The organism is Leucobacter fengyongliangi (assembly GCF_052386045.1).
Map to the genome: position 1 here is coordinate 57672 of NZ_CM126356.1, position 56255 is coordinate 113926.

Sequence of the window (56255 nt, forward strand, 5' to 3'; positions counted from 1 at the left end):
CGAGTTGCAACGCCACGGCATCAGCGTGGGCCTCCTCGAACGCCGGGCCGATCCCTGGCCGGGCACCCGCGCGATCGGGGTACACGCACCCGTGCTCGCCGCACTCGAAGCCTCCGGCGCGACCGAGCGGATCCTCTCTGAGGCCACCCGCGTCACGCGCGGCATCGCGCGCTCGGGCGAGCGCACACTCGGCGAGGTGAGGTTCAATCGGCTTCGCACCCGCTTCCCCTTCGTGGCGACGGTGCCACAAGCCGTGACGGAGGCTGCGGTCGCCACGGGCGGCCCCGATCCACTGCGCGGCAGAGGTGTCGTCTCGCTCGCGGAGGAGGGGGATCGCGTCGTCGTCACCCACACCCCTGCCGCAGCGGTCTCGCTCGCCGGCTCCACCCCAGGCGCCCCACCCCCTGACACCGCCGCCACTGGCGAGCTGACGGCGCGCGCGGTCGTGGTCGCCGCGGGGGCCTCCGGGCGCGGTCTCGTGAGCGGGCTGATGCGTGTCGCCGCGACCGAGTATCCCGACCGGTACCTCATGGCCGACATCGCCGGTGCGACGGCGCAGCCCGCAGACACCGCGGTGATCCACCTCGATCAGTCAGGCGTGCTCGAGTCATTTCCGTTGCCGCACGGCGGCCGCCGGCTCGTCGCGTGGGATGCCGGAATCGCTGCCGCGGGCACTGCCACGGGCACTGCCGCAGCCCGCCAGAAGCTCTCCTCCCCCGGCCATGCCGCGCTTGCTGCGGCGGGCCCGGACGGTGGCGCTGACGACCTGACCGGGCGCCTGCGCCGCGCGGTGGCGAGCCGCACCGGCGACGAGGGTCTCGCGAGTTTGGTCAGTCACGCGTCGTCGTTTGGGATTCGACGCGTGCTCCTGCGGCGCATGCGGGCGGGCCGCATCATCGCGATCGGCGACACCGCGCACGAGGTGAGCCCGATCGGCGGGCAGGGCATGAATCTCGGGTTGCTCGATGCGGCAACTCTCGCCCCGGTGCTCGCGCGATGCCTGAGCGGCGACGCGACCACCCGTGACCTCGACCGCTGGGAGCGCACCCGCCTCGCGTCCGCACGCACCGCCGCGCGCCTGGCGCACCTGAACACCTCCCTCGGAAGACCCCGTTCCGCCGTCTCGCACTCGGCATCCACTCGACTGCTGGGCGGGGTGCTGGGGAGCCCCCTCGAGCGAGTCGCCGCACGCGCGTACGCAATGGGGTTCGACCGAGACGCAGCGACTACCCCGCGAGGCCCCCGGTAACGAGCAGTTGCGCAACGAGGAGCAGCGCGGCGAGCATCACCAGGCGAAACGCCAGTCGCGTCGCTCGCCCGCGCAGAGACACCCAGAGCGCCGCCACCGCGACCACGGTCACCGCAGCGAAGCCGAACCACGGCAGGAGGGCAAGCACGGGCGCCTGGGCACCCCCCGGCAACACCCCCGAATCCGCGCCCGACATCGAGTCTGGGCTCGCACCGGTCGCCGCGATCGGTGTCGACAGCGTGACCGACACCGCAACGATGCCCGCGCCCACCACAAGCGCCGCGGGCCCGACGACCGCCGACGCGATGCGCCCCATGCGGTGCGGCAACCCGCGCACCCCGGTCGCCCGATCGTCGTCGAGGTCTGGCAACACGTTCGAGAAGTGGATCGCGATGCCGAACACCGCCCCGGCGGCCGTGGCCCAGAGCGGGGGGAGCGTGGGGTCTGGCAGGCTGAGCGGCGCGAGCGAGGGCACCGCGCCGAATCCCACCACGAAGCACAGCGCCGACAACGGGGTGGATTTGAGTCCGAGGTTGTAGGCCCACGCCGCTGCCAGAAAGACGAGGTGCGCAAGCGCCACCTGCCAGGCAAGCACGGCCGAGAGAGCAAGAGCGAGCACGAACGCGCTGGCCGCGATCCACCCCGCCAGGAGCACCGGGGCACCCGGGCCCGCGAGTGGCTTGTCGTCCCTCCCCACCGCCCGATCGCGCGGAGCGTCGATCACATCGTTTGACAGTCCGATCGACACCTGGCCGAGAAACACCGAGATCGTCAGCGCGGTGAGCCGCAGCGCATCGAGTCCCACCGACACACCCATGCCGCACACGATCGCGCTCACCACGAGCGTGGGGCCCGGATGGGTCGATCGCCACAGCGTGGCCACAGTGCGCATGCCTTTGATGCTAGGGGAATAGCGCGGAACGAGCCCAGTACCGACGAAGCGAATGCCGCCCCAACACCGCGCGCACGCAGTTCGGCCCCGTTCAGGAGTGGGGGGTAGGGGTCTCCTGACCGGGGCCGAACTTGTGAATCACCGCACGTCGTGCGTGCACCCCAGATGCGGGATGTACTTATAGAGAGTCACGTTGAACGCTTAGCATTACGCGGTCGCGGAAAGTTTTTGTTGCGCGGGCAGCATCATTGGCTCGGTACCAGCTCCGAGAGTCGAAGCCGCAACGGAATCCCGCCAGCGGTGGATCCCGACACGTACTCAAACGTCACCACGACATCATCGAGTTGTTGCTGCTTCTCGGGCACGAACGTGAGCGGCGAGAGTGAGTGCTGCCGCGAGCCGATAACCTCTCGGGCAACCTCGACCCCGTCGATCACGGCCCTCACCTGCCAGCCCATGTAACCGGTGACGGTGATGGAGTACTTCGCGAACGGTGCGGTGCCTGCCCAGGTGGATCGCTCCGGCACCCACCCCGGCGCGGCAGGCGGGAAGGCCGGCACGGGTTCCGGATCCATTGGGAGAGCAGCAGGAGCCGTGGAACCTGCCAGCGGCACAGGCATCGCGACCGGCGGATCAGGCGTCACGGCTGGCACAGGTGGCGACAACGGCACGGAGCCGGAAGGCGTCGCCGGTGTGGCGCCCGATCCCAGGGGCGCGCTGGCGTTCTCAACCTCGGACCTTTCCTGCCCAGACGGGGAAGGCTGATCCGCTGAAATTTCGTTGCTCGGTTTGACGGGCTGTGGATCACGCGGGACTGGCGCAAACTTCACCTGCTCAGTCGCCCCAGTCGGAGAAACAACCGTGGTGGGCGCGCCTTGAACGAGTGTGCCCATAAGCAGTGCCGCGGTTGCTGCAGCAGTCGCGGCGAGTGCCGTCCACTTGAGCCAGGGGCGGTACCCCGCAGAGACCAGGGCTGGGGTCACGTGGGCATGCGGCTGAGCTTGCAGCGGCGCCAGTCCCTGCGCCTGCCCCTGCGCCCCGCCAGGATCACCCCCTCCGCTTCCGAGCGCGGTCGCCCCGAAGAGACCGACGAGGAGGATCGAGCCGAGGGCAAGGCCTGCGTGTCGGGCTTCGTTCGCCATCCGGGCGCAGTCATCACAGATCGACAGGTGCTCCTCAATGCGCCGCTCGACGGGTCGGGTCGCGCGATCTCGCACGTAGGCACCCATGCGGCCGAGCACCCAGGCGCACTCCTCGCGCGCGCTGATCCGCTCGACGTGGCCCTCGATCCAAGCCTGCCGTAGGCCTTCACGCGCCCGAAAGGCAAGCTGCGAGGCACCGCCAGCGGTAAGCCCGAGCAGGTCCGCGACTTCGGCGGCACCCATTCCCTCGACCTCGAAATACCACAGCGCTTCCTGCCAGCGGGGCGGAAGGCCGCGGAACGCATCGAAGATCACGGCGTGCTCCGCATGCCGTTCGAAGGGGTCTTCGCCGAGAAAGCCGTCGAGCTCATCGATGGGCACGCTCGCCGCAACTGGTGCGTGGCGTCGCAACGATCTCACGCCGATGTTTCTCGCGATCGTGTACAGGTACGCCCGCACCCCGATCGTCGGTCCCCCGCCCCGCTGAACGGCTCGATGCATCGCCAAGAACGCCTCCTGCGCCAGATCCTCCGCATCCGCGTTCCCCACGAGCCGGGCCGAGATGCGCACGGTGGCGCTGTGGTGACGTCGCCACAGCTCGACAAGCGCCGCCTCCTCGCCACGCCGCAGCGCGTCGACGAGCTCAGCATCGCTGCGCTCAACCGGCCCATCCACATCCAACATCTCGCCCCTCCGCTTCCCAATTGGATTGTCGCTGCGAGCACGCCCGCTCAACCGCGACGCCCTTATCCCAATGCGCCTCCTGTGCGCGGTCAACAACTTCACGCACATTTGGGCCGTGAATCGGTACCGCCTTGGCGCGAAGCCACAATTGACCAGTGTTTCCTCCGCGCCGCGCAGAACCCGCAATAAGATTGCAAGATGCACGGAAATCGGGGGGTGTCCGCAGGTCGGGCGTCCGGCGATTCCCCTTCGATCACCGCTCGCGACTGGGTGACTGAACAACCCGTCAACACCAGCGCCAGCCTGCATCACCTCCCCGAAGACGAAGAGCTTCGCCTTCGCGAGTGCTCGGTTGAGCCGATCCACCTCATCGACCGGATCCAGTCGCACGGCTCGCTGTTGGGTGTGGATCAGGGCATCGTCACCCACGCGAGCGCTGACCTGGCGCACTGGCTCGGTACTCCCCTCGAGCAGGCTCACGCCGAATTGGCCGCTGTGGTGCACGGCCATCAAGAGGGAACTTGCTCCCAACGCATCACCCTCACAGATGCGCACTATGAGGTGATCGTGCACCGGAAAACCGAGCCGCTCCTCATCGAGTTTGAGCCGTTCCTTGAGTCTGCCGACTTTTCGATCTCCGCGGTAATGGATGCGATCCACCGCATTGGTGAGGTCGCAGACCCCGCGCAGCTGTTGCAGTCAGCCGCACAGGAAATCAGGATGCTCACCGGATTTGACCGGGTGCTGTGTTACCGCTTCTTTCGTGACGGTCACGGTCAGGTCTTGGCCGATGAGCACGAACCCGGCATGGAACCCTATTTGGGGTTGCATTTCCCCGCCTCCGACGTTCCTGCGCAAGCACGCGCGCTCTATGTCAACAAGCTGTCTCGAACCATCGTCGACACTGAAGACCCGGGTGTGGCAATCCACTATCTCCCCGGGGCCGACCACCCGATGGATCTCGGCGCTTCGGAGCTGCGGCGGGCCTCAGAACACCATCTGCATTTCATGCGCAACATGGGTCAGGTTGCGACCCTCTCTCTGAGCCTCGTGAGCGACGGCAGGCTTATCGGAATGTTCACCTGTGCACATCGCGGCCCGAAACGGGTTCCCCTGCAAATCCGCCGCTTGCTGGAGGTGCTCGCACGACTCGTCGCAGAGAAGCTCGCTTCCAGCCGGGAGATCAGCCGCTTGCAACGTCAGCTGGAGTCAAAGCGAAAACGATCGGAGTTCGTCGCGCCGTTCTATGGTTCGCAAAACCTGCGCAGCGTATTCGAGCAGGCGAGGGCGACGATTCGCGACCTCATCCCCTGCGAGGCCGCGTGCATTCTCTTTGCGAACGAGATGTACGTTGTTGGTCCGGTGCCCCCGGTGGAGCGTATTACTCAGTTCCTCGCGCAGCATGACGGCAAGCCCCTCGTGACAGATGCTCTCTCGTTCGACTATCCGGAGCTCGCAGAACTGGTCCCGGGCGCGGCTGGGCTGATCGTCATTCCGCTCATCGAACCCGGCGACTGCATCGTGCTGTTTCGCGGTGACTTTGCCCGCGAGGTGCACTGGCTCGGAGATCAGACCAGCACCAATCGAGCATCCGCACTCTCCCCCAGGAACTCTTTTTCACTGTGGCGTGAGAGCGTCACCGGTCGATCACTGCCGTGGGGTGTCACCGCAGAAGAGGCCTTCGCGCTCGGCGCTGATATCAAGGCGGCTCTCACCGCGCGCGAGAACGCAAAGCTCGCCGAGTTGGCCCTCGTTGATGCCCTCACCGGGCTTCCGAATCGCCGGTATCTCGACGAGCACACCGATAAGTTTTTTGATTCTCACCGTGACGGCGTTGCCGCCATTTTCCTTGACATTGATGATTTCAAGGGGATCAATGACCGGCACGGGCACGACGTGGGCGACGTGGTGCTCGTCGAACTCGGGCGGCGACTCGAGCGGGCCTCGCGAGACAACGACATCGCGGTTCGACTGGCGGGTGACGAGTTTGTCGTACTGTGTCACGATGTGGATCAGCAGGCCGCCCAGTCCATTTCGCTACGCCTGGTCAAGGCCCTGGCGGAGCCCATCGATGTGCACGGATCACCCCTATACGTTGGCGTCTCTGCGGGTGTCGCGATGGCGGCCCCGCATGAGAGTTTCGAGGATGTGCTCCGGGCTGCAGACAGCGCCATGTATCGGGCAAAGCGAGAGACCAAAGAGCTAGAAACGGGAGAGACCGCTACGCTCGCCACATGAGCACTGATTTGTCCTCCAAGATGAGCCTTCGGCCCACGCATCAGGTACGCACCCCGAGTGACCGAGTTGCCCTTGTGACGGGGGCGGGTGCCGCAGACGGCATCGGATTCGCGACCGCGCTCCGCCTCATCGCTGCCGGATACCGGGTGGTCGTCGGCGCGACCAGCGAGCGGATCCGCGACCGCGCAGCCGAGCTCACGGCCCGGGCGCTTGATCTCGGCGGCAATCCGCAAACGGTGCACGCCGTGCCGGTGATTGCTGACCTCACCGAGGATGCGGGAGCCGAACGAATTGTGGCTGCCGCCGTCGAGGCATTCGGCAACATCGATGTGCTGGTGAACAACGCTGGCATGACTTCGGTCTCAGACCCGCAGTCGCCCGCCAGCCTGGCCGGGCTCGATCGCGCCGGCTGGGAGCAGGCCCTCACTCGAAACCTCACCACCGCCTACCTGGTGACTCGGCAGGCACTCCCCTACCTGACCGCCGCCGAGCACGGGCGCATTGTCACGGTCTCTTCGGTGTCCGGCCCGATCCTCGCATACCGCGGCGATGTCGGATACCACGCGGCAAAGGCTGGGCTCGTGGGTCTCACCCGGTCGCTCGCCGTTGATCTGGCCGCGTCGGGCACCACAGCGAACGCGGTTGCGCCGGGGTGGATCCGCACCGGATCCGCAACCGAGCACGAAAACCGCATGGGCGATGCCACGCCGATGGGTCGATCAGGCACCCCCGACGAGGTCGCCGCGGTCATCGAGTTCCTCGCTTCACCAGGTGCCTCATACGTGACCGGACAGGTACTGGTGGTCGATGGCGGCAACGCGATCCAAGACGAGAAGGGCCTCGACTAGGGCGTGTTGATCAAGTCTTCTGAGGTGCTCGTCGGGGAAACTTGACCCATGGCAATACGTCAAGAGATCCCTGATGAAGTGTGGGCGGTGCTCGAGCCATTGATGCCGGTTCCTGATGGGCGTTCTCGCCCATGGTCGAATCACCGGCTCGCAGTCGAGGGCATGACATGGAAATATCGGACCGGTGCCCCCTGGCGGGACGTTCCAGAACGGTTCGGGAGGTGGAACACGATCTACAAACGCTTCACGAGGTGGGCGGAGGATGGCACCTGGGAGCGGATGCTCGCTGAGGTGCAGAAGCAAGCTGATCGGCTCGGGGCGATCGACTGGGTCGTGTCGATCGATTCGACGATCGCGCGCGTGCATCAGCACGGTGCGACATTGCCGCGCCTAAAAAAGGGATCTGTCGAATTACAAGAATCCGCTCGCGGAGCCTGACGACCACGCGATCGGGCGATCGCGTGGAGGCCTCACAACAAAGGTGCACCTGGTCGCGGACGGGAAAGGCCGACCACTGGGGATGGTCGTGACCGCGGGGAACGTGAACGACACCACGATGTTCGCTGCAACGCTGGACGATATCCGGGTGCCACGAGAACGAGGACGTGCGCGTTCCCGCCCGGACCGTGTGCTCGCCGACAAGGGGTACCCCTCGCGGGCGAACCGGGCATGGCTGCGTGCGCGCGGAATCGCAGCAACAATTCCTGAGCGTGCCGATCAGATCAAGCACCGCAGCAAGCGGCCGGGCCGACCGATCGAGTTCGGCGAGGAACAGCAGCGACGCTATCGGGGGCGGAACGTGGTCGAGCGGTGCTTCAACAAGTTGAAGCAGTGGCGCGGTATCGCGATGCGGTATGACAAACTCGCACGGAACTATCGTGCGGGTGTGGCGTTGGCATCGATCCTGATCTGGATCAACACAGAGTTAATCAACACGCCCTAGCTCACCCGTGAGGCCTGGGCATCGCGGGAGCACCCTTGTACTTGGGATTTGCAAGCACCAGGGCCCCCCACTCGCAGTCGGCATCACCACAGAATCGCACGCGTTCGACTGAATAGACTCGGCTTCATGTTTCAGACCCCACGCGCCCTGTTCCGCACCCTCGCGTTCGCAGAGGCCGTCTCGTGGACCCTCCTCATTGCTGGGCTGATCACTCGCGCCGTTACCGGCTGGGAACCCGCTGTCGCAATCGGCGGCAGCATCCACGGCTTCGTCTTCCTGTCTTACGGCGCAACGGCGATCCTTGTCGCCAAGAATCAGCGCTGGGGCATCGGCGTGACCCTCGTCGCGCTCTTCAGCGCGATCATTCCATACGCGACCATCCCCACCGAGATCTGGGTGAACAGGTCCGGCCGTCTCGCCGGGGAGTGGCGCACGACACCGACCGCCGACGCGCGCGACGCGCGCTGGCACGACCGGGCGTTTCGCTTCCTCATCACCCACCCGGTTCTCACCGGAGTGGCGATGCTCGCGGCAGTCGTGCTGCTCTACGTGGTGCTGCTGATCCTGGGCCCACCCGTCAAGCGCTAGTTCTCACTGAGCGCGGGAGACCAGACTCGTTCCACGATTCGGTCCTTTCCGCTATGTTTCGCTTCGTACATCGCCGCATCTGCAGCAGCAACGAGTTGACCTGGGCTCGGTGTCGGGCACATTCCGGCTGGCTCCCAGATCACCGCTCCGATACTGGCAGACAGCTGCGCGCCCGCGGCCTCCCCCTCCAACGGCCTGCGAATGGAATCTCGAATCCGCGTCGCAAACGCGCCGACGTCGCGCGCATCGATATGCGTCACTGCGACCACAAACTCATCACCCCCCAGCCTGGCAACGGTCTCGCCGGCCCGACATGTCTCGCGGAAGCGATCCGCCACCGAGATCAACACCTCGTCGCCAACCCGATGACCGAACTGATCATTGATGGGTTTGAACCCGTCGAGGTCTATGAACAATACGGCGCACGTCGACCTTGCTCGACGCGAGCCTGCAAGCATCGATTCCAGTCGTTCCTCAAACAGCATCCGGTTCGGAAGCCCGGTTAACGCGTCATGCAGGGCGCGGTGCCGCACCCGGTCCTGCAGCTGCAGGTGCTCGATGACACGTTCGGCCTGCACGGCGAGGGCATGTAGAGTCTCGAGCACGTCCGCTTCGAGACTGCGACTGCGTCGAAACCACGAGTGGATCGCCCCGAGCACCACCGACTGGCCGTCCCTGGCCCGCAGGATCGGCGTGATGATCAACGCCTCAACTCCGGCGGCAAGCAGCGCGTCCGCGGCTTCGGGGATCTGCGAGCGGATCTCATCCACCGTGCGACAGACCACCATTGCAGTCGGGTACTCAATCGTGCCGAAGTGGGGGTTGTTCCCGGGGCGACTGCCCCAGGAGCGCTCGGTCTCGCCCTCCGTTGGCCCATCCGCCTCTGCGACCCGCACCAGGGTCCACGCTGCCTGGACTGCCCGCCCGGCCACGTCGGTGAGGGTTCGACCCAGGTCGTCGAGGCCCTCCGCCACGGCCAGCTGGCTCGTTGCCTCCTGCAGCAGGCTCAATTGCGTGCGGACGACATCGGCCGCGCGCCTGGCTTCCACCAGTTCACGCTCAAATGCTAGACGTGCTGCAGCGTCGATGAGTGCCACGTAGACCCGTCGTCCGTGCGCAGAATCCTCCACCAGGTTCGCGTTCAAGATCACCGAGGTTGGCTGCCCCTCCCGACCTCTCACCTCGATCACCACCTCGCGTACCGATCCACGTTCGAGCAACGCCGGCATCAACCGCGTTTCATAGAGCAGCCTCCCGGCGGGGGTCAGCCACTCAACGAGGTTGCGCCCGACCACTGTCTGCGGCTGACGTGCACCCGACAACCCCAACCACTGCGTAAGAATCGGGTTGTGAGAGAGAATCTCACCGTTGAGGTTCACGGCGCACAGGGCAACCGGTGCGTGTTCGAAGAGACTGCGGCGCTCTTGCATCACAGCGCGGCTCGAATATGCGTTTCAATGAGCTCAGGTTCGGCGAGGTGCACGAAATGCCCCGATGCGTCTAACGTGACGAGGGTGCAATCGGGAATGTGATCACGCAGGTACGCACCAATGTGCGGCGGGGCAATGATGTCGCCCTGGGACTGCAACACCACGCATGGAACCGGGATCTCGCTCAGCCTGTGCCTGGTGTCGCTCAGAAAGGTGACGCGCGCGAAGTGGGTGGCGATGCGAGGCGGGGTTGCCGCAAATTGCTCGCGCACCCTCTCGGTGATCTCAGGTCGATCGGGTCGCGCGGTGACGATCGGCGCGAGCGATGTTGACCAGGCCAACTGGTTCGCGTCGATCGCGTCGAGCAGGCCGGTCACATCCGCCCGACTGAAGCCGCCGCGGTAGTCTCCATCGTCGATGTATCGTGGCGAGGGGCACACCATCAGCAGCCTGCGAAACAGGTCCGGGCGGCGGATCGAGGCGAGCGCCCCAATCATGCCGCTCACCGAGTGCCCGACAAACAACACCCGCGAGACGCCGACCGCATCAAGCACCTCGATGAGGTCCTCCGCGTAACCATGCAGTGAGTCATAGCGTTGTTCGTCGTAGGCGGCAAGATCAGAACGGCCTGAGCCCACATAGTCGAACAGCACCACCCGGTGCTCCCCCGCTAATCGTTCCACGATGCCGCGCCAGACCGTCTGATCTGTTCCGTAGCCGTGACCAAACACCACGACGGAACCGTGCTCGGCCCCGAGAACAGAGACCGCGTTCCGCGCCAAAACCTGGCCTGCCGTCAATTCGCCGCGACCCGCTGCGTCCCCCACGCTCATGCCCACAGTCTGCCACGCTTCCCAGACGCCACGGTCGCCGCGTCTACCCTGATCGGTAACCTGACCGGCCTGGGTTTCGGCGCGCGCAAAGGCTGTACAGGTAGCATGGGCCCACACGCTGAAACCTGTCGGCGGGTGCTCACGTGCCTGCATTCGGTTCGGCACCGGCGAGGACAGACGAATTCGATGCACCAGGAGGGGGCGAACACCATGGGCATTCTTGACAGCGTCGAACGTGGGCTGGAGCGGGCCGTGAACGGTGCCTTCGCCCGTACCTTTCGTTCCGGAGTGCAGCCGGTAGAGATCGCGTCCGGACTCAAGCGCGAGCTTGAGATTGGCTCCGTCATCGTGGATCGCGACCGCGTCCTCGCCCCCAACCGCTTCGTCGTGCGCCTGTCTGCCGCCGACGCGTCGAGGCTGAAGAGCCTGGGGGGCACCCTGGAGCGTGAACTCATCGGGGTGGTCAACAAGCACGCGAAGCGTCAGGGCTACCAGCTCCTCGGCGAGGCCGACGTTGAACTCCGGGTTGACACCTCGCTCACAACTGGCGTGCTGCAGATCGACGCCACTCAGGTCGAGGGGCGGGTCGCCTGGACGCCCATGATCGAGGTCGACGGTATTCAGCACGAGTTGCACCGCGGTACCACCGTGGTGGGTCGTGGGAGCGACGCGGGGATCCGCATCACCGACACCGCAGCATCGCGTCAGCACCTGCAACTCATCTGGGATGGCCAGTCGGGCATCGCGCGCGATCTCGGCTCGACCAACGGCTCGAAAATCAACGGGCAACGGTTCCGCGAAGCAGCATTGAACCCCGACACCGTCATTACCATCGGGCAGACCACGCTGCGTTTCCTGCTTGTTCCCGCGCGCTCCGGCGCTCGGCAGGCCAGCCCACCGCAAGCTTCGGAACGCAGCGGCTCCGGCGGCGCGCGACCTGGCCAAACCGGGATCGAACAAGATTTCTGGAGGGGATTGTGAGCGAACTCACCCTCTTGATCCTCCGCATCGGCTTCCTGCTGCTGCTGTGGCTGTTCATCTTCGCGATCGTCTATGCCCTACGCAGCGACCTCTTCGGGGCACCCGTGCGGAAGCTGCCGAACGACGCTTCAACTCGGCGATCCACTGAAAGCCAGGCCGCCCCGGATCCCGTTCCCGTCCCGGTGGGAAGCACCCAGCCGGCCTCGCCCCCCGTCATCACTCCGAGCGGCGGCGCACTCCCCCCAGCCGGTGCTACTTCACGTGCCGCGACCCTCGTCATCACCTCGGGTGTCGCCGCTGGCACCGCGATCCCGCTCGATGACGAGATGATCACCATCGGTCGCAGCACCGATTCAACCCTTGTCATTGTTGACGAATACACCTCGACCTATCACGCCCGGCTCGCGCGACACGGTGATCAGTGGCTGCTCACCGACCTCGATTCCACCAACGGCACGAAACTGAATGGCACCCGCGTCACGGGCACCGTGACCGTGCCCGTGTTCACCCCGATCACCATCGGCACCACCACGTTTGAGTTGAGGCCCTAAGAGTGACCGTCGGGTACGCGAGCGCCATTGGTTCCCACGTGGGAATGGTGCGATCGAACAACCAGGATTCGGCGTTTGCCGGCGATCGTTTGTTTCTCGTTGCCGACGGCATGGGTGGGCACGCGGGTGGCGATGTCGCGTCGGCGCTCACGACCCGCGCGATCGCCAAGCTTGACGCAAACACCGAAACGGGTCAGCTCGACCTCAATGGTGAGCCCGTTGCCCCCACCGAAGCGCAGGCGAGAGCGTTCAGTGATCAGCTGGCGGATCAGCTGTTGCGCGCGAATCGCATGCTGCGTTCGACCGTAGGCGAACGCCCCGAGCTCTCGGGCATGGGCACCACGTTCACCGGGTTCATGACCGTGGGTGATCGCCTGTCGCTGGCACACATCGGCGACACTCGCCTGTACCTGCTGCGAGATGGCAAGTTCACGCAGGTGACACAAGATCACACGTTCGTGCAGCACCTGGTCGACAGCGGGCAAATCACCGAAGACGAGGCGAAGACGCACCCGCGCCGCTCTGTACTCATGCGTGTGCTCGGCGACGTCGACAGTTCACCCAAGATCGACACTGCCGTGCTGCAGACAAGGCCCGACGACGTGTGGCTGCTGTGCTCCGATGGGCTGTGTGGCTATGTCGAAGACATCGACATGGAAAAGATTCTGCTGCGACGCCCGTCGCTCCAAGGCGCAGTGGATCAGCTCATCGACAAGGCGCTTGCGCACGGGGCCCCCGACAACGTCACCGTGGTGCTCGTCGAGACCATGGCCGCCCCACTTACCGCCGCCGAAATGCCTGGCCCCCGGTTCGCCGGATCCGCAGCCACCGAGACAGCCGACGAGGAAGTCAGTACGAGTCGCACCCGACTGCTCTCGCGCCGGCGCATGATCCGACGCTCAACCCCGGCCGCCGAGAGCCACTTTGAGCCTCGCATCGATGAGTACCTGGCCGAGCTGATCGCCGAGACAAAGCGACGTAATCGAAGGCGGCGCGCGATCTGGGCCATCGGGCTGCTCGCGCTCATCGCGGTGATCGCCGGATCGCTGACGCTCGGCTACCAGTGGACTCAGAGTCTCTACTACGTCGGCACCGACGGCGACACCGTGATCATCTACCGCGGAGTGCAGCAAGGTATCGGCACGCTTTCCCTGAGTTCCGAGGCGGAAGACACCGGGATCCCGCTCGATTCGCTGGGCGGGCTTGAGCAGCGCCAGGTCGAGCGAACGTTGAGTGCGGGCTCCCTCGCGGAAGCGCGCGAGATCGTGCTGCGTCTGGGGGTGGAACCGTGAGCAAGTCACAGGGATACGAGAACACTCGCACGAGCGAGACGGTGTTGCAGCGCATCACCGCGCTTCGACAGCCTCGCCTATTGCGCGGTCTCGAGCTCTCACTTACCCTGTTCGCGCTAGTGATTGGCGTCGGTGCGGTGATCATTGTGGATCTCACCGTGCTCGGCGAGGTCTCAACCACGCTGCTCCCCGGGGGTGTGGCATTTGTGCTCTCCGTGCTGGCGCTGCACGTGGTGGTTCGGCGGGTCGCTCCCGATGCTGACCCGCTCATCGTGCCGGTGGCAACGCTGCTCAACACCATCGGGATCGCGCAGATCTATCGAATTGACCTGTCCAAAGACCTGGTGGGCTGGGATGCCGTCTCGATCAGGCAGCTCGTCTGGTCGACCATCGCGATCCTCGTCGCCATCGCCGTGGTTGCGCTCATCCGTAACCACCTGGTGCTGTTCCGATACACCTATCTCACGGGTCTCGCGGCGGTCGTCTTGCTGCTCCTACCGATGCTGCCGCTGATCGGTCGCGAGATCAACGGCGCCCGCGTCTGGATCTTCATTGGCGCATTCTCTTTTCAGCCGGGTGAGATCGCGAAGATCTTGTTGGCGATCTTTTTTGCAGGCTACCTCGTGCGCAATCGCGATGCGCTCTCGATGGTGGGAAAGAAGTTCGCTGGCATTCGCTTCCCCCGGGGGCGAGATCTCGGGCCGCTCGTTGCGTTTTGGCTCATCGCCATGTCGGTGCTCGTCTTCCAACGCGACCTCGGCACCTCGCTTCTTTATTTTGGGCTGTTCCTCTCGATGCTGTACGTCGCCACGGGCCGCGTCGGGTGGATCGTGCTCGGTGTTGGCCTCTTCCTCGCCGGCGGCATCCTCGCGAGCCAGGTCCTCGACTATGTCGGCAACCGCTTTGCGAACTGGCTCGATCCGTTCTCCGACCCGTTGGGGGCGAGCTTCCAGCTGGTGCAGGGGCTCTTCGGCATGGCAAACGGTGGCATGACCGGCACTGGCCTCGGGCAGGGCTATCCGGGCGATACCCCGCTCGCGCAGAGCGATTACATCATCCCGAGCCTCGGCGAAGAACTCGGCCTGGTGGGGCTGTTCGTGATTCTTGGGGCCTACCTCGTCTTGGTCGGTCGCGCCCTGCGCATTGGCTTTGCCGGGCAGGATGATTTCGGCAAGCTCCTCGCCGCGGGCCTGGGCTTTACGCTCGCGCTACAGATCTTCATCGTGGTGGGCGGTGTCACCCGCGTCATTCCACTTACCGGTCTCACCGCGCCATTTCTCGCGGCGGGCGGCTCGTCGCTGGTTTCTAACTGGATCATCATCGCCCTGTTGCTGCGACTCTCGAACTCGGTACGCAACCGACCGAAGCTGGTGATTCGCGCATGAACAAGCAATTGAAGAATCTCACCCGCACCGTGTTTGGTATGTTCATCGTGCTGTTCTTCGCCGTAACCATGATTCAGTTCGTCTCTGCCGACGAGCTGCGCGCGAACGAACTCAACGGCCGCACGCTGAAGAATACGTACAAGGTTGAACGAGGCTCGATCCTGGTTGGCGGCGATCCCATCGCGTTTTCCACCGCCACGCAAGACGACTATCGCTTCATCAGGCAATATACGAACGGGCCCCTGTTCGCTCCGGTCACCGGTTATTACTCACATACCCAGGGCATGACCGGGCTTGAGCAGGCGATGAACCAAGAACTCTCGGGCCTCGGTAGCGCCCAGTTCTTCACGCGTATCGTGCGCACCGTGACCGGGGTAAAACCGCAGGGCAGCTCGATTGAGACCACTCTCGACCCCCTGGTGCAACAGGTCGCTGCGGATGCCATGGCCGGGTACGAGGGAGCCGTAGTGGCGATCGAACCCGCCACCGGTCGTGTGCTGGCGATGGTGTCGACACCCAGCTTCGATCCGAACCTCCTCTCGACCAACAACGACGCCGAGATCATCACCAACTATCGTCAGCTCGAGGCCGATGAGACCCAGCCACTGCTCAATCGTGCAATAGGCGGCGATCTGTACCACCCGGGATCCACCTACAAGCTGCTCACCGCGGCTGCCGCAATCGAAAACGGTACCGCGACCCCGGAGAGCACGTTCGACAACCCGGCGACCCTGCCTCTGCCACAGTCGAGCGCGATCATGCAGAACGCCTCGCGAACCACGTGCGGGCCTGGCGACACCGTGAGTCTCACACAGGCAATGATCTTCTCGTGCAATATCCCGTTCGCCGAGCTCGCGATGAGCATGGATCGTGACGCGGTACCGAAGATGGCACGCGAGTTTGGCTTCGACCAGGAGCTGTCCATCCCTCTCATTGTGACGCCGAGCACCTCGCCTGCGCCCCTCGACAGCGCGCAGGTCGCGCTCGCGTCAATCGGCCAGCTCGATGTGCGATCCACCCCACTACAGATGGCCATGGTGTCTGCGGGCATCGCCAACGAGGGCGTGGTGATGAAGCCGTATCTGGTCGACCGGGTCATTACGCCCGACCTCAGGGTTGAAAAGCAGTTCGAGCCCGAGCAGCTCAGCACTCCGATTTCTGAGGAAACGGCGGCGGCGCTCACCTCAATGATGGAACGCGTGGTGGGCGACCCCGATGGCACCGGTCACGTTGCGGCGATCCCGGGCGTGCGAGTTGCGGGCAAGACCGGCACCGCCGAGAACGGCCTCGATGCGAGCGGCGTGGATCGACCCTTCACCCTCTGGTACACCGGATTCGCCCCGGTTGACAACCCGAAGGTGGCAATTGCCGTGGTAATCGAGAATGGCGGCGGGGCCGCCCAGAGTTTCTTGGGGAGTTCATACGATCTGCCCACTACAGTCGGAAAACAAGTGATGGAAGCGGTGTTAAGCCAATGAGACCAGTGGCAGGAGTAACGTTCGGCGGGCGCTACGAGCTGAGCTCGAGGATCGCCATCGGGGGAATGGGCGAGGTCTGGAAAGCGACCGACAGCATTATCGGTCGCACCGTCGCCATCAAGATCCTCAAAGACGAATACATGGGAGATCCAGGGTTCCTCGAGCGCTTTCGCGCGGAAGCGCGCCATGCCGCGCTCGTCAACCACGAGGGCATCGCAAACGTCTTTGACTACGGTGAGGAGCAGGGCTCCGCATACATTGTGATGGAACTGGTGCCGGGCGAGCCTCTTTCGACGATCATCGAGCGCGAGGGCCGATTGCCGGCCGATCGCGTCCTCGGCATCGTCGCGCAGACCGCGACCGCACTGCAGGCCGCCCACGATGCCGGGCTCGTGCACCGAGACATCAAGCCGGGAAACCTGCTCATCACCCCCGAGGGTCGCGTCAAGATCACCGACTTCGGCATCGCGCGGATCGCCGATCAAGTGCCACTTACCGCCACGGGGCAGGTCATGGGCACCGTGCAGTACCTCGCGCCCGAGCAGGCGAGCGGGCACACGGCAACCCCGTCGACCGATTTGTATTCACTCGGAATCGTCGCCTACGAGTGCCTCGCGGGCAAGCGCCCCTTCACCGGCGAGTCACAAGTGGCGATTGCCATGGCACAGATCAACGATGCGCCTCCTGCCCTTCCCGCCGACGTTCCGGCTCCGGTACAGCGGCTGGTACTGGCCTGTCTCGCGAAGGATCCTGACGAGCGTCCACAGACCGCAGCGAAGCTCGCGCAGGCAGCGACCGCACTTCATCGCGGCAATCTGGCACTTGCCGCCAGTTACGTGCCCGCCGTGGCGGGTGCGGCAGCGGCGGCAACCGTCGTCATGTCGCAGCAGGGCCTCTCCGACGCGGCGACCACCGCCCTCCCGCAGACCACCGTTCTACCCGGTGGAGCGGGAGTCGCCCAGCCGCTTGATGGGAATGTGGACGACACGGATCCGCAGAAGAAGCGAAGCCCCTGGACCTGGCCGCTGATCACTTTGCTCATCCTCCTCGTGCTCATTGGCGCGGGAACCGCGTTCGCGCTTTTCTCAGCGAACAATTCTGGCAATGACGAGCCCACCACCACGCAAACCACAACACCGACCACCACGAAGAAGCCCACGACGACCGCCGCAGAGACTGCCGCGGTCGAGGCTTCCGCCATCGTCGGCACGAACGTCGAGGAAGCGATCGGTTACCTGCGGGGTCTGGGATTCATCAACGTCAGTTCTCAGCCCGGAAGCCCGGGTCCCGACGACCAGGTCAACATCGTGACCGACGTCAATCCCACGGGGGCCCGCGTCAAGCTCGACCAGCCCATCATGCTGACCTTCACGGTGCCCTTCGGCGATGTCGCGAAGCCCGCGGCCCCGCGCACCAGCAGTCAGACCGTGGAATCCGGCGGCACGGCGACCGTCAGCTGGGATGTGCCCGCATGCCCGACCGGACTCACCATCCAGGCATACAACGTGACGGTCAACGGAGACGGAACGGCTCCGGGATCGGTGCCGAGCCCCAGCGTGACGGTGACCGCAAACAAGATTCCGCCGCCACAGCCCGACGGTCAGATGAGCGTCACCTACACGGTGACATGTGGAAACGGTTCTTCCGTCACCCGCACCTCGCCAGCGTCGGATCCGGTCACGATGGTGGTCACTGCTGCCACCCCTGCCCCCGACCCAGCACCAGCCGAATAGGCACCAAGGCCTCTGGCCCCACGCGTGCTCAGCCACAACCCACCCGCCCTAAACTAGAAGCCAGTGCGACGATCGCGAGAGAGGTGACCGATGACTGAGACCCCTCAGGCCAGCCAGCAGCGCATACTCGCGGGCCGGTACGCCATCGGCGAGTTCATCGGCCAGGGTGGAATGGCAACGGTGTACCGCGGCACTGACACCAAACTCGGTCGACAGGTTGCGATCAAGATCATGCGCGCGAACCTCGCGGGCGATGAGGCGTTTCGGCTGCGCTTTCGGCAAGAGGCACAGTCGGCCTCGCGCCTGGCTCACCCGAGCGTCGTCCGCGTGCTCGACGCGGGTGACGATCTGATTCAGACATCCGATGGCCCACAGCGACTCCCCTTCATCGTCATGGAGTTCATTGACGGCCAGAACCTGCGTGAACTGACATCAGTGGATCGGCTGTCGCCGACTGAGGCATGCAGAGTTGTCGAGTCGGTACTCACCGCGTTGGAGTATTCTCACCGGGCCGGCATCGTGCACCGCGACATCAAGCCTGCGAACATCATGATCACCCGAACCGGTCAGGTGAAGGTGATGGATTTCGGGATCGCGCGCGCGGTCTCCGAAACGTCTTCGACGGTCCAGCAGACCACCGCCATTCTCGGCACCGCGGCCTATTTCTCTCCCGAACAAGCGAAGGGCGAGACGGTCGATACGCGAACCGATCTCTACTCCACAGGGATTCTCCTTTACGAGCTGCTTACCGGTGACGTGCCCTTCCGCGGTGAAACCGCGGTAGCGGTCGCCTACCAACACGTTAGTGAACGGCCCCAGACTCCGAGCGAACGCGATCCGCAGGTCTCGCCCGAGCTTGATCGGGTGATTCTCCACTCCCTCGCGAAGGACCGCGCGCGGCGCTTTCAAACCGCCTCCGAGTTCAGAGACGCACTTCGCCTCGCCCGAGACGGGATCATGCCACGGCTGGGATCGGGAGACGAGCAAGCTCCGGTGCTCTTCACCGGTGGTGAGGAGACTTCGGAATCCGACCTGGCGCTGCGACGCCTCTCCGAGGGCGGCAGCACCGCCCGGTCACAGAGCCGGCCCCCGGTGATGTGGGTCTGGGTGGCCATCCTGACTGTTGTCGCTGTCGTCGCCGCGGTGGTGTTCTGGTTAGCTGCGCTTGCCCCGAAGACCTTTACCCCGAGTAACACTCGTGAGGTTCCCGAACTCATCAGCGTCGATCGAGACGCTGCGTTTGACGCGCTGATGGAACTGGGCCTGGTTCCGGTGCCGACGGAACTCCCCGACGAGGAGATCCCCGCGGATCACGTGATCCGAACCGATCCCGCCGCTGGGGAGCGTGTGACGACGAACACGACCATCCGGGTCTACATTTCCACCGGCCCGGAGTCGCCCGAAGTGCCCGAGATCGGCGGAATGAGTCTCGCCGACTACACCGCTGCCCTCGAGGGGCTCGGTCTGACCGTGGGTATGGTGACCACCCAAGACAACTCGGACCAGCCGGGCGACCGTGTCCTCGCGGTGAGCCCCGAACCCGGAAGCGCGCTTCCACGCGGTCGAGCCGTTGACGTGACGGTTTCCAGCGGAATGGTCATCGTGCCCGATGTCACTGGACAGTCGATTCAGGCCGCGACCGCAATGCTTGAAGGGCTGAACCTGGTCACCAGCGTGAAGCCAAACCCAGGCTGCCTGCAGCAGGCCGGAGTGCCGGTGGTGCAGCAGTCAATCGTTGGGCAGCAACCGCAGGGCTCTGCAATTGAGATTCAATACTGCTCGGGCTAGTCGTTCGAGCTGGTGCTGAGGAGCGGTGACAGCGTCGCGGCAATCTGAGCGGCGTTGACCGCGCCGCACACCCCGAGCCAGTTTGCGAGTTGCTGATACCCGCCCTCGGTGAGTACCGACTCAGGATGGTACTGCACGCCGTAGATGGGCAACTCGCGATGACGGAGTGCCATCACGATCCCCCCCTGTGTTTCCGCTGTGACCACAAGATCTTGGGGCACGGTGCCCCGCACCACTGCGAGTGAGTGGTAGCGCGTCGCCGCAAAATCGGTCGCAACCCCGTCGAAGAAGGAATCCCCCGTGTGATGCACATGAGAAACCTTTCCGTGCATCAGTTCGTCGGCATGGGTGACCGTAGCGCCTAGAGCCTCGGCGATGGCCTGGTGCCCGAGGCACACACCCAACACAGGCACGCCGGTGCGGAGGGCAATGTCCACCATGGGAATGGAGATACCCGCGTCTGCCGGGGTTCCTGGCCCCGGGGATATGAGCACCCCGTCAACCTCTGCCACCAGCTTCTCAAGCTCGCCGATACTCACATCATCGTTTCGAATCACCTGGGTCTCAGCACCGAGTTGCTGCAGGTACCCGTTGAGCGTGTAAACAAAGCTGTCGTAGTTGTCGATTACCAGTATCCGAGTCATCACTCCACCGTCGTTTCTTGAGTCACCAGAAGGGTCGCAACGTAGGGGTACACGATAGCGATCAAGGTGTAGACCACTGCAGCGAGCACCGCGAGAATCACTATCAATCTGATCCACGCAGGGCCCGGGAAAAATCTCCAAATCAGTGAAAACATCAGCTCACCATCCCTCCGAGGTTCGGATTCACCGCACTGAGTTCGGCGGGAGGGCCGACGCTCAGTGGCTGAAAGCTCTCGAGCACCGCATACGCAATCGCACGCTCGGCATCCCCGGCATCCTTGGGATGGCAGGTGGTGAGTGTCAGGATCTGATCCACACCGGGAGTACCGGTCAACCTTGGGAACGGGTTCAGCACGTCGACCTCGTTTGGCCACACATACTCGAATGACCGGAATGTGTAGGTATACCAACCCTGAGCGGTCTGAACATACAGTGGATCACCGACCCGGAGATTCATGATCTCTTTGAAGGAATTGATCAGTGGCCCTGACCGATGGCCGGCAACCGCGAAGTTTCCTGGCTCGCCCGGCATCTGGGTTGTCTCGTAGCGCCCGATCCCCTTTTCGTCGAGGTTCAGCACCGTCCACCAGTCGGTTGTCTCTGCCATACGATTCGCGTAACTTGCACCAAACGCGGGCACGTACAGCACACCGAAGACCTCGGCTGGGGCAACCCTTTCCGTCACCGCCGTCTCGCCGGTCCACGCGGTGGGTTGTTCGTCTGCGGCAGCTGCCCAGGCAGCAGAGTCAATCGCCGAGAGTTCAGCCTGCTTCTCTGTGACCACGACGCCAGTTTGCCAGGGTTGCCACACCAGGTATCCGGCTACGGCAAGCCCGCTGACGAAGAGAATCTCCCCAATAACGGTCAACGGGCTGAGTCTGCCACGACGGCGCCGCACTCGACTCGCCCCGCCGTCGTGTGCGGCGTCGCGGTGCTCGGATGCGTGGGACATGCCCACATTCTATTTCTCCCGGCTGTGAGGCGGGGAGAAGCTCCAGGTAGACTCGTCCGTATGGCAGCTGCGGGTAAAAATGTGAATAAGCGTAAGTCGAAGGCGGTAGAGAACCGCTCCGACCAGGCATCGGTGAACTCCAGTGACATTCCAAACCCGGTGTGGTTCAAGCCGGTGATGTTTGGCTTCATGTTGCTGGGTCTCGTGTGGATCGTGCTCTACTACATCACGAGCTCAACCGTGCAGTTGCCGATTCCCGCTTTCGGACAGGCGAATATCTTTGTCGGTTTTGGACTGGTGCTGGTCGGCTTCCTCATGACTCCATGGTGGAAGTAGTCTGCTGACTCCTCCAGGGGAATCACACGGGTGTAATTCTCCCCAGGTGGGGATAGATCTGTGGATAACTACCAGCCGACCGTGATCGGCGGCACCACCAGGAACAGCCCCGACAACACGCAGAGCACGGCCGCAACGGCGAGCAGCGAGGCCACCCGGGTGCCCTTGCGTCTCGGGCCGCGAGTTGAGAGCAATACCCACATCGTCAGTGCCCCGACGATCATCCCACCGAGATGCGCCTGCCATGATATTGAGGCACCCGGAAGTAGGCCGATCGCGAAGTTGATGGCGATCAACACGGCAAGAGATGTCACGTTCACGCGGGCGGCCTTATAGGCGACGAGCGTCGCAGTCAGGAGGCCGAAGATCGCGCCCGAGGCACCGACCGTCGCGACCTGCAGCGATTGCACGTCGACATACGCCCAGAGCATGACCCCGAGTGATCCACCGAGGCCAGAAAAGAGATACAACAGGAGGAACGCGCCCCGACCGATCATCTGCTCGAGGTTCCGACCAAATAGCCAAAGCGCGAGCATGTTGAAAAGTATGTGAAACACGAACCCCGTGGAGTGCGTGAACATCGCCGTGAGCATCCTCCACGGCTCGAAGAGTTGCGGCATTGAGTAAAGCGGTGCGTACCACAGCGTGCGGGTGACTTCATTGTCGCCAAAATTCGCACTCAGCACCTGTGCTGCGAACACGAGACCACACAGCACCATAATGCTGTAAGTGATGACCGGAGTGCCGGGTGCGGCCAACTTCCGCGCCGTCACGCGCGTTGATCGCTGCGCTCGTTGCGCGACACTGGGCCGGGTTTGCTTCACGCAATCGGTGCAGAGCACGCCGACTGCAGAAACGTGCTGACAATCGGGGCATATCGTGCGCCCGCATCGCTGGCACAGGGTGAAGCTGTGTCGATCAGGGTGCCTGAAGCAGATGTCATCCGGGCCGAACTCGGCCCGTTCGCCGAACTGCGGCCCGGATGCATCTCTCGACACCTGCTTAGACCTCGGTAATCTCAACGCCGGTCATCACGACATCTTCGTTCGGGCGATCCATCGGGCCAACGGGCACTGCGGCGATCGCGTCAACCACAGCCTTCGAGGCATCATCGGCAACCTCGCCGAAGATGGTGTGCTTGCCAGTCAGCCAACCGGGGGCGGTCGTGGTGATGAAGAACTGCGAACCGTTCGTCCCGGCAAGACGGCCTGTGAGGTCGGGTCGCTTACCGGCGTTCGCCATCGCGAGCTGGTACTTCTGGTTGAAGGCGAGCTCTGGGTGGATCTCGTCGTCAAACACGTACCCCGGCCCGCCGGTGCCCGTGCCGGTGGGGTCACCACCCTGAATCATGAAGTCCTCGATGATGCGGTGGAAGATCACCCCGTCATAGAAGCCTTTTTGGGCCAGCTCAACAAAGTTCTTCACCGTCTTGGGGGCATGATCGCCGAAGAGGTTCAGCACGATGTCGCCGTGGTTAGTATGGATGGTCGCAACAGCGGTGTGTACAGTCATGGATGCAAGTTTACGTGCTCCCCACTGACGGTGAGGCACCGTTCATCGGCTGTTCGCTAGCTTTCCCCTGTGAATTCCACACACTGGGCCGCCCATCTCGGTCGCTGTCAGTGTAGTTTTGATAGAAAGCCCGCACAGGCAACGGAGGTTTCCATGTCACTCTCACGTAAGCGTCGTCGCGAACTCAAGCGTCTGCGTTCCCAAGCCGAGGAATTGCTTGATCAACAGCGCATTGTTCTTGGTCACGCAGGATCCGTACTCCAGGAGGCCGGCCGTCAGGCGAAGAACCTCGGAGGCGAGTATGTAACTCCCCGAGTTAACGATGCCATCGAAGGCGTTCGCCCCACCATTGACCGCGGGGTCATCGCTGCCCACCGTGCAGCAGACCGCGTACGGCGGGTCGCGGCACCCATTGTGGCAACGGCTTTGGCGAACACCATCCGCACACTTGAGCAGATGGAGAACCCTGAAGCGGCTGGGCAGCTCCGCACCTTTGGTGAGCAGCGTGGGTTGCTCAAGCCCTCAAAGAATCGTCGAGTTGGCGGCGTGATCGCACTCGGTCTTGGAGTCGTCGCGGCTGCAGGAGTTGGCTACGCACTGTGGCAAGCATTCCGAAGCGATGACGAACTCTGGGTTGCCCCGGAGGGTGAACTGTAGCTCGCAGTTCGAGGTGCAATGCGGGGGTGGCTGTGGTCGCCCCCGCATTTGTGTGTTGACGACCTTGCGTGCTTGAGGCACGCGAATCAGTGTGACTACTTGGGTGGGTTCTTGGCGGTTCGTCGTTGTCCGCCCGTCTTCGCGCGGCCGCGTTGATCTATCCCCGCCATACGAATCCCTGTTTGCACGAGCGATAGGGTCCGCAACGAACGAATCTCGCGTATGGCTACCCATCGCGCCTCGTCAGAAGATCCATCGATCTCGTGGCGGAGTGGACCTTCCTTTACCGAGGCGCGATAGACGATCCGAATGGTGTGAAGCTCGGGCGCGGTGCCCTCGGGTACTTCTTCACGCACCATCACCCGCGAGTCGACACCCAGTAGCTTCCCCACGCGAGCTTCGAGACCGGTTTCTTCGAGCACTTCGCGCACGACCGCGTCTCTTGGATCCTCGCCGGGGTCAATCCCGCCGCCCGGGAGAGTCCACCCATGCAGGTGCCCGCGACGCCAGTGGGTGAGCAGGATTCTCCCGCGCCTCTCCACCACTGCGTAGGCGGCCACCCGTAGATCCATACACCGAGCCTAGCCTGCCAGGGTCCCCTGTCGCGCCGCACTCAGGATGGGGCGTAGGCCGCGCTCCAGCCGATCACCCATCGCGACAGCCGAGCGTAGGCCTCCCGCCTGGCGAGCGGTTCCGACAGAAACACATCGTGAAGCGCGCCGTCCAGGCGCTCGATGGTCACCGAATCACCAAGCTTCACAGCTGCACGCGCAATGAGGTCAACATCAAGCACAGTGTCCGAACGCAACATCTCGTCCCGCCAGGTCATCCCGAACTGGGATCGTGCAGACAGCAACACACACACTGGAACATCGATCTGGAGGCCAGCAGCGACTCGCGCATGACCATCGAGGATGGCGCGGAACCATCCGACCAAGACCGGGAGAGAGATCTCGGGCCGCCACAGTGGGTTTACATCGGTCTGCTCACGCGGATCCGCGACCATGCGCTGTGCGCGCTTGTAGAACCCCAAATCGAGCTGTGGCAAGGCGAGCTCCCTCGGATTCAACGAAGCACGGAAGTTCATCACCGGGGTCACCGCCTTTCGCACCGCGCCACTGAGCTGAAGTTCCAGCCACGGGCTGTTCAGGATCAGTGCGTCGGCAATCCCGCGGTGCCGATCCGCCCACAGACTCAGTGTGAGCCCCCCCGTGGAGTGGCCGAGAAGCACCAGCCGACGGTCGGACGTGCTCCGAGCGTCGGGTGCCAGCCGGTGCCCCATTTCCTCGAGTGCGAGGGCAATCTCCAGGTCGTAGTCAGCGAGGTCCTCCACGTAGCCGGGCGTCTGGCCCTCACGCAGGCTACGTCCGCATTTCCTCAGGTCAAGCGCGAAGAATCTCGCTCCCCGGGCTGTCCAGAATTCAGCCAGGCCGCGCTGGAAGAAATAGTCAGACCAACCGTGCACATAGAGCACGTCAACGTCACTCAGTGGCTGGGGAGCCCTCAGTGCCCGCTCCCAGAAGTTCCGTGGTCGAGGGAGGGATCGCACGAGTGTCGCCTCCACGGGGCCTTCAGCGTCCTCACCGAGATCAAGTCGCAAGAATTCGAAACCCTCACCCAGTACATCTGCGCGCCATCCGCTCATGGAGCCAGTCTAGAGAACCCGATGCCGCCGTTGCAGGCGCCTGGTCGTTATACAAAATGGAAGAAGCCCACCAGATTATCTGGTGGGCTTCCGTGTTGTGGATCCTGGGAGAATCGAACTCCCGACATCCTGCTTGCAAAGCAGGCGCTCTACCAACTGAGCTAAGGACCCGCGGGTTCAATGTTATCTCACGACAACATCGGTGGGGCTACCAGGACTTGAACCTGGGACCTCTTCATTATCAGTGAAGCGCTCTAACCGCCTGAGCTATAGCCCCGTGACCAAGAACTGACTCTACCGGAAACCAGCGGAAATCTGAAATCGGGCACTCCTTGGACGTGTCCTCGCGCACGAAGTTTGCGCGAGGACGACACCTAATTGCTCGTAAATCCGAGTTGGAAGCCGCCGATGACACGGACCAAGAGGTTGTAAATCACCGAAGCGACGGCACCGAGCGCCGTGCCAACAATGACATTCAAGATCCCGACGACGATTGCGAAACCAAATACCTGCGCAAACCCAAAGAACGCAAGCAGACTGTTTTGATCACCCACGATGTCCATGAAGAGTGAGTCGAGTTGGCTCAACACCCCGGTTGAGACGAGCACCGTGTAGACCAGAATGATGGCGACGACGCCCACGATTGCGAGGCTCAACGACACGAGGAAGGAGAACTTCACTGCAGACCAGAAGTCGACGTACACGAGCTTCAGGCGAACCTGCTTCGCCGGTGCCTTCTTTCTCGTCTTCTTGGCCAGCTTGTCGGCGACAGTGTTACTCATTCACGTCTTCCTTAGGTTCTTCCGGCCCAGTAATTGCCGCTTCGGCAGGTGTTTCAGCGTCTTCGACCGGAGCCTCGTCGAGGCCACGCTCCGCATTACGCGCGATGCCAATGATACGGTCACCCTCTGGGAATCGCGCAAACACGACCCCCATTGTGTTCCGCCCCTTCGCCGGCACCTCTGCGACATTTGAACGAACCACCTTGCCGGTCGCGAGTACGACGAGCACTTCGTCGCTCTCATCGACGATAAACCCACCGACGAGATCACCTCGGTTTTCGTCGAGCTTGGCCACCTTAATGCCGAAGCCACCCCGCTGCTGTACCCGATACTCGTCAACCGCCGTGCGTTTCGCATAGCCGCCCTCGGTCACCACAAATACGTAGCCACCCTCGGTAATTGTTGAGGCGGTGAGAAGCGCATCTCCCTCGCGAAAGTTCATCCCGCGAACTCCGCTTGTCGAACGCCCCATGGGTCGAAGCGCCTGATCTGACGCGGTAAAACGTACCGACATTCCCTGTCGGGAGATCAGGAGTACGTCATCGTCAGCGGTTGCGATCAGCGCCGAGACGAGCTCATCGCCCTCTCTGAGCTTGATAGCAATGATTCCACCCGTGCGATTGGTATCGTACTCCGTCAGTGCGGTCTTCTTCACGAGCCCATCGCGGGTGGCGAGTAGCAGGTATCCCCCGTCATCAAAGCTCCGCAATGCGAGTACTTGAGTGACAAGTTCGTCAGGTCCGAGCGCAAGCAAGTTCGCGAGGTGTTGACCCTTTGCGTCACGACCTCCCTCTGGAATCTCGTAGGTCTTCGCCCGATACACTCGCCCGGTGTTCGTGAAGAACAAGAGCCAATGGTGGGTCGTGGTGACAAAGAAATGTTCGACAATGTCATCGGCGCGAAGTTGCGCGCCCTTGACACCCTTCCCTCCGCGATGCTGTGACCGGTAATTGTCGATTCGCGTGCGCTTCACATACCCACCTCGAGTGATGGTGACCACCATCTCCTCCTCGGGGATAAGGTCTTCCATCGACATGTCGCCATCGAAGCCGTGCAAAATTGTGGTTCGACGATCGTCTCCGAACTTGTGCACCAGTTCATCGAGCTCTTCAACCACAATCTGCCGCTGCGCGGACGACGAGGCAAGAATTCCCTGGAATTCGGCGATTTGAAGCTCAAGCTTGGCGGCAAGATCGAGAATCTTCTGCCTCTCCAGTGCCGCAAGTCGTCGCAGCTGCAGTCCGAGAATCGCGTCAGCCTGTATCTGGTCGACACCCAGCAGTTCCATCAAACCCTCGCGGGCAGCTTCGACTGTTGAGGATCGACGAATCAGTGCGATCACCTCATCGAGGGCATCCAGGGCCTTCAGGTAGCCGCGCTGGATGTGAGCTTCGGCTTCGGCCTTGCGCAGCCGGAACTCGGTCCGACGCACGATGACCTCGACCTGATGCCTCGCCCACGCAGTAATGAAGCCGTCGATCGCGAGAGTACGGGGCACTCCGTCGACAATCGCGAGCATGTTTGCGCCAAAGTTTTCCTGCAGCTGCGTGTGCTTGTAGAGATTGTTCAGCACCACCTTTGCGATTGCATCCCGCTTCAGCACGATTACCAAGCGCTGGCCGGTACGTCCACTCGATTCGTCTCGAATGTCGGCGATGCCCTGTATCTTCCCGTCTTTCACCAAGTCAGCGATCTTCACCGCCAGGTTATCCGGGTTGACTTGGTACGGCAGTTCTGTCACAACGAGGCAATTGCGCCCACGCAACTCCTCAATGCTCACCACGGCACGCATGGTGATCGAACCACGTCCGGTTTGATACGCTTCCCGGATCCCTTTGCTTCCCAGAATCTGCGCACCAGTGGGAAAATCAGGTCCCTTTACACGTTCCATGAGCGCCTCAAGGAGTTCCTCCCGAGTTGCCTCAGGATGCTCCAGGTGCCACTTCGCCGCGTCTGCGACCTCACGGAGGTTGTGTGGTGGGATATTTGTCGCCATGCCGACCGCGATGCCAACCGAGCCGTTCACCAGAAGATTCGGAAAGCGAGCGGTGAGGACGGTCGGTTCACGCGTGCGACCATCGTAATTGTCCTGAAAATCGACAGTGTCTTCGTCGATGTCGCGCACCATCTCCATGGCGAGCGGAGACATCTTCGTTTCTGTGTATCGGTGGGCAGCCGCCCCATCATTGCCTGGTGACCCAAAGTTGCCCTGCCCGAGCGCCAGCGGATAGCGCATCGCCCACGGCTGTACCAGCCTGACAAGCGAGTCATACACGGCGGTGTCGCCGTGTGGATGGAACTGACCCATCACATCGCCAATGACGCGCGTGCACTTCGAGAACGCCTTGTCGGGCCGGTAACCGCCGTCATACATGGTGTAAATCACACGACGGTGCACGGGCTTGAGGCCGTCTCGCACGTCGGGAAGAGCACGCCCGACGATGACGCTCATTGCATAATCGAGGTACGATCGCTGCATTTCCAGCTGAAGATCGACCTGGTCGATTCTGCCGTGGATTCGCTGAGCCTCTTCGGCACTCGTCTCTGGGATCTCGCGTTCTGGAGTCTGGTTCTCAGATGTCAAGGAAGCGCACGTCCTTCGCGTTCTGTTGGATGAAGTTCCGGCGTGATTCCACGTCTTCTCCCATGAGCGTGGAGAAGATTTCATCTGCCGCTGCTGCGTCGTCCATGGTGACTTGCAGCAGTGTTCGTGTCTCTGGGTTCATTGTGGTCTCCCACAACTCCTCATAATTCATTTCACCGAGACCCTTGTAACGCTGCACGCCGCTCTCTTTCCCGAGTCGCTTTCCCGCCTCGGCCCCGAAAGAGAGTCTCGCGTCACGTTCCGAATCACTGAAAACATACTCGTGCTCCGCATTTGTCCACTTGATGCGATAGAGCGGTGGCTGGGCCAAATAGACGTACCCCATATCAATCAGCGGCCTCATGTACCGGAACAACAGCGTGAGCAGCAGTGTCGTGATGTGTTGACCGTCGACATCTGCATCGGCCATCAAGACGATCTTGTGATATCTGGCCTTGCCCGGATCAAAGTCTTCCCCGATACCCGCACCGAATGCGGTAATCATGGCCTGGACTTCGGCGTTCCCAAGTGCCCGGTCTAGTCGTGCCTTCTCAACGTTCAAGATCTTTCCGCGAAGCGGCAATATCGCCTGCGTGTCCGGGTTACGTCCGGTCTTTGCGGAGCCCCCGGCGGAGTCGCCCTCAACAATGAAGATTTCAGAAAGCGTAGGATCCTTGCTTGCACAGTCCGAGAGCTTGCCCGGCATCCCACCAGACTCAAGCAAACCCTTGCGCCGGGCCGTTTCTCGGGCCTTTCGGGCGGCGAGCCGTGCAGTCGCAGCCTGAATCGACTTGCGGATGATGTCCTTCGCAGCACCGGGGTTACGCTCAAACCAGTCCCCGAGTTGATCGCCCACGACTTTCTGAACGAAAGCTTTCGCCTCAGTGTTGCCGAGCTTTGTCTTCGTCTGCCCCTCGAACTGCGGTTCACCAAGTTTCACCGAAAGTACTGCAGTGAGGCCCTCGCGCACATCCTCACCGGAGAGATTCTCATCCTTGTCTCGCAAGAAGTTCTTCTCTCGCGCGTAGCGATTGACCAGTGTGGTCAGCGCTGCGCGAAAACCCTCCTCATGGGTGCCACCTTCGTGCGTATTGATGGTGTTTGCGTAGGTGTGAACGCTCTCTGTGTAGGACGTTGTCCACTGCATCGCGACTTCTGCGGAAATCCGACGCACTGTGTCTTCTGATTCGAAAGAGATGATCTCTTCGTGCACAAGGTCAGCACGCTTGGCGGCATTGAGGTGTCGGACGTAGTCTTCGATGCCACGTTCATACTGAAACTCGTCTCGAGGAGCCTCGGGAACGATCAATTCACCGTGCTCGTTCTCGGTCGGCTCTTGCGGGCGCAGGTCGGTGAGCGTGATCCGCAGCCCCTTATTAAGGAACGCCATCTGCTGAAAGCGGGTCCGGAGCGTGGTGTAGTCAAATTCGACAGTTTCGAATATCTCGGCGCTTGGCCAGAATGTGATTGTGGTTCCGCTCTGATCATTCGCCTCGCCCTTAGCGAGTGGAGCATTGGGAACACTGTCTGTGAATGACATGTTCCACGTGAAACCTTGACGTCGAACCTGTACCTCAAATCGAGAAGACAGGGCGTTCACCACAGAAGAGCCCACGCCGTGGAGTCCCCCAGAGACGGCATAGCCGCTTCCGCCGAACTTTCCCCCAGCGTGGAGCACCGTGAGAACGACCTCGACGGTGGACCGACCCTCGGTCGGATGCATATCAACGGGAATGCCTCGCCCGTTGTCAACAACCCTCACTCCACCATCTTCGAGAATCGTGACGTGAATTGTGTCACAGTGGCCAGCGAGTGCCTCATCCACCGAGTTGTCCACGATCTCGTATACCAGGTGGTGCAGTCCGCGCGGGCCTGTCGATCCGATGTACATTCCGGGGCGCTTGCGCACCGCTTCGAGACCTTCAAGTACCTGGATATCTCCGGCACCGTATTCTTGTTCGGCCGTAGCCTGTTCTGAAGTCATACTGTGATGGTTCCCTCTACCCGCGTTTCAGGGTGGTATTTCGCGCCGGGTACTTTCGGACACTAGCCTATCAATGCGCAGTCGCGAGACGGGCCTTTCGGGGCGATTCAGGGCCGTTCTTCGCACGGGATCAACCCCGAGTTCTCGGGTGCGAGTGGTTCCGTTCCGCTTTCCCTTCCCCAGAAGCTCTGTTCGAGAAAAATTCGTGTGAATCAGAACGGAAGAATTGCTCCGTAAAGTAGCACTCTTCTCCCCCTAGCCATAGGTGTCTCGCGGACCCCGTCCGGGGACCGTACGTCTTCCATGTCTCCAGCTCGGCGCGCCGGGTGCCAAGAACTTGATCTCTCGTATTTCCGCGTTTGGGTATTCGTCCAGGACTCGGGTGAGAATTTCGCCTCGAAGTCTCCGGAGTTCCGTGGCCCACGCCGTGGAGTCGCACTGCACCACCAACGTTCCGTCTCTCAATTCAGTGATCTCGGTGTGTTCGGCGGTCGACTCGCCAATGAAGACCGGCCATTCAGCAATAAGACGGGCTTGCTCGAGTTCAAGTTTCCATCCGAGATCCTGCGCGGTGCCGGTAAGTATCTGACCTAAAGGTTGCGGGTCCCGTCCTCGTCCGAACGGGACGCTTCCCGAAACTACATTCCCTGAGCCAACCCTTTTCCTGAGCGGTAGGCCCTTCCAGTGGGCCTTCGCCCTAAGGTATGCATTGCTCGCGAACCCTGTGTCAGTGCTGCCGCCCACCGGATTTCCCCTCCCCGAGTTCTCCCTCCACAACGTCGGTCACTTGCCCTGACGCAATGTGTATTCTCCGTCCGGTAGTGCCAGTCGGGAGGTCCCCCTCAACCGCGGCTGTCACTAAGACCTGCTCAAAGTCTCCTGCGGCGTTCATCAGTCGCGACCTTCGGCGTGCATCTAATTCCGCAAAGACATCGTCAAGAACAATTACCGGATCTCCGACTGGAGATTCTGCGCGAAGTAGTGCGGCGAGTGCCAGGCGCATCGAGAGCGCAAACGACCAAGACTCGCCATGGCTTGCGTACCCACGGACTGGCAGGCCATTGAGTGCGAGATGGAGATCGTCTCGATGCGGGCCAATTAATGTGACGCCCCGCTCTAGTTCGAATCGATGAACTCCCGCGAGCGCCTCGGCGAACTGCTGGGCAATTGTTTCACGTGAAACATCGAGATCATCCCGCACTGGTGGTTCAGGCGGAGTCTGGGATGTTTCACGTGAAACACTACCGCTCGTTTTCACCTGTCCAGCAGACTCCACCAATACAAGGTGAGGCGAATGATCCGACAGCACCAGCGCCTGATAGCTAGACACTAAATGGGGGAGCAGCTCGTGCACCAGCTGCTGCCTGGCATGCATGATTCGAGAACCCAGCTCAATCAGCTGGTCGTCCCAAACGCCGAGAGTCTCGGCTACGGCATCCTTCTTGCCGGTCAGTCTGGCCGATTTCAGGAGTGAGCTCCGTTGTTTCACTACGCGATCATAATCCGCGAGAATGCCAGCGAGTCGCGGATGACGCGCCACGAGTGCCTCATCGAGAAACTTCCTTCGAATCGCTGGCTCTCCCCGCACCAAACTGAGATCCTCGGGCGCGAAAACGACGGCGGAAAACCAACGGGTCAGCTCCCGAGGCTTACTAGGATTACGATTAACTTGCGCCCGATTCGGTTGGCCGCGATTCAGTTGAATCTCCAGGAGCGCCTCTCGCTCCAAGACTGCGATTCGCATCCGAGCAACCGCGGAATCCGCTCCGGCTCTGATCAGGGCACTGTCGCTACTGACGCGATGGGAACTCAACGACGAGAAATACGCGATCGCCTCAACCAGATTTGTCTTCCCTTGGCCGTTCTCACCGACAATCAGATTAACTCCAGGCGCGAAGCCCACCTCGGCTGACCGATAGTTACGAAAGTCACTCAACGAGAGATGCGTCACCCGCATCTTGAACTCCTAACGGAGGAGAAGGTTGGGCTGCAGGAGGTAGCGGAAGCTCTGCTCGTCGAGTTCGTCTTTACTTCGCTGGCTCGTGATGAGTACGGGTCCCGGCTTACTGGCGTTATCTGTGCGCGTGAAGCCAATTCGAGCAAATTCGGCGTGGGTTGAGCGCAGCCCATCGAGCAGGAACTGAGGCTTCAGCGAAACCACCATCTCATCACCAACAAGATGAGCGTCCACAGTCTCGACCGCTTGAGCCGTCTCTGTTCCTGCGGCTTCGAGCGTCACTTGCCCCTCGACGAAGGAAAACCGAAGCGCCGCTTCTCGCTCGAGCACCAAGCCCACGCGTCCAACCGCCTCAACGAGCTCGGCTGTATTGAGAACCGCATAGTTCTCAATACTTTCGGGAAACAGACGCCCGACGGGAGGATAATTTCCTTTGATCAAGAGCGAGGTCACCGTCTTGTTGCCTCCGGTGAAGGCAACTAACTCACGATCCGAGTCCTTCACGATAGCGACCTCGACTGTGCCGTCGCCGCCGAACATCTTCCCAACCTCGATGACGACCTTGGCCGGTACAAGTGCGGTGAGCGTTGGGTCTCCGCCGAGAGGCTGCCAATCGATCCGCCGTGTAGCGACACGATAGCGATCGGTTGCGGTGAGGGTGAGTGCATTATCGGCAATCTCGAACTGAACGCCGGTGATTACCGGGGTGACATCGTCTTTCGATGCGGCGAGGGAAACCTGAGCGATTGCCTCTGCAAAAACGTCGGCCGGAACTGAACCCGAAACCGAGTCGACTCTCGGTACCTGCGGATACTCCTCCACGGGCATTGCGGGCAGACTGAACGAGGAGGCCCCGCAACGTACCTGGATTCTCGTTTCAATCAGAGAGATCTCAACATCCGAGTGCGGCAGCCGCTGTGCGATTTCGCCGAGGAGTCGGCCTGAAACGAGTGCGCGTCCAGGTTCACCTGTGTCGGCAATGACCGTCGTTCGAGCAGAGGTCTCATAATCGAACGCTGACAGGGTAATTTCATCGCTCGAGGCCTCCAGCAGCACACCGCTGAGCAGAGGCTGTGTCGGCCTCTGGGGAAGTAGCTTGACTGCAAATGAAACGGCCTCACTAAACACGTCACGATTGACAGTGAAACGCATGCCAGCTCCTTGCACAGTTCTGAGTCTGCAACCAGATCCTCGAGCATCGAGGGTCGCCCGACAATCTTTGCACACTCCTGGCTCACGGAGTCAGTGAAAGGTCCTAGCGGGCACCTGGCGCGGGTTATCCACAACGTGATGGAACGCCCAATGAATGATGAATAGATAGTTAATAGTAATAGGGACTGTGGAAACTGTGGATAACTCCCCCGATCCTTGCAGGGGACTGGGAACTACAGGCGTGTGAGTTGTACGTAGAGGGTGGATAGCGTGTGATCCGCGCAATTCTGCGGGAGTCAGAGGGGAAACGACTTTCCACAGTGGTGATCGACTTCCGCACAGATTACCGAAAGTTGTCCCCAATTATTCACAACTTCTTGCCCCCTTGTGGATAACTGTGAGGTGGATGGACCTATCGAGATGCCTGTTTGATGCGGGTAGTCAGTTCGGTCACCTGGTTAAAGATGGATCGTCGTTCGGCAATAAGTTGTGTGATCTTCCGGTGCGCGTACATCACGGTGGTGTGATCTCGCCCTCCGAAGAGCTGGCCGATCTTAGGAAGAGAGAGCGGAGTAAGTTCTCTGCACAGATACATCGCGATTTGGCGGGCAGTGGCTATTTGCTGGGCGCGGGATGCGCCGTATAGCTCGTCGAGGGCAAGATCAAAGTATTCAGCAGTGTGGCTGATGATGTCCGTCGGCTGCACCTCATTGTCCTCATCTAAGGTGATGAGATCTTTCAGCACTGTCTGGACCAGGGGCATATCAACACGTTGTTGGTTCAGACTGGCAAAAGCCGTCACACGAATGAGGGTTCCCTCAAGTTCGCGAATGTTCGATGTGAACTTTGAGGCAATGAACTCCAGAATGTCGTGATCGATCTCGAGATTCTCTCGCTTCGCCTTCTTTCGGAGGATCGCAATACGCGTCTCGAGATCGGGCACCTGAATATCGGTGAGCAAACCCCACTCAAACCTGGAGCGCATGCGATCCTCGAAGCCGCGAAGCTGCTTCGGAGGCACATCACTCGTAATGACAACTTGCTTGCTGTGATCGTGAAGGGTGTTGAACGTATGAAAGAAGGCTTCCTGGGTCTCTGCTTTTCCCTCAAGAAACTGAATGTCATCGACCAGAAGGATATCTACGCTGCGATATCGCGCGTGGAAGGCCGCACCCTGGTTATTTGCAATCGAATTGATGAAATCGTTCGTAAAATCTTCGGAGCTCACATACCGAACCCGAATTTCGGGAAAAAGTTCCCTCGCGTAGTGACCAATTGCGTGAAGAAGGTGGGTTTTTCCAAGGCCAGAATCGCCGTAGATAAACAACGGGTTATATGCCCGGGCGGGCGCCTCCGCAACGGCGACGGCGGCAGCGTGGGCAAAGCGATTCGATTGCCCGATCACAAACGAATCAAAACGGTACTTCTCGTTGAGTCGACTATCAGCCAGATCATGTTGCCCATGGCGAGGGCGCGGTTCCTCCACCGGACGCACATGTTCGACAGACGGGGGAACCGTGAGGTGATTCTGCCAAGCAGGGCTTTCTTCCGGCTCGGGGTCGATAGCCGGCTGTGCATCGATGTCAACGATAACAACGAAACTTTCAATCTCAGCCGCATCTGAGATAGCGGAGACCGCCTGCATGATCGAGGGACGTAACCGATTCTCGAGGAGCTTGAGAGTGAATTCATGCTGAACCGCGAGAAATAGGGTGCCTGCGCTGATGCCGCGGGGCACCGCGAGCGCAAGTTGTGCGCCGACAGCAGGGCCCACCTGTGGGTCGCTCATTACCGCATGGGTGATTTGCGCCCAGACGCGTTGTACGTCATCTTCAGTCACGTGTACTTCCGAAATTCTTCCGACTAACCAACAGTAGATTCCCCAATTCCATCCACAAGGTGACGGGGTAAAAAGGCGTAATCATGCGGGAAACAGTTCGCTATCCACACCTGCGCCCACGTTAGTCACAGAATTGTCCACAGGCAAGTCACCTGCCAGAACACGCCGCGGAAGCTGAACTGTTTCACGCCGGGTGTGCGGATAATCAATCGACTCCGTGTGCTCGACTTTGACTTACCCGGAAAATCGGCGTATCTTTGGATCCTTGTATGGGTGCAACCCAGTTGTCGCCCTGCCCAGATTCGACTTCCTCGTCACTGAAGCGTCGGGGATCTATTCCATAAGTCACGGAGTCTTCACAATGAGCAAGCGCACTTTCCAGCCAAACAACCGTCGTCGTGCCAAGGTGCACGGTTTCCGCGCTCGTATGCGTACCCGCGCGGGCCGTGCGATCGTTGCCGCACGTCGCGGCAAGGGCCGCACGAAGCTCACTGCGTAGCCTTCACGCAGACGATCGTGCCTGCCAGGCAGCACCGAATTACTCGGGGCGATGACTATCGGCGCATCGTACGAAACGGATACCGCGTGGGTGGTGCTTTCTGCATCACCCACGCGGTTTTGCGTGTGCACGATGACACCGAGGCTGCGAGCGACGAAACTCGCTCGACACAGCAACCACTACCCGCACGCTTCGGATTCATCGTCTCAAAAGCTGTTGGCGGGGCCGTCACTAGAAACCTGGTGCGTCGACGCCTCAAAGGAATCGTTGAACGGCATCTGGGGAGTGGATTCACCGGAGTCGATATAGTGTTTCGTGCATTACCCACAAGCGGGAGCGCTCAGTTCTCAGACTTGAACCGGGAAATTGATCGAGCTCTCGTACGGGTCGAGCGGTGGGCCCTGACTCAACAACAAGCGGTCTCACCATGAGCGTCGTGATTCGGCTTCTTGAGGAAGTCTGGCTGCTCCCCCGCAATATCGCAATCGCGTTCATGTTGGGATACCGCCGGGTAGTGTCGCCCCTCTATGGCGAGGTGTGCAGGTACTATCCCAGTTGTTCACGCTACGCTTTGGAAGCGTTTCAACGGCAGGGATGTGTGGCAGGGATCGGCCTCACCATCTGGCGCTTGATCCGGTGCAATCCCTGGACTCCCGGCGGTATCGATGATGCTCCCGAGCGCCGACAGCCAAGATTTTCTATCAATTCCCGCGGATTCGTTCGCCCCACCACACGAAAGGCCTGATCACGGTGGATTTCATCGAGACAATTCTGTGGCCCTTGCGCTGGCTCGTCGAGCTGGTGCTCATGCTCTGGCACCAACTTTTCACTCTCATCGGGCTTGATCCGGCATCGGGGGCGGCCTGGGTGCTGTCCATTCTCGGGCTCGTGGTAGTCGTTCGATCCCTTCTCATCCCGGTGACCGTTCGGCAGATCAAGGCCCAGCGACGGATGATGGATCTCGCGCCTGAGATGAAGAAGGTGCAAGCGAAGTACAAGGGCAAGAGCGATCAGTTCTCGCGCGAGGCCATGAGTCGCGAGACGATGGCCCTCTACAAGAAGCACGGCACGAATCCATTTTCTTCATGCCTGCCCATCTTGATTCAGATGCCCATCTTCTTTTCGCTCTTCTACGTGCTGCGCAACGCCTCGGAAAACAAGCCGGGCATCGGGTTCATGGGCGAAGACCTGACGCAAAGCTTCAATGCGGCCACGGTATTCGGGGCGCCACTCAAGATGACCTTCACTCAGGGCTGGGAATCCGGACAGTGGAGCGTTGTGATTCTGCTGGGCTTCATCGTCATTGCCATGATCGCCTCGCAGTTCTTCACCCAGCTGCAGATCATGTCGAAGAACATCTCTGATGAGACCAAGGCATCCCCGATGTACCGACAGCAGAAGATCATGCTGTACATCATCCCGTTCGCCTTCCTGTTCTCCGGTGTCGCTTTCCCGCTCGCACTCAACATCTATTGGTTCACCTCGAACTTGTGGACGATGGGTCAGCAGTTCATTGTGATTCACAACATGCCGACGCCCGGAAGTGATGCATGGCGTGCGCGACAGGCTCGTCTGCGTGCCAAGGGAAAGCTCAGCCCAGAGGAACTTGAGATCGAAGAGGCCCGCGAGGCAAAGGCCGAGGCCCAGGGGCAACGACAGCAACCGAAGAGCGCCAAGCGTTCAAAGAAGAAGAAGTGAGGCACCGCTGATGGGAGAACGTGAAGGATTGAGCGAACTGCTTGCAGAGCCCACCGCCGATCAGCTCGAAGTTGAGGGTGATCTGGCGGCTGACTACATCGAGGGTCTGCTTGACATTGCCGACCTCGACGGCGATCTCGACATTTCTGTGGCGAGCGGCCGCGCGTACCTTTCGGTGACGGGCGGCGGAGAAGACATCGATCACCTGGCAATGCCAGATGTAGTTCAGGCATTGCAGGATCTCACTCGCCTTGCCATCCAGAGCGAGACCGGTCGCTTTTCGCGCCTCATTCTCGACATTGGTGGATCGCGTGATGCTCGCGCCACTGAGCTCCGTGGCATGGTTGACGCTGCCGCGGCACAGATTGCGGCCGGTCGTGCTGAGGTGGGGCTTGAGCCCATGTCGTCGTATGAGCGGAAGCTGGTGCACGATCTCGTCGCCGAGCGTGGGTATCATTCCGAGTCGCGTGGTGAAGGTCGGGATCGCCGACTCGTGATCCGGCGCGCGGAGTAGTTTCACGTGAAACATGACTGAGGCTGAAATCGAGTCCGAGCCGTCTGTTTCTGCGGAGATCGCAGGGGTTCGAATTGAGGTACTTCGCGCGTTCGCGCGGGATCTCGGGATGCGCGGCGAGACGTTGGGGCTTATCGGTCCGCTCGAAGCGCCCAGACTCTGGACCCGACACATACTCAATAGCGCGGTCCTAGCACCGTTGATCCACGGAGGCTCGAACGTCGCCGATATCGGTACCGGCGGGGGCATGCCTGGATTGGTGCTTGCAATCTTGCGCCCGGACGCCCACTTCCATTTGGTCGAACCCATGGAGCGGCGCTGCGCCTGGCTGACCGAGCAGACGCGCATGCTGGATCTCGACAACGTCGAGGTGAGGCGGGGTCGCGCCGAGGAGTTCCATGGAGAGCTTCTGGTCGACCAAGTCACGGCTCGAGCGGTCACGGCGCTCAAGAAACTTGTTCCCTTGACCGCCCCGCTGTTGCGCGATGGTGGGGAGATGCTCTTTTTGAAGGGGGCTTCGGTCGATGCTGAGATCGATGCTGCCCAGAAGGTATTGCGCGCGCATCGCGTGCACGACGTCGCCGTTGAAGAACTTGGACTGGGTCAGCTCGGAGAGACGACTAGAGTGTTGAGAGCCCGGGTACGGTGATCCACTTGAACCCGCTCGCGACGTGACTGAGGAAGCGATGACCGACACCGACAACGCACTTGTGGCCAAGCATCTGGTCGACAAGCGACGCCGTCGCCGCGCCCTCGAGCAGACCGTGTCGCCGCTGCCCAACGAGACACGCGTCATCACGGTGTCAAACCAGAAAGGCGGCGTCGGCAAGACAACGACGACCGTCAACCTGGCGTCGGCACTCGCGCGACGCGGTGCCAATGTGCTGGTGATCGACCTTGACCCGCAGGGAAACGCCTCCACCGCGTTGGGGGTGATGCATCGCCCCGAGGTTACGAGCGTGTATGACGTGCTCCTTGGCGAGGAAGACATTCAAGCGGCGATTCAGCCGACCACCGATCATGAGCGACTGTTCTGCGTCCCCTCAACAATTAACTTGGCTGGCGCGGAAATCGAGCTGGTGTCGCTCGTCGCTCGAGAGCAGCGTCTGCGCACCGCGCTGGAGAGCTTTCTGCGCGAATCTGAGACGCACTTTCACTATGTATTCATCGATTGCCCTCCCTCACTTGGTCTGTTGACCGTGAACGCGTTTGTGGCCGCAAGCGAGGTACTGATCCCCATTCAGTGCGAGTATTACGCGCTCGAGGGGTTAAGTCAGTTGCTTGGGAACATCAAGTTGATTCAGAAGCACCTGAACCCCGGGCTGCAGGTCTCGACGATCCTGTTGACGATGTATGACGCACGAACGAATCTTGCCCAGGAGGTCGCACAGGAGGTGCGCACCCACTTCCCCACCGAGACGCTCACTGCTGTAGTGCCACGCTCGGTGCGCATCTCAGAAGCGCCCAGCTACGGCCAGACGGTGCACGCCTATGACGCGGGGTCGATTGGCGCAATTGCCTACCTGGAGGCAGCTGCCGAGATTGCCGAGCGCAGCGCTGACCCTCTCACGAGCGAAGGAGCCTGACCATGGCCACCAAGAAGCGCAGCGGGCTGGGGCGCGGCATCGGAGCCCTCATTCCACAGAGCACGAGCGAGGGCGAACGCCCCGTAGACGTGTTTTTTCCGGCGGATCGCAGTTCTGATGAGCAGGCGATTGCAGCAAAAGTGCATGCCGAGATGGAGACAGTAGACTCTGGGCTTCGTCAGGTGCCGGGTGCGACACTCACCAGCCTTGACCTCGCCGACATTGTGCCGAACCGGGCGCAACCCCGCACCGAGTTCGACGAAGAAGCTCTCGAGGAACTTACCCACTCCATCCGGGAGTTTGGGGTCTTTCAACCGGTGGTCGTGCGTGCCATTGAGCCCACTCCCCCCGAGGGCGAGCCACACTACGAGCTCATCATGGGTGAGCGTCGGTTCCGGGCGAGCCAGCGGGCCGGGCGTGACACAATCCCGGCGATCATCCGCAGCACCGCCGACGAGCACATGTTGCGCGACGCGTTGCTCGAGAACCTGCACCGCGCGCAACTGAACCCACTCGAAGAAGCCTCGGCCTACCAGCAGTTGCTCAGCGATTTTGGCATCACCCAGGAGCAACTGGCGACTCGCATCGGCCGCTCCCGCCCGCAGATTTCCAACACCATTCGTCTCCTCCGCCTGCCCGAGCCCGTGCAGGCGCGTGTGGCGGCGGGGGTGCTCACCGCTGGCCATGCCCGAGCGATTCTGTCGCTTGATGGCGACGCGGCATCGATGCAGCGGCTCGCCGACAAAATTGTGAATGAGGGGCTGTCAGTTCGGGCCGCCGAAGCCGTGGCCGGTGAAACACCGAAGCAGAAGCGCCTGCGGGCGCGCCCGGGCGGGGTACAGGCGCAGCTTGGTGAGATCGCCGAGCGGCTGGGTGATCGCTTCGACACACGCGTGTCAATCAAGCTGGGTGCCAAGAAGGGTCAGGTACTCATCGACTTTGCCACGATTGCAGACCTGAAGCGCATTCTCGAGGAACTGGGTGACCCGGGTTTTAACTAACGGATCGCTGTTTCGGATCGAGAACGTGGAGGCTCTCCCCGATCTCAATCTCGACCCCGTAATCGGGAATGTGTCATGACATCCACGCAGGCAAAACAACACAGCGCCCGTCCCGCAAATCGCGGAAACCGGACGCTGTGTGCTGTTCGCTGCGCGTGCGTCTTTAGATGATGCCCGCGAGGTGCTCCTCGAGCACGGTCTTGGGTACGGCACCGATGATCTCTCGTACTTCTTCGCCGCCCTTGAATACCTTCATGGCGGGAATCGAGGTGATGCGGTACTTTGCGGCCAGTCCCGGATTCTCGTCGACGTTCACCTTTGCAATGACGATCTTGCCGTCGTGCTCGGCGGCGATCTGCGCAAGCACGGGTGCGACCATGCGACACGGGCCACACCACTCGGCCCAGAAATCCACGAGCACGGGGGTCTCGCTTTGCAGCACGACCTTATCGAAGGTCTGCTCTCCGACGATGATGGGTTCAGACATGTTGTCTCCTAACGAATCGTAATTAATCTTGTGCGGCGAGGAAGTGCTCGGCGTCGAGGGCGGCGACCACACCGGAGCCCGCAGCGGTTGCGGCCTGCCGGTAGCTGGCATCAATGACGTCGCCAGCGGCGAAAACACCCTCGACCGAGGTCTTCGAGCTTCGTCCATCAACCGCAATGGTGCCGTCGGGCGTGAGTTCGAGCTGATCATGCACCAGGTGTGTGCGGGGGTCATTCCCGACCGCGATGAACAAACCGTCGAGGGTGAGCTCCGACTCCTCACCACTCACCGTGTTGCGCAGGGTGATGCCTGTGACCTCGGTCTCGCCGCGAATCGCTGCGACCTCGGAGTTCCAGACGAACTCAATCTTCGCGTTGTCGAAGGCACGCTGCTGCATGATCTTCGAGGCCTTGAGCTCTTCTCGGCGGTGGATCACGTAGACCTTCGCGGCGAAGCGGGTGAGGAAGGTCGCCTCCTCCATCGCGGAATCGCCCCCGCCAACTACGGCGATGGTCTTCTCACGGAAGAAGAACCCGTCGCACGTCGCGCACCAGGAGATGCCGTGACCGCTGAGCTTCTCCTCCTCGGGAAGCCCAAGCTTCCGATAGGCGGATCCCGTCGCGAAGATGACCGCCTTCGCCTCGTGCACGGTGCCGTCGCTCGTGGTGACCTTCTTTACGTCGCCCGAGAGATCAAGCGCCGTGACATCGTCGTACACAACTTTGGTGCCAAATTTTTCGGCCTGCGCCTGAATCTTTTCCATCAGTTCCGGGCCCTGAATGCCTTCGGGGAAGCCGGGAAAGTTCTCGACGTCCGTCGTGTTCATCAGTTCGCCGCCCGGCTCGACCGAGCTGGCAAACAGCAACGGCTCAAGCCCTGCGCGCGCCGCATAAATGCCCGCCGTCAGGCCCGCCGGGCCACTGCCGATAATGATGATCTGGTGCATTCTGCTCCTCGCACGCGATGTGTGGATCACGGCCCGCGGCCGCCTCTGGGTGATACAACCAATCCTAGGCTTGCATCATTCCCTGGGCAGGTGAATTTCGAGGGAACGACCCGACGCTTATGTGCGGTCTTTCGCGTCGGCGGCTTTGGCCGCAGCATCGGCCGGGGTGGCGCGCTCGCGGCGACGGAGACTCCTCCAGATACCAAAACCGAGAAGCAAGAGCGCAATTGTCGAAAGTGATGTCAGCAGAATGGTCTCGTAAGAGCTACGAATCGTGAGCTTCAGCACACGCTCGGCGAACGCCTGCTCACCAGCTACATCGGTGAGCTCGACTCGGAGCCCTGATTCCCCCGAAGACACCCGTGTATTGACACCGACGAGCACCACATGATTCCCCTCGGCGCCCACCAGCTGATCTGGAAATGCGCGCGCAGGAATTGCGATACCTGCAGAGGTTGGTGCGACCTTGAGTGTCACCCGCGCATCAAACGGCAGGGCATTGTGCAGGGTCACTGGCACCCGGGAGGAGGTGCCGACCAGCTGTGTGTTTTCGGTTCCGACGATCTGCACCCCGGTCAGGAGCTCCGCGTCGCGCGCGCGAATGCGATCGTCGATAACGTCAAAATCCACGTCGGCGTTGGCGTACCGCGTAGCAAATGCCTCGAGAAGTCGCACACGCTGGTACTCCAAGAGGTACTGCGGGCGAGTGAGGAGGGGGGCTAGTTCGTCAATCTCATCGGATCGTCCGATTGTGGCACGAAGGAATTCGCGGCGCTGTTCGAGCGTTTCTCCCGAGCGGATCATGCCGGTGCCCACGGGTTGCAAGGTCTCGGGCACGGAGTCCACCCAGCCGAGGCCCAGCACGGAGGTCAGGAATTCCGCCGGATCTTCCGAGTCGGCAAGGGCACCGCGATCCACTGCGAGTACGAGGCCCGGGGAACCCTGCAGCGCCTCGAGCGCGAGGCGGGAGGCCAGACTGGCGATCCCGGCCGCACGCTCGGAGGGGCTGTTGCCGGCGAGGGTGCGCCGGGATGACTCGGAAAGGCTCGCGTCCGCCACCAGCGCCGAGAAATCGCCAATGGGCACGCGGGTGCCGGTCGCGTCCGCGACGCTCCCCGAGTCGAGCACGACCATGGAGATCCCCCCATTGCGGAGAAGGTCGAGCGTCGCGGTGTCGACCCCGCCGGCAGCCGGCCATGCGCCGGGAATCGCACGGGGCAGGGCTGACAGCTCGTCTATGCTCGGGGCAGAGACGGCCCCGTCAAACGCGGAGTTTCCCCCGATCTGAGCCGAATCAGCCGGCGGGGAACCGCCCTCGCTCGGCGCGGTGTCGTCGCCCTCGCTCGTGTCGGTGGTCGAATCAGACCCGGGTGCTTCCTCGGTGCCTGTCTCAGCGGACGAGCCGCGAAGGAGGTAACTGAACCCGAGCGGCTGGAGCAGTTCCTCGCGCCCAAGGGCGGCCTGCGCCGCTGGGTCCGCATCGGCAAACTGCAGCAGGAACAGTGGTTGAGCGGAGGTTTCGAGTCGGTCGAGGAGATCGCGGGCGGATGCCGGGGCGTTCTCCCCCAATACCCGAACGCCTGCAATGATGCGGGGATCCACTGCCAGTGTGGCCCCGGCGCGTTCGGCCTCATCGAGCAGACTCGTGAGTCTGGGTGCAATTTCTCGGAGCTGCTCTGCCGTGGGCATGGTGCGCACGCTTCCCGGAAGCGTGAATGGGACTACCAGGGTCAGCGGTACGCGAGATTCGGTGCCAGCATCTTGCCAGACGAACGGTGTCGCCGCTGAGACAAGCAGTGGATCTGCGCGCGTCTCGAGGGGCTCGGTACTGGGCAGGCGTAACTCGACGTGCACCGTGTAGACGCCGCGTTGGCTCAGAACACTGAGCGGAAATAGCTCGCGAGACACGGTGAGGGTGATGGCCTGCTCTCCCCCGCTCGCGGTGGCACCCACGGCTGACCGAGCGATTTGGGTGACCTGCGCGGTGGGCTCGCCCGAGGTGAGCTGCGCCGCGGATTCGAGTCGTTCTGGGTGAAGCAGCAGCCGGAGCTCGCCAGCGGAGATCGCATCCTGCCCGGTATTGCGGAGGAGAACGGTGAACTGGTACTCCTCCATACCTGCATCGAACACCGGTAGAGCCGGAGCGACGATCAACTCTGCAGTGACGGCGGTCGTCTCGGATTCGGAGGTCTGTTCCTGGGCGCGATCGGCCATGATTACCGACGTGGGGGGTGCGGATCGGGTCGAGATGGAACTGGGCGACTGGGCAGATCCACTGGAACCTGATGCACCCGCAGCCGCAGCCGCAGCCGTCGATGCGGCGAGGGTGAGCACTGCAGTCAGGATCGCCGCAGTGCACGCGCGGGCGAGCGACCGGCGCGAAGCGAGGCGACGGCGCGGACGCTGGTGGCGCGGCGCACGTGACATAGGGCAAGTGTAGGGCGGCGAGGCTGCCGGTACCCTGGAGGGATGCGTCCTATTGCCGAATCGATGGCGGCCCTGCGCGCCATCGCCGACTCCCCGCCGGTGCGCACCCTCTCTGAGGCGTTTGCTGCGGCCGGCCACGAGTTTGCGCTGGTCGGTGGTCCGGTGCGTGATGCGATGCTGGGCCGTGCGGTCACTGATCTTGACTTCACCACCTCGGCCCGGCCGGATGAGACCCGTGCGATCGTTGACACGCTGACGAAGCAGGTGTGGGACGTCGGGCGTGACTTCGGTACGATTGCCGCCAAGGTTCACGGCGAGACTGTGGAGATCACCACGTATCGTGCGGAGATCTACCGCGACGACTCTCGCAAACCTGAGGTGAACTTCGGCGACACCATTGAGGCGGATCTGGTGCGGCGTGATTTCACGATCAACGCATTGGCGCTCATGCTGCCCTCGATGCGACTCGTGGACGTGGCGGGCGGCGTGGAAGACCTGCTCGCGGGGCGGATCGTGACCCCGGGCAGCGCCGAAACTTCGTTTACTGACGACCCCCTGCGAATGCTGCGCGCCGCGCGGTTTGCTGCACAGCTCGGCTTCGAAGTTGCGCCGGAGACGCAGGCGGCGATGGCGGAGTTTGGCCCCCGACTCGAGATCATCTCGGCCGAGCGTGTGCGAGACGAACTCGTCAAGCTACTCGCCACCGATGATCCGGTGCCGGGCATTCGTCTGCTGGTTGACACCGGTCTTGCCGGGCGATTTCTGCCTGAGCTCACCGCGCTGGTTGCCACTCAAGACGACCACGGGCGACACAAAGATGTCTACGAGCACAGCCTCACCGTTTTGAGACAGGCGATCGAGCTGGAATTCGAACGGAGGGGCGAGGGCGTTCACTCCCCCGACCTGGTGCTGCGCCTTGCGGCACTGCTACACGACATCGGTAAGCCGATGACCCGTCGCTTCGAACGCGGCGGGGTGACCTTTCATCATCACGACGTGGTGGGGGCGAAGCTTGCCAAGAAGCGACTGCGCGCCCTCCGCTTCGACAACGACACGATCGCACAGGTCGCCCGACTCGTCGAGCTGCACCTGCGTTTCTTCGGGTACAGCGATCAACAGTGGACGGATTCGGCCGTGCGGCGCTACGTGCGCGATGCCGGCGACGTGCTGCCGCAGCTACACATCCTCACCCGCGCCGACGTGACCACCCGCAACCGGCGCAAGGCCGAGCGGCTCGAGCACGCCTATGACGACATCGAACACCGCATCGAAGAACTCATGGCGGCCGAGGAACTTGCCTCGGTGCGGCCGGAGCTCGATGGCGAGCAAATTATGCGGTTGCTCGACATCGGACCGGGGCCGCTCGTGGGTCAGGCCTACCGCCACATGCTCGAGGTGCGGCTCGACGAAGGGCCAATCGGCGAGGAACTCGCCACGGAGCGATTGCTCGCTTGGTATGAATCAGTGAGGAAATAGTGAATCAGGATCCCACCACATGGTTCGACGGCACCGGGCGGGTGCTGTTCGTTCACGCACACCCTGATGATGAGACGATCGCTACGGGCGGCACGCTCGCGGCACTCGCGGAGGCGGGTGCTGAGCCCGGACTGGTGACGCTCACTCGAGGAGAGCGCGGCGAGGTCACATCTGGTCCGTTTGCTGCGCTCGCTGGCACTGCCCAGCTGGCGGCCCACCGAGAGACCGAGCTCGCCGCGGCCCTCTTCATGCTGGGGGTGGATCGCCACGCGTTCCTGGGGACTCCCCCGGCGCGCGCTGCGGGGCTGGGGCCACGCGTGTACGCCGATTCGGGCATGGTGTGGGGCGCCGACGGACTCGCCACGGCCTCCCCCGATGCCGCAGCTGATGCGCTCACCCGGGCGAGCGCCATCGAACCATTGAATGACTTCCTCGCACTTGCCGCCAACTGGGGGGCGGAGGCGATCGTGAGTTATGACGCCATCGGCGGGTATGGCCACCCCGATCACGTGTTCGCGCATCGGCTCGCGCGCGCCGTGGCCCACGGACTCGATCTCCCCTATTGGGAGATCGTGACCGATCGGTCGAATGCTGGCGCCGGAGGCGCCGATCCACACGTGAGTGAAGCGGGTGAAGCGGGTGAGCCCGGTCAGGACACCGTCGCGTATGACGTGAGCCCTTGGATTGAGCGCAAGATTGCGGCGCTGCGATCACATGCCACACAGCTCACCGTTGACGGCGATGCCATCGTGCACGTCGGAGGCCAGCGACAGCCAATCGATGTGATCGAGCGATTCCGCAGGCTCCCGCGGCTCGGGTGACATCCATCGGTCGATTTTGGGGCCGCATGCTGTTAGGCTGTACAGGTTGTCTGCCTACCGAGCGATCTGCGCGGAGGCCGAAAACAGTGCATCAATACCCTCCTGTCACAGAAATCCTGTGGCCGTATAGTCCGAAGGAGGTGGGTCAATAATGCATACGTACGAACTCATGGTGATCCTCGATCCCGGCATTGACGAGCGCACCGTAGCTCCGAGCATCGACAAGTTCCTCGGCGTCATCCGCAACGCGGGCGGCGACATTGAGAAGGTCGATATCTGGGGCAAGCGCCGCCTGGCCTACGAAATCAAGAAGCAGTCCGAGGGCATCTATGTCGTCGTGAACTTCACCGCAAGCCCCGAGGCAACCGCCGAGCTTGACCGTCAGCTGGGTCTCTCCGAGGCCGTGCTGCGTACCAAGGTGCTGCGCGCCGACGAGCTCATCGCTCAGCGTGCCGCCCAGAGCTCGCGCGATCTGGCGAAGGCCGCACGCGCCGCGAAGCTGGGCGCATAGCTCATGGCCGGCGAGACAGTGATCACGGTGGTCGGGAATCTGACCGCCGACCCCGAGTTGCGGTTCACCAATAGCGGTGTCGCACTCGCGTCGTTCACGATCGCGTCGACTCCTCGCACCTTCGATCGTCAGTCCAACGAGTGGAAGGACGGCGAAGCGCTGTTCCTTCGCTGCACGGTCTGGCGCGAATACGCGGAGAACGTGGCGAACTCGCTGACCAAGGGTGCTCGTGTCATCGCTCGCGGAAACCTCCGTCAGCGCGGATACGAGACGAAAGAGGGCGAGAAGCGCACCTCTTACGAGCTCGATGTCGACGAAATCGGCCCCTCGCTTCGCTACGCCACCGCTCAGATCGCGCGCACACAGTCGCGTGGCCAGGGTGGCGGCTTCAGCGGAGGCGGCGGACAGCAGCAGCCCGCAGGTCAGCCCGAGTGGGGCCAGCCAGCGGCGCAGCAGTCGAACGACAACCCCTGGGGTAACGCAGGCCAGGGCGGGGCAGCGAGCGGTTTCGGCTCGGGCTTCGACGACGAGCAGCCTTTCTAAACACTTCCGCCCCGTCGGGGCAGTTCACGAAAAGAGATCAATATGGCAGGCAAGCAGGGCGGCGCGAGTCGCAAGCCGAGCCGCGGGAAGAACGCAAAGGTTCTCGCTCCCGCGAAGAAGCAGACCGTTGGCGTCATCGACTACAAAGATGTCGCGACGCTGCGCAAGTTCATTTCTGAGCGCGGAAAGATTCGCGCGCGTCGGATCACCGGCGTTTCTGTTCAAGAGCAGCGACTCATTGCAAAGGCAGTTAAGAATGCCCGCGAGATGGCGCTTCTCCCCTATGCCGGTTCCGGCCGCTAAGGAGGCGCATCATGGCGAAGGTGATTCTTACAAACGAGGTTTTGGGTCTCGGTTCCGCGGGTGACGTGGTCGAGGTCAAGAACGGTTACGCACGCAACTACCTGGTTCCCCAGGGATACGGCGTGCACTGGAGCCGCGGTGGCGAAGCCCAGGTGGCTCAGATCCGCGCGGCTCGCGATGCGCGTGCGCACGCTTCGGTCGAAGATGCTCAGGCATTGAAGGCGAAGCTGCAGGGCGGCAAGATCCGTCTGTTCGCGAAGAGTGGCGCAGAGGGTCGCTTGTTCGGCTCGATCAAGCCAGCCGCTGTTGCGGCCGCGGTGTCGGAATCCGGCATTGGTGAGATCGACAAGCGGAAGGTCACACTTCCGACGATCAAGACGACCGGTGAGTACGTCGCGACGATTCACTTGCACGAGGGTGTCGACGCCGAGGTGACCCTGCAGGTCATCGCTCAGCGCTAGTTCTCGCAGACACCCACAGCGGGGTGATCGCCTTCACGGGCTGATCACCCCGCTTTCGTGTGTTCATGTGGAGGACATCTGGGCGGAGGATCGGTACCGTCGTGTGAAATCGGACGCTGTGTGAAATTGGGTGTTGACAAGTCGGCAAATCGTCTGTACTTTTCCACAACTGAGACGGCATGCGAAGCTTCAAGTTGCACATGAGACTTGGATAAGTCCACACCTGTGCGAACGTGAAACCCCAGTTCAGAGCTGAAATTCTCTTTGGACTCAGGATAGTTTCCACAGGCTGTCCACAGGCCTGTGGACAAAACACGTCGAAATCAGACAAGTTATGCACCAAGTTATGCACAGGGTTACCCGGGCCTCGTTTGGTGGAATCGACGCCACCCCCTACGGTGAATGTCGGTAGCTCGGTGTCTGATGGGTGAACACCACGAGAGCGAACCGAGCGCGGTTCGCAGGACGTAATCGCAGAAAGAGGATCGAGTGTCGATCGCACATCTCGGGTTTCCCGAAGCCCCCGCCGACTATGGTGATGAGCCACGTTCGTACGAACGCACGCCACCGTACGACCTGTTGGCAGAGCAGAGCGTGCTCGGCGGAATGCTGCTTTCCAAAGACGCGGTGGCCGACGTGTACGGCATGCTCCGCGGGGTCGACTTCTACGTGCCCAAGCACGAGGTCATCTACGACGCGATCCTTGAGCTCTATTCGCGCGGCGAGCCCACTGATGCGATTACCGTCACCGACCAGCTCACCAAGAGCGGCGACCTGCAGCGCGCCGGCGGGGCGGAGTACCTGTACACGGTGACCAGCGTGGTGCCGACCGCCGCGAACGCGAGCTTCTACGCCGACATCGTCGGCGAGAAGGCGCTGCTTCGTCGCCTGGTCGAGGCCGGTACGCGTATTGCGCAGATGGGTTACGCGGCCGAGGGCGAGGCGATCGACCTCGTGAACAACGCGCAGGCAGAGATCTACTCGGTGACCGGAGCCGACAAGGCCGAAGACTACGTGCCGCTCTCGCTCGCAGTCGAAGCCGCGGTGCACGAGATCGAAAAAGCCCAGATGGCTGACGGCGGCATGATGGGCGTGCCCACCGGCTTCGCCGAGCTCGACGAAAAGACGAACGGGTTCGCCGGGGGGCAGATGATCATCATCGCCGCACGGCCCGCCATGGGTAAGTCCACGCTCGCGCTTGACGTTGCCCGCTCGGGCGCGATCCACCACAATCAGACCACGGTGTTTTTCTCGCTCGAAATGGGTCGCGCCGAGATCGCGATGCGTTTGCTTTCCGCCGAGGCGACGATACCGCTGCAGAAGTTGCGCAAGGGCGAACTCGATCAGCGCGACTTTCAGAAGCTGGCGGCCACTCAGGCTCGGATCAACGAGGCCCCACTCTTTATCGACGACAGCCCGAACCTGACCCTGGTCGAGATTCGAGCGAAGTGTCGCCGGCTCAAGCAACGCCACAACCTCAAGATGGTGGTCATCGACTATCTGCAGCTGCTCTCCTCGGGCAAGAAGGTAGAGAGCCGTCAGCAGGAGGTGAGCGAGTTCTCGCGTGCGTTGAAGCTGCTCTCGAAAGAGCTCGAGGTGCCGGTCATCGCGCTGTCACAGCTCAACCGTGCTTCCGAGCAACGTGCCGACAAGATGCCAGCGATCAGCGACCTCCGTGAGTCAGGCTCACTCGAGCAGGACGCCGACATGGTGATTCTGCTGCATCGCGAGTCGACGTATGAGAAAGACAACCCGCGCGCGGGGGAGGCCGACCTGATTCTCGCGAAGCAGCGTAACGGACCGACGGGCACCGTGACGGTGGCATTCCAGGGTCATTACTCGCGGTTCCAAGACATGCCGAGTGGGCACTAGCTGCGGGCAAAGCTCCCGAGCCGGCGTACACCGTTCACTCGGGATGCGCTGAGGAGCGAGCGATAGACTGAAGCCAGGCTGAGAGAAGGGCTGAGCGTCATGACGACAGCGATACACGATTCGTCGCGCTCAGGAAACCCCGAAAGTCGAGACCTGCGTCGGGCGCGACTGCTGCGAGCAGTGGTGCTACTCGTGGCGGGCATCGTCATCGCGTTCACAGCGACTATGCACAGCGACCCGGCGTTTGATCGTTGGGTGCTGTGTGCGAGCCTGCTCGCTATCGGCATCACGACCATCATTGAGTTTTTCGCGGTTCGCGCGACGCCGGCAAGTTGGCTCGTTGCCGCGCGCGCGACGCTCGCGCTCGTTGCCGCCGCCGCCATCTTGGTGTCGAGCAGTGCCTTCGACACCTCCCTAGTGCTCGCAGTCTGGGCAGCCACCTCCGTGATCATCGCGGTGGTGCGCGTCACCCAAGGATCACAGGCACGGGGAGTCGCCGTTCCGTCCGCGATCCTCAGCGGAGCACTCGCCGTGCTCGTCCTGGTGTTCCGCGATGACCTCATCGCCGTGATCGGTTTCTTCGGTGCCTACGCCATCGTCCGGGGAGTCTTCCTCGGCATCTCGGCGTTTGACACGCGGGGCACGACCACCGTCGATCCTGCAGAAACCGCGCCCGGCGACGACGCGTTCGCGCCCGCCAACTAACACTCACCGACCCGAAAGCACTTCATGACCGAGCTCACCCCGCCCGATGAACCACAGCGCGTGACCCCATCGCGTCGCGACCGGCTGCGCCCACTCGAGTTGGTGGGCTTTTCGGGTGTCCTGGCGATCTTTGCCGCTCTCGTCGTGTTGCTCGTGCTGCGCACACCTGAGGGAACACCCGACTTTGCGTTTGCCGGTATCGCCGCTGGTATCGCGTTCATTGTCGCGCTGATGGTGGTTGCGCTGATTGGACTCGGGGGGAAGCCCAGCGAGGAAGACGTGCAGGCCCGCAAGGATCTTCAGTCACCCGATAAGACCGAGAACTGGCACTAGCCTTCGTCTGTGTGAGCCGACCATTCACCGGCTCAGGTCGTTGCCGTGCTCCTGCGGCGAGCCCAGGCCCGGGAATCGCGGCTGGAAAGCGCGAGTAACACCAGGATGTCGAGGGCGAGCACCATGAGTGTGGTGCGGATCGTGATCTCCTCTCCCATCGCGAAGTAGCCGATCGCTGAGGTGGTGATGCTGAGCGTGAGCCCACACATCACGAGAATTCTCGCGGTGTTATTGCCACGCCAAATCAGCCAGGCAAGCAGGAAGAGCGCGATGATCCCCACACCGCTCACGCTTGAGACGAGCCAGCCTCCGAACTGAGCCTCCTCCGTGTCGAATCCTTCCTCTGCCACAATTTCTGGCCAAACCAGCAGGAAGGCACCGAGCCAAAGCAGACCGGCCAGCGCGCGGGTGAGAACGAATACGGCTCCCAGTACGGTGGTTGCCGGTCGTTTGGACGGAAACTCAGCGGAAGATTCGCGCTCAACAAGCACCAGGGCCGGCTCGATGGCTGCGCGCTTGCGTGACTCAGTCACGATCCACACCCCGGATCGCTGCCTCGATCTGCACCTGGTGTGATCCATCGGTCTCGACGGGAAGCGCTCGCAGGTCGAGGATCGGCAGGTCACCGTCAGTGCGGATGCTGTCGCCACCCCCGTTTCGCGAGTGATATCCAGTGGAGAAGTCGGGAAGGACCCGCAGTCGAGCGGCCTCGTTGTGGGCCAGAACCGTGCCGACGATGTGATCGCGCTCGACATCGGTATCGGCATCGATCTTGTGTGTGATCTGCAGCGTAAAGAGCGAGAACCCGACCGCGCGGTCGAACGTGCCCGCCGCGAGCCAATCGACCCGCTCGCCGCCAGGCAGCAGCCACCCCTCGGGAGTGCGCCAAAATCGCACGTGGTGCCGCTTCGCGGGATTGCCCGTGACCTCCTGCTGGTAGGCGAAGTCTTGCATGCGGCCAAACAGGAACAGGGGACTCACGGGGGCTTCATCGTAGCTGCGGCGGGTCACCGTCGAAGTGACGATGCGCAGCGACGAGCGCACAGTCACGGGGTCGGCCCGGGTCCAGGCCGCCGCGCGCAGTGCCTGATGCAACTGCTCTGCCTCGCCGAGGAGCGCGAGGTTGATGGGATCACCGAGCAACCCATCGCTCGTGCGGGTGCGGCCGATGAAATAGTCGGGAACGTAGATCGTGGTCAGTACCCTGTGAATGCGGGGGAGTACCAGGTAGGCGAGCAGTCCCCAGAACAGGATTGCAACGAGAATGCCCCACCAACCGATGTGGAAGGATTCGGTGAGCAGGAGCCACGCGAGCCACACCGCGGCGATGCCCGCGAAGATGAAGAAAAACTCATCGAGCACGGCCGTCAGTGAGACGCGGCTTCGTCGCGATCGCTGCTTTCCTCCGGTGCCCCCGCTCATACCCACATCGTAGACCGGGTGATGCGACTTCAGTCTTGTACGTAGTCGATCAGTTGCGCGGCCGAGCCCACGTAGGTGGCGGGGGTGAGCGCGAGCAGGCGCTGCTTCGCCTTGTCGCCGATCTCGAGCCCCTGCACGAACTCGATGAGGTCGGCCTGGCCGATCCGCCGCCCGCGGGTGAGATCTTTCAGTGCCGCGTACGGGTCTTCGATCGTGGATCGCCCAGCCGTCACCTCGGCGCGAATCACCGTCTGAATCGCCTCGCCGAGCACCTCCCAGTTGCCATCGAGATCGGCAGCGAGCACCTCGGGTGCCGCGTCGATCTGCCCGAGGCCGCGCAGCACATTATCGAGGGCGAGCACCGAGTGCCCCAGCCCCACGCCGATGTTCCGCTGCGCCGAGGAGTCGGTGAGGTCGCGCTGCCAGCGGCTGGTGACCAGCGTCGCGGCGAGCGAATCGAGAATCGCGTTCGAGATTTCGAAGTTCGCTTCGGCGTTCTCGAAGCGGATCGGGTTCACCTTGTGCGGCATCGTGGATGAACCAGTTGCGCCCTCGACCGGAATCTGGCGGAAGTAGCCGATGGAGATATAGCTCCAGATGTCGGTGGCGAGGTTGTGCAGGATACGGTTCGCGTGGGCCACCCGGCCGTAGAGCTCAGCTTGCCAATCATGCGATTCAATCTGCGTGGTGAGCGGGTTCCAGTCGAGCCCCAGCCCCTCGACGAACTCGCGCGAGATGGAGGCCCAGTCGGCAGCGGGATCCGCCGCGAGGTGGGCGGCAAACGTGCCGGTCGCGCCAGAGAACTTGCCAAGGTACTCGATCCGCTCGATTTGCGCGACCTGGCGATTCAGGCGGTAGACGAACACCGCGAGTTCCTTGCCCAGGGTCGTGGGGGTCGCCGGCTGGCCGTGGGTACGACTCATCATGGGGAGCTCGCGGTACTGCTCGGCCTGGCGCTCAAGCTCGGCGATGACCGCCTGAAGCTTCGGCAGCCACACCTCGGCGATGGCCTGCTGCACGGTGAGTGCGTACGAGAGATTGTTGATGTCTTCGCTCGTGCAGCACACGTGGGTGAGCTCGGCGAGGTGGCCGAGGCCCTGCGCCTTCAGTTGGTCTCGCACCAGGTATTCGACGGCCTTAACGTCGTGCTGGGTGCGCGCCTCGGTCTCGGCAAGCTGGTCGATCTCGGTCTGCCCGAAGTTCGCGGCCCACGCGCGCAGCGCCTCGAGGTCTGAGTCGCCGAGCGGGGTCGCGCCCAGCAGGGAGTGGCTGGTGAGGTACGCGAGCCACTCGACCTCGACGTGCACGCGCGCCTTGTTCAGCCCCGCCTCCGAGAGGAAGTCGCCGAGCCCTTCGACCGCCTTGCGGTACCGTCCGTCGAGCGGGCTGAGCGGCTGTGGGGGCAGTGCGGTCATGTGCGGGTCTCCGATGCGTCGAGGGTGGATCGCGGTCCACTCTCTATTCTCGCACTTCGGCGCGGTGCGCTATTCTCGCCCGGTCTCAACCCCCGACTGGCCCTCCCGCCCGCTGCGGAGCCTCCGGTCTCGTTGGGTGGACGACGGCGCAGGGTTCACTGCGCTTGAGGCATGCGCCATTGTCCACCCCAGGTACCTATTCGGGTTAGACCTCGCCGCGCTTCGGCTTGCCCGTGCCGAGCAGGCCGTTCAACAGCCCGGAGATGATCGACAGCACGAGGGCCGCGAGCACGCCCCACCAGAAGCCGTCGACCTGCAGGCCGAAGCCGAGCAGCCCCGAGATCCAGGCCACGACCCAGATCAAGAACCCGTTGATGATGAGGCCGAACAACCCGAGCGTCAGGATGCGGATCGGGATCGAGACGAAGCGCACCACCCTGCCGAGGGTGCCGTTCACGAGACCGAAGATGAGGGCGATGATGACGTAGGTCGCGATCACTCCCCAGTTGTCGTCGGAGAGGGGCTCGATCCACACGCCGTTGTTGCCACTCCCACCCACGATCAGCGTGGTGAGCCACAGCGCGAAGGCGCCGACCAGAATTCGCATGACAGATCTCATGCATCAAGTTTCGCACCGGCCGCACGGCAACGGCCAAAAACTTGCCGATCCCGCACATATCCGCCCCGCGAAAAGCTCGGTTAGTACACTAGGTCGAGATGAGTCAGACACCTCCCCTCTCGTTCGACATGGTGGATCCCGAGCCGATCCGCTTCCTTGACGACGACGGGCGCTACGCCCCGTCCCCGTCCGCTGTCGCGTACGCCGACGAACTTGACCAGGTCGGCGAGGCCGAGTTTCGGCAGTGGTATCGCGACATGGTCGCGACCCGCGCGTTCGACACTGAGTGCACGCACCTGCAGCGCCAGGGGCAACTCGCGCTCTGGGTGCCGAGCGTCGGGCAGGAAGGTTGTCAGGTCGGCCTCGTGCACGCGACCGAACCGCAGGATCACATCTTTCCGGCGTACCGCGAGCACCTGGTGGCTCGGGTTCGCGGGGTCAGCCTGACGAACGTCGCGGCACAGTTCCGTGGCCTCACTCACGGCGGGTGGGACGTCACCGACCCGAAGAACGGCA

57 protein-coding genes and 2 tRNA genes (2 of these 59 cut by a window edge) are annotated in these 56255 nt (G+C 62.3%); 32 read left to right on the forward strand and 27 right to left on the reverse strand.

All coding sequences use genetic code 11. From position 1 onward, the window contains the following. On the forward strand, nucleotides 1–1249 hold the 3' portion of the coding sequence (locus tag ACTNFK_RS00310) for an FAD-dependent oxidoreductase (RefSeq protein ID WP_435937578.1). The gene continues 68 nt to the left of window position 1, outside the view; 1249 of the gene's 1317 nt are visible here — the last part of the coding sequence; the start codon falls outside the window, past its left edge; the stop codon is at nucleotides 1247–1249. On the opposite strand, the gene ACTNFK_RS00315 is transcribed toward ACTNFK_RS00310, so the two are convergent. Together ACTNFK_RS00315 and ACTNFK_RS00320 are read right to left on the reverse strand one after the other, a co-directional pair. Then, entirely contained in the window at nucleotides 1227–2141 is a 915-nt protein-coding gene (locus ACTNFK_RS00315) for a UbiA family prenyltransferase (protein WP_435937577.1), read from the reverse strand. The genes ACTNFK_RS00310 and ACTNFK_RS00315 overlap by 23 nt on opposite strands. Nucleotides 2142–2386: 245 nt before the next feature. Next, a complete protein-coding gene (locus ACTNFK_RS00320) occupies nucleotides 2387–3967 on the reverse strand; it encodes a sigma-70 family RNA polymerase sigma factor (RefSeq protein ID WP_435937576.1) in 1581 nt (526 codons plus the stop codon). 198 nt (nucleotides 3968–4165) lie between these two features. On the opposite strand from ACTNFK_RS00320, the gene ACTNFK_RS00325 reads away from it, so the two are divergent. From ACTNFK_RS00325 to ACTNFK_RS00340, 4 genes are all read left to right on the forward strand, one after another. Further along, entirely contained in the window at nucleotides 4166–6205 is a 2040-nt protein-coding gene (locus ACTNFK_RS00325) for a diguanylate cyclase domain-containing protein (RefSeq protein ID WP_435937575.1), read from the forward strand. Further along, a complete protein-coding gene (locus ACTNFK_RS00330; RefSeq protein ID WP_435937574.1) occupies nucleotides 6202–7053 on the forward strand; it encodes an SDR family NAD(P)-dependent oxidoreductase in 852 nt (283 codons plus the stop codon). The genes ACTNFK_RS00325 and ACTNFK_RS00330 overlap by 4 nt, the downstream gene beginning before the upstream one ends. 48 nt (nucleotides 7054–7101) lie before the next feature. Continuing rightward, a protein-coding gene (locus ACTNFK_RS00335; RefSeq protein ID WP_435935979.1) for an IS5 family transposase occupies nucleotides 7102–7996 on the forward strand; the annotation gives its coding sequence in 2 pieces (ribosomal slippage) (nucleotides 7102–7460 and nucleotides 7459–7996; 897 coding nt in all). Between the two features lie 126 nt (nucleotides 7997–8122). After that, nucleotides 8123–8584, forward strand: coding sequence for a DUF3817 domain-containing protein (locus ACTNFK_RS00340; RefSeq protein ID WP_433645440.1), 462 nt, complete (start codon nucleotides 8123–8125; stop codon nucleotides 8582–8584). On the opposite strand, the gene ACTNFK_RS00345 is transcribed toward ACTNFK_RS00340, so the two are convergent. Together ACTNFK_RS00345 and ACTNFK_RS00350 are read right to left on the reverse strand one after the other, a co-directional pair. Continuing rightward, entirely contained in the window at nucleotides 8581–10014 is a 1434-nt protein-coding gene (locus tag ACTNFK_RS00345; protein ID WP_435936521.1) for a sensor domain-containing protein, read from the reverse strand. The two genes, ACTNFK_RS00340 and ACTNFK_RS00345, sit on opposite strands and share 4 nt — an antisense overlap. Then, entirely contained in the window at nucleotides 10014–10847 is an 834-nt protein-coding gene (locus ACTNFK_RS00350) for an alpha/beta fold hydrolase (RefSeq protein WP_435936386.1), read from the reverse strand. Before ACTNFK_RS00350 ends, ACTNFK_RS00345 begins: the two co-directional genes overlap by 1 nt. Before the next feature lie 186 nt (nucleotides 10848–11033). Between ACTNFK_RS00350 and ACTNFK_RS00355 the strand changes: the two genes are divergently transcribed. The 7 genes from ACTNFK_RS00355 to pknB all read left to right on the forward strand — a co-directional run bounded on the left by ACTNFK_RS00355 (nucleotide 11034) and on the right by pknB (nucleotide 20055). Beyond that, a complete protein-coding gene (locus tag ACTNFK_RS00355; protein ID WP_433645437.1) occupies nucleotides 11034–11828 on the forward strand; it encodes an FHA domain-containing protein in 795 nt (264 codons plus the stop codon). Continuing rightward, nucleotides 11825–12379, forward strand: coding sequence for an FHA domain-containing protein FhaB/FipA (locus tag ACTNFK_RS00360; protein WP_435936388.1), 555 nt, complete (start codon nucleotides 11825–11827; stop codon nucleotides 12377–12379). Before ACTNFK_RS00355 ends, ACTNFK_RS00360 begins: the two co-directional genes overlap by 4 nt. 2 nt (nucleotides 12380–12381) lie before the next feature. After that, on the forward strand, nucleotides 12382–13671 hold the full coding sequence (locus ACTNFK_RS00365) for a PP2C family protein-serine/threonine phosphatase (RefSeq protein WP_435936389.1): 1290 nt from the start codon (nucleotides 12382–12384) through the stop codon (nucleotides 13669–13671). Continuing rightward, complete coding sequence (locus ACTNFK_RS00370) at nucleotides 13668–15056, forward strand: FtsW/RodA/SpoVE family cell cycle protein (protein WP_435936391.1); 1389 nt, start codon at nucleotides 13668–13670, stop codon at nucleotides 15054–15056. The genes ACTNFK_RS00365 and ACTNFK_RS00370 overlap by 4 nt, the downstream gene beginning before the upstream one ends. Then, nucleotides 15053–16534: a peptidoglycan D,D-transpeptidase FtsI family protein gene (locus ACTNFK_RS00375; protein ID WP_433645433.1), complete on the forward strand. Its 1482-nt coding sequence runs from the start codon at nucleotides 15053–15055 to the stop codon at nucleotides 16532–16534. Before ACTNFK_RS00370 ends, ACTNFK_RS00375 begins: the two co-directional genes overlap by 4 nt. After that, on the forward strand, nucleotides 16531–18267 hold the full coding sequence (locus ACTNFK_RS00380; RefSeq protein ID WP_435936392.1) for a serine/threonine-protein kinase: 1737 nt from the start codon (nucleotides 16531–16533) through the stop codon (nucleotides 18265–18267). Before ACTNFK_RS00375 ends, ACTNFK_RS00380 begins: the two co-directional genes overlap by 4 nt. 90 nt (nucleotides 18268–18357) lie before the next feature. Next, on the forward strand, nucleotides 18358–20055 hold the full coding sequence (pknB, locus tag ACTNFK_RS00385) for a Stk1 family PASTA domain-containing Ser/Thr kinase (RefSeq protein ID WP_433645431.1): 1698 nt from the start codon (nucleotides 18358–18360) through the stop codon (nucleotides 20053–20055). Here pknB and ACTNFK_RS00390 read toward each other — a convergent pair. From ACTNFK_RS00390 to ACTNFK_RS00400, 3 genes are read right to left on the reverse strand one after another with little or no spacing between them, the layout of a single operon-like run. Next, nucleotides 20052–20699 (reverse strand): anthranilate synthase component II, encoded by a 648-nt coding sequence (locus ACTNFK_RS00390; RefSeq protein ID WP_435936394.1) that lies wholly within the window; start codon nucleotides 20697–20699, stop codon nucleotides 20052–20054. The genes pknB and ACTNFK_RS00390 overlap by 4 nt on opposite strands. Then, entirely contained in the window at nucleotides 20699–20854 is a 156-nt protein-coding gene (locus ACTNFK_RS00395) for a hypothetical protein (protein WP_435936396.1), read from the reverse strand. Before ACTNFK_RS00395 ends, ACTNFK_RS00390 begins: the two co-directional genes overlap by 1 nt. Beyond that, nucleotides 20854–21651 carry a class E sortase gene (locus ACTNFK_RS00400; protein WP_433645429.1) on the reverse strand — a complete coding sequence of 266 codons (798 nt, stop codon included), beginning with the start codon at nucleotides 21649–21651 and terminating at the stop codon, nucleotides 20854–20856. The genes ACTNFK_RS00395 and ACTNFK_RS00400 overlap by 1 nt, the downstream gene beginning before the upstream one ends. Nucleotides 21652–21711: 60 nt before the next feature. Here ACTNFK_RS00400 and ACTNFK_RS00405 point away from each other — a divergent pair, with 60 nt between their 5' ends. Further along, on the forward strand, nucleotides 21712–21987 hold the full coding sequence (locus ACTNFK_RS00405; protein WP_433645428.1) for a cell division protein CrgA: 276 nt from the start codon (nucleotides 21712–21714) through the stop codon (nucleotides 21985–21987). Nucleotides 21988–22055: 68 nt separating this feature from the next. Here the strand turns inward: ACTNFK_RS00405 and ACTNFK_RS00410 are convergent, their stop codons facing one another. Further along, nucleotides 22056–22760 (reverse strand): rhomboid family intramembrane serine protease, encoded by a 705-nt coding sequence (locus tag ACTNFK_RS00410; RefSeq protein ID WP_435936398.1) that lies wholly within the window; start codon nucleotides 22758–22760, stop codon nucleotides 22056–22058. 229 nt (nucleotides 22761–22989) lie between these two features. After that, nucleotides 22990–23499, reverse strand: coding sequence for a peptidylprolyl isomerase (locus ACTNFK_RS00415; protein ID WP_435936399.1), 510 nt, complete (start codon nucleotides 23497–23499; stop codon nucleotides 22990–22992). A 153-nt stretch (nucleotides 23500–23652) separates the two neighbouring features. Between ACTNFK_RS00415 and ACTNFK_RS00420 the strand changes: the two genes are divergently transcribed. Next, nucleotides 23653–24156 (forward strand): DNA/RNA helicase, encoded by a 504-nt coding sequence (locus ACTNFK_RS00420; protein ID WP_435936400.1) that lies wholly within the window; start codon nucleotides 23653–23655, stop codon nucleotides 24154–24156. A 95-nt stretch (nucleotides 24157–24251) separates the two neighbouring features. On the opposite strand, the gene ACTNFK_RS00425 is transcribed toward ACTNFK_RS00420, so the two are convergent. The 11 genes from ACTNFK_RS00425 to dnaA form a co-directional block, all read right to left on the reverse strand. After that, nucleotides 24252–24728 (reverse strand): NUDIX hydrolase, encoded by a 477-nt coding sequence (locus tag ACTNFK_RS00425; protein ID WP_433645424.1) that lies wholly within the window; start codon nucleotides 24726–24728, stop codon nucleotides 24252–24254. A 41-nt stretch (nucleotides 24729–24769) separates the two neighbouring features. Continuing rightward, entirely contained in the window at nucleotides 24770–25801 is a 1032-nt protein-coding gene (locus ACTNFK_RS00430; protein ID WP_435936401.1) for an alpha/beta hydrolase, read from the reverse strand. Between the two features lie 98 nt (nucleotides 25802–25899). Further along, a tRNA-Ala gene (locus tag ACTNFK_RS00435) sits at nucleotides 25900–25972 on the reverse strand. Nucleotides 25973–26004: 32 nt separating this feature from the next. After that, a tRNA-Ile gene (locus ACTNFK_RS00440) sits at nucleotides 26005–26078 on the reverse strand. Between the two features lie 97 nt (nucleotides 26079–26175). Continuing rightward, the gene (locus tag ACTNFK_RS00445; RefSeq protein WP_433645422.1) at nucleotides 26176–26583 is read right to left on the reverse strand and encodes a DUF3566 domain-containing protein; all 408 of its coding nucleotides are present in this window, start codon (nucleotides 26581–26583) and stop codon (nucleotides 26176–26178) included. Beyond that, nucleotides 26576–29134, reverse strand: a complete 2559-nt coding sequence (gene gyrA / locus ACTNFK_RS00450) for a DNA gyrase subunit A (protein ID WP_435936523.1) — start codon at nucleotides 29132–29134, stop codon at nucleotides 26576–26578. Before gyrA ends, ACTNFK_RS00445 begins: the two co-directional genes overlap by 8 nt. Nucleotides 29135–29156: 22 nt before the next feature. Further along, the gene (gene gyrB, locus ACTNFK_RS00455; protein ID WP_435936402.1) at nucleotides 29157–31151 is read right to left on the reverse strand and encodes a DNA topoisomerase (ATP-hydrolyzing) subunit B; all 1995 of its coding nucleotides are present in this window, start codon (nucleotides 31149–31151) and stop codon (nucleotides 29157–29159) included. A 255-nt stretch (nucleotides 31152–31406) separates the two neighbouring features. Further along, nucleotides 31407–31895 carry a DciA family protein gene (locus ACTNFK_RS00460; protein ID WP_435936403.1) on the reverse strand — a complete coding sequence of 163 codons (489 nt, stop codon included), beginning with the start codon at nucleotides 31893–31895 and terminating at the stop codon, nucleotides 31407–31409. Further along, complete coding sequence (recF, locus tag ACTNFK_RS00465) at nucleotides 31879–33108, reverse strand: DNA replication/repair protein RecF (RefSeq protein WP_435936404.1); 1230 nt, start codon at nucleotides 33106–33108, stop codon at nucleotides 31879–31881. The genes ACTNFK_RS00460 and recF overlap by 17 nt, the downstream gene beginning before the upstream one ends. A 9-nt stretch (nucleotides 33109–33117) precedes the next feature. Beyond that, complete coding sequence (gene dnaN / locus ACTNFK_RS00470) at nucleotides 33118–34260, reverse strand: DNA polymerase III subunit beta (RefSeq protein WP_435936405.1); 1143 nt, start codon at nucleotides 34258–34260, stop codon at nucleotides 33118–33120. 412 nt (nucleotides 34261–34672) lie between these two features. Then, entirely contained in the window at nucleotides 34673–36100 is a 1428-nt protein-coding gene (gene dnaA / locus ACTNFK_RS00475) for a chromosomal replication initiator protein DnaA (RefSeq protein ID WP_445117178.1), read from the reverse strand. A 361-nt stretch (nucleotides 36101–36461) separates the two neighbouring features. On the opposite strand from dnaA, the gene rpmH reads away from it, so the two are divergent. From rpmH to ACTNFK_RS00515, 8 genes are all read left to right on the forward strand, one after another. Further along, entirely contained in the window at nucleotides 36462–36599 is a 138-nt protein-coding gene (gene rpmH / locus ACTNFK_RS00480) for a 50S ribosomal protein L34 (protein ID WP_382446410.1), read from the forward strand. A gap of 17 nt (nucleotides 36600–36616) precedes the next feature. Continuing rightward, complete coding sequence (rnpA, locus tag ACTNFK_RS00485; RefSeq protein WP_435936406.1) at nucleotides 36617–37030, forward strand: ribonuclease P protein component; 414 nt, start codon at nucleotides 36617–36619, stop codon at nucleotides 37028–37030. A gap of 62 nt (nucleotides 37031–37092) precedes the next feature. Then, a complete protein-coding gene (yidD, locus tag ACTNFK_RS00490; protein WP_445117222.1) occupies nucleotides 37093–37344 on the forward strand; it encodes a membrane protein insertion efficiency factor YidD in 252 nt (83 codons plus the stop codon). Between the two features lie 5 nt (nucleotides 37345–37349). Continuing rightward, nucleotides 37350–38297, forward strand: coding sequence for a membrane protein insertase YidC (gene yidC, locus ACTNFK_RS00495; RefSeq protein WP_433645411.1), 948 nt, complete (start codon nucleotides 37350–37352; stop codon nucleotides 38295–38297). Between the two features lie 10 nt (nucleotides 38298–38307). Beyond that, entirely contained in the window at nucleotides 38308–38811 is a 504-nt protein-coding gene (locus ACTNFK_RS00500; protein WP_433645410.1) for a Jag family protein, read from the forward strand. Nucleotides 38812–38824: 13 nt separating this feature from the next. Further along, nucleotides 38825–39460, forward strand: a complete 636-nt coding sequence (gene rsmG, locus ACTNFK_RS00505) for a 16S rRNA (guanine(527)-N(7))-methyltransferase RsmG (RefSeq protein WP_435936408.1) — start codon at nucleotides 38825–38827, stop codon at nucleotides 39458–39460. 37 nt (nucleotides 39461–39497) lie between these two features. Continuing rightward, nucleotides 39498–40397 (forward strand): ParA family protein, encoded by a 900-nt coding sequence (locus ACTNFK_RS00510; RefSeq protein ID WP_435936525.1) that lies wholly within the window; start codon nucleotides 39498–39500, stop codon nucleotides 40395–40397. Between the two features lie 2 nt (nucleotides 40398–40399). Beyond that, the gene (locus ACTNFK_RS00515; protein ID WP_435936409.1) at nucleotides 40400–41398 is read left to right on the forward strand and encodes a ParB/RepB/Spo0J family partition protein; all 999 of its coding nucleotides are present in this window, start codon (nucleotides 40400–40402) and stop codon (nucleotides 41396–41398) included. 163 nt (nucleotides 41399–41561) lie between these two features. Here ACTNFK_RS00515 and trxA read toward each other — a convergent pair whose 3' ends face one another. The 3 genes from trxA to ACTNFK_RS00530 form a co-directional block, all read right to left on the reverse strand. After that, nucleotides 41562–41885 (reverse strand): thioredoxin, encoded by a 324-nt coding sequence (gene trxA / locus ACTNFK_RS00520; RefSeq protein WP_433645407.1) that lies wholly within the window; start codon nucleotides 41883–41885, stop codon nucleotides 41562–41564. A 22-nt stretch (nucleotides 41886–41907) separates the two neighbouring features. After that, nucleotides 41908–42831: a thioredoxin-disulfide reductase gene (gene trxB / locus ACTNFK_RS00525; RefSeq protein ID WP_433645406.1), complete on the reverse strand. Its 924-nt coding sequence runs from the start codon at nucleotides 42829–42831 to the stop codon at nucleotides 41908–41910. A 117-nt stretch (nucleotides 42832–42948) separates the two neighbouring features. Beyond that, nucleotides 42949–45258 carry a DUF6049 family protein gene (locus ACTNFK_RS00530; RefSeq protein ID WP_435936411.1) on the reverse strand — a complete coding sequence of 770 codons (2310 nt, stop codon included), beginning with the start codon at nucleotides 45256–45258 and terminating at the stop codon, nucleotides 42949–42951. A gap of 42 nt (nucleotides 45259–45300) precedes the next feature. Here ACTNFK_RS00530 and ACTNFK_RS00535 point away from each other — a divergent pair, with 42 nt between their 5' ends. The 9 genes from ACTNFK_RS00535 to ACTNFK_RS00575 all read left to right on the forward strand — a co-directional run bounded on the left by ACTNFK_RS00535 (nucleotide 45301) and on the right by ACTNFK_RS00575 (nucleotide 52283). Then, nucleotides 45301–46734, forward strand: a complete 1434-nt coding sequence (locus ACTNFK_RS00535) for a CCA tRNA nucleotidyltransferase (RefSeq protein WP_435936412.1) — start codon at nucleotides 45301–45303, stop codon at nucleotides 46732–46734. Then, complete coding sequence (locus tag ACTNFK_RS00540) at nucleotides 46734–47555, forward strand: PIG-L family deacetylase (RefSeq protein WP_435936414.1); 822 nt, start codon at nucleotides 46734–46736, stop codon at nucleotides 47553–47555. Before ACTNFK_RS00535 ends, ACTNFK_RS00540 begins: the two co-directional genes overlap by 1 nt. Before the next feature lie 151 nt (nucleotides 47556–47706). Continuing rightward, nucleotides 47707–48066 (forward strand): 30S ribosomal protein S6, encoded by a 360-nt coding sequence (rpsF, locus tag ACTNFK_RS00545; protein WP_433645401.1) that lies wholly within the window; start codon nucleotides 47707–47709, stop codon nucleotides 48064–48066. 3 nt (nucleotides 48067–48069) lie between these two features. Beyond that, a complete protein-coding gene (locus ACTNFK_RS00550; RefSeq protein ID WP_435936415.1) occupies nucleotides 48070–48609 on the forward strand; it encodes a single-stranded DNA-binding protein in 540 nt (179 codons plus the stop codon). A gap of 42 nt (nucleotides 48610–48651) precedes the next feature. Then, entirely contained in the window at nucleotides 48652–48912 is a 261-nt protein-coding gene (gene rpsR / locus ACTNFK_RS00555) for a 30S ribosomal protein S18 (RefSeq protein ID WP_433645399.1), read from the forward strand. An 11-nt stretch (nucleotides 48913–48923) separates the two neighbouring features. Continuing rightward, a complete protein-coding gene (rplI, locus tag ACTNFK_RS00560) occupies nucleotides 48924–49373 on the forward strand; it encodes a 50S ribosomal protein L9 (protein WP_435936416.1) in 450 nt (149 codons plus the stop codon). A 489-nt stretch (nucleotides 49374–49862) separates the two neighbouring features. After that, nucleotides 49863–51245 carry a replicative DNA helicase gene (gene dnaB, locus ACTNFK_RS00565; protein ID WP_433645397.1) on the forward strand — a complete coding sequence of 461 codons (1383 nt, stop codon included), beginning with the start codon at nucleotides 49863–49865 and terminating at the stop codon, nucleotides 51243–51245. A gap of 99 nt (nucleotides 51246–51344) precedes the next feature. Next, nucleotides 51345–51950, forward strand: a complete 606-nt coding sequence (locus tag ACTNFK_RS00570) for a hypothetical protein (protein WP_435936417.1) — start codon at nucleotides 51345–51347, stop codon at nucleotides 51948–51950. Between the two features lie 24 nt (nucleotides 51951–51974). Further along, the gene (locus tag ACTNFK_RS00575) at nucleotides 51975–52283 is read left to right on the forward strand and encodes an ABC transporter ATP-binding protein (protein WP_433645394.1); all 309 of its coding nucleotides are present in this window, start codon (nucleotides 51975–51977) and stop codon (nucleotides 52281–52283) included. Nucleotides 52284–52315: 32 nt separating this feature from the next. Here the strand turns inward: ACTNFK_RS00575 and ACTNFK_RS00580 are convergent, their stop codons facing one another. The 4 genes from ACTNFK_RS00580 to ACTNFK_RS00595 all read right to left on the reverse strand — a co-directional run bounded on the left by ACTNFK_RS00580 (nucleotide 52316) and on the right by ACTNFK_RS00595 (nucleotide 55739). Next, entirely contained in the window at nucleotides 52316–52816 is a 501-nt protein-coding gene (locus tag ACTNFK_RS00580; RefSeq protein WP_435936419.1) for a hypothetical protein, read from the reverse strand. Further along, nucleotides 52809–53705 (reverse strand): LssY C-terminal domain-containing protein, encoded by an 897-nt coding sequence (locus ACTNFK_RS00585; protein ID WP_435936421.1) that lies wholly within the window; start codon nucleotides 53703–53705, stop codon nucleotides 52809–52811. Before ACTNFK_RS00585 ends, ACTNFK_RS00580 begins: the two co-directional genes overlap by 8 nt. A 29-nt stretch (nucleotides 53706–53734) precedes the next feature. Beyond that, nucleotides 53735–55120: an adenylosuccinate lyase gene (purB, locus tag ACTNFK_RS00590; protein WP_435936422.1), complete on the reverse strand. Its 1386-nt coding sequence runs from the start codon at nucleotides 55118–55120 to the stop codon at nucleotides 53735–53737. A gap of 205 nt (nucleotides 55121–55325) precedes the next feature. Further along, complete coding sequence (locus tag ACTNFK_RS00595; protein WP_435936423.1) at nucleotides 55326–55739, reverse strand: phage holin family protein; 414 nt, start codon at nucleotides 55737–55739, stop codon at nucleotides 55326–55328. A 98-nt stretch (nucleotides 55740–55837) separates the two neighbouring features. Between ACTNFK_RS00595 and ACTNFK_RS00600 the strand changes: the two genes are divergently transcribed. Then, nucleotides 55838–56255, forward strand: the beginning of a protein-coding gene (locus tag ACTNFK_RS00600) for a thiamine pyrophosphate-dependent enzyme (RefSeq protein WP_435936424.1). 761 nt of this gene lie beyond the right edge of the window; the window shows 418 of its 1179 coding nt (coding positions 1–418); its start codon is at nucleotides 55838–55840; its stop codon lies beyond the right edge, outside the window.

Coding starts and splice junctions, on each gene's coding strand:
- ACTNFK_RS00585 (WP_435936421.1), bottom strand. CDS start 53,705: ATGAGCGGGGGCACCGGAGGAAAGCAGCGATCGCGACGAAGCCGCGTC.
- trxB (WP_433645406.1), bottom strand. CDS start 42,831: ATGCACCAGATCATCATTATCGGCAGTGGCCCGGCGGGCCTGACGGCG.
- ACTNFK_RS00395 (WP_435936396.1), bottom strand. CDS start 20,854: ATGTTTTCACTGATTTGGAGATTTTTCCCGGGCCCTGCGTGGATCAGA.
- ACTNFK_RS00340 (WP_433645440.1), top strand. CDS start 8,123: ATGTTTCAGACCCCACGCGCCCTGTTCCGCACCCTCGCGTTCGCAGAG.
- ACTNFK_RS00425 (WP_433645424.1), bottom strand. CDS start 24,728: ATGGATCTACGGGTGGCCGCCTACGCAGTGGTGGAGAGGCGCGGGAGA.
- ACTNFK_RS00350 (WP_435936386.1), bottom strand. CDS start 10,847: ATGAGCGTGGGGGACGCAGCGGGTCGCGGCGAATTGACGGCAGGCCAG.
- ACTNFK_RS00515 (WP_435936409.1), top strand. CDS start 40,400: ATGGCCACCAAGAAGCGCAGCGGGCTGGGGCGCGGCATCGGAGCCCTC.
- purB (WP_435936422.1), bottom strand. CDS start 55,120: ATGACCGCACTGCCCCCACAGCCGCTCAGCCCGCTCGACGGACGGTAC.
- rpmH (WP_382446410.1), top strand. CDS start 36,462: ATGAGCAAGCGCACTTTCCAGCCAAACAACCGTCGTCGTGCCAAGGTG.
- rplI (WP_435936416.1), top strand. CDS start 48,924: ATGGCGAAGGTGATTCTTACAAACGAGGTTTTGGGTCTCGGTTCCGCG.
- ACTNFK_RS00405 (WP_433645428.1), top strand. CDS start 21,712: ATGGCAGCTGCGGGTAAAAATGTGAATAAGCGTAAGTCGAAGGCGGTA.
- recF (WP_435936404.1), bottom strand. CDS start 33,108: ATGCGGGTGACGCATCTCTCGTTGAGTGACTTTCGTAACTATCGGTCA.
- dnaN (WP_435936405.1), bottom strand. CDS start 34,260: ATGCGTTTCACTGTCAATCGTGACGTGTTTAGTGAGGCCGTTTCATTT.
- ACTNFK_RS00345 (WP_435936521.1), bottom strand. CDS start 10,014: ATGCAAGAGCGCCGCAGTCTCTTCGAACACGCACCGGTTGCCCTGTGC.
- ACTNFK_RS00400 (WP_433645429.1), bottom strand. CDS start 21,651: ATGTCCCACGCATCCGAGCACCGCGACGCCGCACACGACGGCGGGGCG.
- ACTNFK_RS00320 (WP_435937576.1), bottom strand. CDS start 3,967: ATGTTGGATGTGGATGGGCCGGTTGAGCGCAGCGATGCTGAGCTCGTC.
- ACTNFK_RS00355 (WP_433645437.1), top strand. CDS start 11,034: ATGCACCAGGAGGGGGCGAACACCATGGGCATTCTTGACAGCGTCGAA.
- gyrB (WP_435936402.1), bottom strand. CDS start 31,151: ATGACTTCAGAACAGGCTACGGCCGAACAAGAATACGGTGCCGGAGAT.
- rsmG (WP_435936408.1), top strand. CDS start 38,825: ATGACTGAGGCTGAAATCGAGTCCGAGCCGTCTGTTTCTGCGGAGATC.
- ACTNFK_RS00595 (WP_435936423.1), bottom strand. CDS start 55,739: ATGAGATCTGTCATGCGAATTCTGGTCGGCGCCTTCGCGCTGTGGCTC.
- ACTNFK_RS00500 (WP_433645410.1), top strand. CDS start 38,308: ATGGGAGAACGTGAAGGATTGAGCGAACTGCTTGCAGAGCCCACCGCC.
- ACTNFK_RS00535 (WP_435936412.1), top strand. CDS start 45,301: ATGCGTCCTATTGCCGAATCGATGGCGGCCCTGCGCGCCATCGCCGAC.
- ACTNFK_RS00380 (WP_435936392.1), top strand. CDS start 16,531: ATGAGACCAGTGGCAGGAGTAACGTTCGGCGGGCGCTACGAGCTGAGC.
- ACTNFK_RS00325 (WP_435937575.1), top strand. CDS start 4,166: ATGCACGGAAATCGGGGGGTGTCCGCAGGTCGGGCGTCCGGCGATTCC.
- ACTNFK_RS00315 (WP_435937577.1), bottom strand. CDS start 2,141: ATGCGCACTGTGGCCACGCTGTGGCGATCGACCCATCCGGGCCCCACG.
- ACTNFK_RS00390 (WP_435936394.1), bottom strand. CDS start 20,699: ATGACTCGGATACTGGTAATCGACAACTACGACAGCTTTGTTTACACG.
- ACTNFK_RS00415 (WP_435936399.1), bottom strand. CDS start 23,499: ATGACTGTACACACCGCTGTTGCGACCATCCATACTAACCACGGCGAC.
- ACTNFK_RS00420 (WP_435936400.1), top strand. CDS start 23,653: ATGTCACTCTCACGTAAGCGTCGTCGCGAACTCAAGCGTCTGCGTTCC.
- ACTNFK_RS00570 (WP_435936417.1), top strand. CDS start 51,345: ATGACGACAGCGATACACGATTCGTCGCGCTCAGGAAACCCCGAAAGT.
- ACTNFK_RS00510 (WP_435936525.1), top strand. CDS start 39,498: ATGACCGACACCGACAACGCACTTGTGGCCAAGCATCTGGTCGACAAG.
- rpsR (WP_433645399.1), top strand. CDS start 48,652: ATGGCAGGCAAGCAGGGCGGCGCGAGTCGCAAGCCGAGCCGCGGGAAG.
- trxA (WP_433645407.1), bottom strand. CDS start 41,885: ATGTCTGAACCCATCATCGTCGGAGAGCAGACCTTCGATAAGGTCGTG.
- ACTNFK_RS00375 (WP_433645433.1), top strand. CDS start 15,053: ATGAACAAGCAATTGAAGAATCTCACCCGCACCGTGTTTGGTATGTTC.
- pknB (WP_433645431.1), top strand. CDS start 18,358: ATGACTGAGACCCCTCAGGCCAGCCAGCAGCGCATACTCGCGGGCCGG.
- ACTNFK_RS00430 (WP_435936401.1), bottom strand. CDS start 25,801: ATGAGCGGATGGCGCGCAGATGTACTGGGTGAGGGTTTCGAATTCTTG.
- ACTNFK_RS00445 (WP_433645422.1), bottom strand. CDS start 26,583: ATGAGTAACACTGTCGCCGACAAGCTGGCCAAGAAGACGAGAAAGAAG.
- ACTNFK_RS00550 (WP_435936415.1), top strand. CDS start 48,070: ATGGCCGGCGAGACAGTGATCACGGTGGTCGGGAATCTGACCGCCGAC.
- ACTNFK_RS00330 (WP_435937574.1), top strand. CDS start 6,202: ATGAGCACTGATTTGTCCTCCAAGATGAGCCTTCGGCCCACGCATCAG.
- ACTNFK_RS00530 (WP_435936411.1), bottom strand. CDS start 45,258: ATGTCACGTGCGCCGCGCCACCAGCGTCCGCGCCGTCGCCTCGCTTCG.
- rpsF (WP_433645401.1), top strand. CDS start 47,707: ATGCATACGTACGAACTCATGGTGATCCTCGATCCCGGCATTGACGAG.
- ACTNFK_RS00575 (WP_433645394.1), top strand. CDS start 51,975: ATGACCGAGCTCACCCCGCCCGATGAACCACAGCGCGTGACCCCATCG.
- yidD (WP_445117222.1), top strand. CDS start 37,093: ATGTTGGGATACCGCCGGGTAGTGTCGCCCCTCTATGGCGAGGTGTGC.